Annotated in this window: 56 protein-coding genes, 1 tRNA gene, 1 pseudogene and 1 riboswitch (2 of these 59 only partly in view); of the genes and pseudogenes, 22 read left to right on the top strand and 36 right to left on the bottom strand. The window is 52.5% G+C overall.

The genetic code is table 11. The features are described from left to right. The 4 genes from AC3RCL_RS03400 to AC3RCL_RS03385 form a co-directional block, all read right to left on the bottom strand. Positions 1-51, bottom strand: partial view of a phage holin family protein gene (locus AC3RCL_RS03400; protein ID WP_009591821.1) — the beginning only. 249 nt of this gene lie to the left of the window's left edge; only the first 51 of its 300 coding nucleotides appear in the window; its start codon is at positions 49-51; the stop codon falls past the left edge of the window. Positions 52-234: 183 nt separating this feature from the next. Next, complete coding sequence (locus tag AC3RCL_RS03395) at positions 235-792, bottom strand: hypothetical protein (protein WP_036664962.1); 558 nt, start codon at positions 790-792, stop codon at positions 235-237. A gap of 142 nt (positions 793-934) precedes the next feature. Further along, the gene (locus tag AC3RCL_RS03390) at positions 935-2,737 is read right to left on the bottom strand and encodes an ABC transporter ATP-binding protein (RefSeq protein WP_492534574.1); all 1,803 of its coding nucleotides are present in this window, start codon (positions 2,735-2,737) and stop codon (positions 935-937) included. Then, a complete protein-coding gene (locus tag AC3RCL_RS03385; protein ID WP_036664595.1) occupies positions 2,734-4,479 on the bottom strand; it encodes an ABC transporter ATP-binding protein in 1,746 nt (581 codons plus the stop codon). Before AC3RCL_RS03385 ends, AC3RCL_RS03390 begins: the two co-directional genes overlap by 4 nt. Before the next feature lie 343 nt (positions 4,480-4,822). On the opposite strand from AC3RCL_RS03385, the gene AC3RCL_RS03380 reads away from it, so the two are divergent. Beyond that, entirely contained in the window at positions 4,823-5,155 is a 333-nt protein-coding gene (locus AC3RCL_RS03380; protein ID WP_009591801.1) for a hypothetical protein, read from the top strand. 255 nt (positions 5,156-5,410) lie between these two features. Here the strand turns inward: AC3RCL_RS03380 and AC3RCL_RS03375 are convergent, their stop codons facing one another. The 3 genes from AC3RCL_RS03375 to AC3RCL_RS03365 all read right to left on the bottom strand — a co-directional run bounded on the left by AC3RCL_RS03375 (position 5,411) and on the right by AC3RCL_RS03365 (position 8,039). Continuing rightward, a complete protein-coding gene (locus AC3RCL_RS03375) occupies positions 5,411-6,139 on the bottom strand; it encodes an N-acetylmuramoyl-L-alanine amidase (protein ID WP_492534573.1) in 729 nt (242 codons plus the stop codon). A gap of 674 nt (positions 6,140-6,813) precedes the next feature. Continuing rightward, positions 6,814-6,909, bottom strand: a complete 96-nt coding sequence (locus tag AC3RCL_RS03370; protein ID WP_012818867.1) for a hypothetical protein — start codon at positions 6,907-6,909, stop codon at positions 6,814-6,816. A gap of 161 nt (positions 6,910-7,070) precedes the next feature. Next, complete coding sequence (locus AC3RCL_RS03365; RefSeq protein WP_492534572.1) at positions 7,071-8,039, bottom strand: arsenic resistance protein; 969 nt, start codon at positions 8,037-8,039, stop codon at positions 7,071-7,073. 383 nt (positions 8,040-8,422) lie between these two features. On the opposite strand from AC3RCL_RS03365, the gene AC3RCL_RS03360 reads away from it, so the two are divergent. Next, positions 8,423-8,968 carry a cupin domain-containing protein gene (locus AC3RCL_RS03360; protein ID WP_492534571.1) on the top strand — a complete coding sequence of 182 codons (546 nt, stop codon included), beginning with the start codon at positions 8,423-8,425 and terminating at the stop codon, positions 8,966-8,968. Between the two features lie 558 nt (positions 8,969-9,526). After that, positions 9,527-10,084, top strand: coding sequence for a dihydrofolate reductase family protein (locus AC3RCL_RS03355; RefSeq protein ID WP_492534570.1), 558 nt, complete (start codon positions 9,527-9,529; stop codon positions 10,082-10,084). An 82-nt stretch (positions 10,085-10,166) separates the two neighbouring features. On the opposite strand, the gene AC3RCL_RS03350 is transcribed toward AC3RCL_RS03355, so the two are convergent. Next, positions 10,167-10,238: transfer RNA gene (locus AC3RCL_RS03350), tRNA-Thr, on the bottom strand. Between the two features lie 108 nt (positions 10,239-10,346). After that, on the bottom strand, positions 10,347-10,652 hold the full coding sequence (locus AC3RCL_RS03345; RefSeq protein WP_036664605.1) for an MTH1187 family thiamine-binding protein: 306 nt from the start codon (positions 10,650-10,652) through the stop codon (positions 10,347-10,349). 369 nt (positions 10,653-11,021) lie between these two features. Next, positions 11,022-11,255, top strand: a riboswitch (cobalamin riboswitch). A gap of 194 nt (positions 11,256-11,449) precedes the next feature. Here AC3RCL_RS03345 and AC3RCL_RS03340 point away from each other — a divergent pair. Both AC3RCL_RS03340 and AC3RCL_RS03335 read left to right on the top strand, forming a co-directional pair. Then, entirely contained in the window at positions 11,450-13,783 is a 2,334-nt protein-coding gene (locus AC3RCL_RS03340; RefSeq protein ID WP_012818853.1) for a ribonucleoside-diphosphate reductase subunit alpha, read from the top strand. An 807-nt stretch (positions 13,784-14,590) separates the two neighbouring features. Beyond that, positions 14,591-15,622: a ribonucleotide-diphosphate reductase subunit beta gene (locus tag AC3RCL_RS03335; protein ID WP_036670897.1), complete on the top strand. Its 1,032-nt coding sequence runs from the start codon at positions 14,591-14,593 to the stop codon at positions 15,620-15,622. 122 nt (positions 15,623-15,744) lie between these two features. Here AC3RCL_RS03335 and AC3RCL_RS03330 read toward each other — a convergent pair whose 3' ends face one another. The 9 genes from AC3RCL_RS03330 to AC3RCL_RS03290 form a co-directional block, all read right to left on the bottom strand. Further along, complete coding sequence (locus tag AC3RCL_RS03330; protein ID WP_492534569.1) at positions 15,745-16,686, bottom strand: GNAT family N-acetyltransferase; 942 nt, start codon at positions 16,684-16,686, stop codon at positions 15,745-15,747. A 125-nt stretch (positions 16,687-16,811) separates the two neighbouring features. Then, entirely contained in the window at positions 16,812-16,955 is a 144-nt protein-coding gene (locus tag AC3RCL_RS03325; RefSeq protein ID WP_176502450.1) for a hypothetical protein, read from the bottom strand. Positions 16,956-17,094: 139 nt separating this feature from the next. Further along, positions 17,095-17,892: a DUF817 domain-containing protein gene (locus AC3RCL_RS03320; protein WP_492534568.1), complete on the bottom strand. Its 798-nt coding sequence runs from the start codon at positions 17,890-17,892 to the stop codon at positions 17,095-17,097. 306 nt (positions 17,893-18,198) lie between these two features. Beyond that, positions 18,199-19,617, bottom strand: a complete 1,419-nt coding sequence (locus tag AC3RCL_RS03315) for an MDR family MFS transporter (RefSeq protein ID WP_492534567.1) — start codon at positions 19,615-19,617, stop codon at positions 18,199-18,201. Between the two features lie 79 nt (positions 19,618-19,696). Then, complete coding sequence (locus AC3RCL_RS03310) at positions 19,697-20,116, bottom strand: MarR family winged helix-turn-helix transcriptional regulator (protein ID WP_009589289.1); 420 nt, start codon at positions 20,114-20,116, stop codon at positions 19,697-19,699. A 325-nt stretch (positions 20,117-20,441) separates the two neighbouring features. Further along, the gene (locus AC3RCL_RS03305; protein WP_255250542.1) at positions 20,442-21,200 is read right to left on the bottom strand and encodes an AAA family ATPase; all 759 of its coding nucleotides are present in this window, start codon (positions 21,198-21,200) and stop codon (positions 20,442-20,444) included. Positions 21,201-21,497: 297 nt separating this feature from the next. Continuing rightward, positions 21,498-22,088, bottom strand: a complete 591-nt coding sequence (locus AC3RCL_RS03300; RefSeq protein WP_127595553.1) for a P-loop nucleotide/nucleoside kinase family protein — start codon at positions 22,086-22,088, stop codon at positions 21,498-21,500. A 60-nt stretch (positions 22,089-22,148) separates the two neighbouring features. Next, positions 22,149-22,694, bottom strand: coding sequence for an NADPH-dependent FMN reductase (gene ssuE, locus AC3RCL_RS03295; protein ID WP_009589288.1), 546 nt, complete (start codon positions 22,692-22,694; stop codon positions 22,149-22,151). 362 nt (positions 22,695-23,056) lie between these two features. Beyond that, a complete protein-coding gene (locus AC3RCL_RS03290; RefSeq protein WP_492534566.1) occupies positions 23,057-23,872 on the bottom strand; it encodes a VanW family protein in 816 nt (271 codons plus the stop codon). Between the two features lie 211 nt (positions 23,873-24,083). On the opposite strand from AC3RCL_RS03290, the gene AC3RCL_RS03285 reads away from it, so the two are divergent. Further along, positions 24,084-24,992: an SDR family oxidoreductase gene (locus AC3RCL_RS03285; RefSeq protein ID WP_012818842.1), complete on the top strand. Its 909-nt coding sequence runs from the start codon at positions 24,084-24,086 to the stop codon at positions 24,990-24,992. Between the two features lie 56 nt (positions 24,993-25,048). Next, on the top strand, positions 25,049-25,504 hold the full coding sequence (locus AC3RCL_RS03280; protein WP_192569831.1) for a hypothetical protein: 456 nt from the start codon (positions 25,049-25,051) through the stop codon (positions 25,502-25,504). 64 nt (positions 25,505-25,568) lie between these two features. Here AC3RCL_RS03280 and AC3RCL_RS03275 read toward each other — a convergent pair whose 3' ends face one another. Then, positions 25,569-27,317, bottom strand: a complete 1,749-nt coding sequence (locus AC3RCL_RS03275) for an NAD(P)H-hydrate dehydratase (protein WP_492534565.1) — start codon at positions 27,315-27,317, stop codon at positions 25,569-25,571. 69 nt (positions 27,318-27,386) lie between these two features. Further along, positions 27,387-28,019 carry an NAD(P)-dependent oxidoreductase gene (locus AC3RCL_RS03270; protein ID WP_096774634.1) on the bottom strand — a complete coding sequence of 211 codons (633 nt, stop codon included), beginning with the start codon at positions 28,017-28,019 and terminating at the stop codon, positions 27,387-27,389. Positions 28,020-28,384: 365 nt separating this feature from the next. Here AC3RCL_RS03270 and AC3RCL_RS03265 point away from each other — a divergent pair, with 365 nt between their 5' ends. Beyond that, a complete protein-coding gene (locus tag AC3RCL_RS03265; RefSeq protein WP_192569833.1) occupies positions 28,385-29,278 on the top strand; it encodes a hypothetical protein in 894 nt (297 codons plus the stop codon). A gap of 380 nt (positions 29,279-29,658) precedes the next feature. Here the strand turns inward: AC3RCL_RS03265 and AC3RCL_RS03260 are convergent, their stop codons facing one another. Then, positions 29,659-30,411 (bottom strand): MerR family transcriptional regulator, encoded by a 753-nt coding sequence (locus AC3RCL_RS03260; RefSeq protein ID WP_096774636.1) that lies wholly within the window; start codon positions 30,409-30,411, stop codon positions 29,659-29,661. A gap of 21 nt (positions 30,412-30,432) precedes the next feature. Next, positions 30,433-31,416, bottom strand: coding sequence for an alpha/beta fold hydrolase (locus AC3RCL_RS03255; protein WP_492534564.1), 984 nt, complete (start codon positions 31,414-31,416; stop codon positions 30,433-30,435). Positions 31,417-31,564: 148 nt separating this feature from the next. Between AC3RCL_RS03255 and AC3RCL_RS03250 the strand changes: the two genes are divergently transcribed. Beyond that, the gene (locus AC3RCL_RS03250) at positions 31,565-32,476 is read left to right on the top strand and encodes a hypothetical protein (RefSeq protein ID WP_096774638.1); all 912 of its coding nucleotides are present in this window, start codon (positions 31,565-31,567) and stop codon (positions 32,474-32,476) included. A gap of 236 nt (positions 32,477-32,712) precedes the next feature. On the opposite strand, the gene AC3RCL_RS03245 is transcribed toward AC3RCL_RS03250, so the two are convergent. The 4 genes from AC3RCL_RS03245 to AC3RCL_RS03230 all read right to left on the bottom strand — a co-directional run bounded on the left by AC3RCL_RS03245 (position 32,713) and on the right by AC3RCL_RS03230 (position 35,924). After that, positions 32,713-32,934 (bottom strand): YezD family protein, encoded by a 222-nt coding sequence (locus tag AC3RCL_RS03245; RefSeq protein WP_009595967.1) that lies wholly within the window; start codon positions 32,932-32,934, stop codon positions 32,713-32,715. Positions 32,935-33,079: 145 nt separating this feature from the next. Continuing rightward, positions 33,080-33,946, bottom strand: a complete 867-nt coding sequence (gene cysW / locus AC3RCL_RS03240; protein WP_012818834.1) for a sulfate ABC transporter permease subunit CysW — start codon at positions 33,944-33,946, stop codon at positions 33,080-33,082. Between the two features lie 14 nt (positions 33,947-33,960). Next, positions 33,961-34,809 (bottom strand): sulfate ABC transporter permease subunit CysT, encoded by an 849-nt coding sequence (gene cysT, locus AC3RCL_RS03235; RefSeq protein WP_009595943.1) that lies wholly within the window; start codon positions 34,807-34,809, stop codon positions 33,961-33,963. A 38-nt stretch (positions 34,810-34,847) separates the two neighbouring features. Continuing rightward, positions 34,848-35,924, bottom strand: a complete 1,077-nt coding sequence (locus AC3RCL_RS03230; protein ID WP_036664629.1) for a sulfate ABC transporter substrate-binding protein — start codon at positions 35,922-35,924, stop codon at positions 34,848-34,850. 360 nt (positions 35,925-36,284) lie between these two features. On the opposite strand from AC3RCL_RS03230, the gene sleB reads away from it, so the two are divergent. Then, positions 36,285-36,944 (top strand): spore cortex-lytic enzyme, encoded by a 660-nt coding sequence (sleB, locus tag AC3RCL_RS03225; protein ID WP_145039952.1) that lies wholly within the window; start codon positions 36,285-36,287, stop codon positions 36,942-36,944. A 156-nt stretch (positions 36,945-37,100) separates the two neighbouring features. Here the strand turns inward: sleB and AC3RCL_RS03220 are convergent, their stop codons facing one another. Next, positions 37,101-38,174: a lactonase family protein gene (locus AC3RCL_RS03220; RefSeq protein ID WP_492534563.1), complete on the bottom strand. Its 1,074-nt coding sequence runs from the start codon at positions 38,172-38,174 to the stop codon at positions 37,101-37,103. A 237-nt stretch (positions 38,175-38,411) separates the two neighbouring features. Here AC3RCL_RS03220 and AC3RCL_RS03215 point away from each other — a divergent pair, with 237 nt between their 5' ends. The 4 genes from AC3RCL_RS03215 (at position 38,412) to AC3RCL_RS03200 (ending at position 41,059) form a co-directional block, all read left to right on the top strand. Further along, positions 38,412-39,572 carry a stalk domain-containing protein gene (locus tag AC3RCL_RS03215; RefSeq protein ID WP_492534562.1) on the top strand — a complete coding sequence of 387 codons (1,161 nt, stop codon included), beginning with the start codon at positions 38,412-38,414 and terminating at the stop codon, positions 39,570-39,572. A 163-nt stretch (positions 39,573-39,735) separates the two neighbouring features. Continuing rightward, the gene (locus AC3RCL_RS03210) at positions 39,736-40,122 is read left to right on the top strand and encodes a hypothetical protein (RefSeq protein ID WP_012818828.1); all 387 of its coding nucleotides are present in this window, start codon (positions 39,736-39,738) and stop codon (positions 40,120-40,122) included. 137 nt (positions 40,123-40,259) lie between these two features. After that, positions 40,260-40,670, top strand: a complete 411-nt coding sequence (locus tag AC3RCL_RS03205; protein ID WP_012818827.1) for a hypothetical protein — start codon at positions 40,260-40,262, stop codon at positions 40,668-40,670. A 179-nt stretch (positions 40,671-40,849) separates the two neighbouring features. Further along, positions 40,850-41,059: a DUF6199 family natural product biosynthesis protein gene (locus AC3RCL_RS03200; RefSeq protein ID WP_492534561.1), complete on the top strand. Its 210-nt coding sequence runs from the start codon at positions 40,850-40,852 to the stop codon at positions 41,057-41,059. A gap of 2 nt (positions 41,060-41,061) precedes the next feature. Here the strand turns inward: AC3RCL_RS03200 and AC3RCL_RS03195 are convergent, their stop codons facing one another. The 3 genes from AC3RCL_RS03195 to AC3RCL_RS03185 form a co-directional block, all read right to left on the bottom strand. Then, a complete protein-coding gene (locus AC3RCL_RS03195) occupies positions 41,062-42,459 on the bottom strand; it encodes a DUF4179 domain-containing protein (RefSeq protein ID WP_492534560.1) in 1,398 nt (465 codons plus the stop codon). Continuing rightward, positions 42,452-42,982 carry a sigma-70 family RNA polymerase sigma factor gene (locus AC3RCL_RS03190; RefSeq protein ID WP_404563588.1) on the bottom strand — a complete coding sequence of 177 codons (531 nt, stop codon included), beginning with the start codon at positions 42,980-42,982 and terminating at the stop codon, positions 42,452-42,454. Before AC3RCL_RS03190 ends, AC3RCL_RS03195 begins: the two co-directional genes overlap by 8 nt. 142 nt (positions 42,983-43,124) lie before the next feature. Then, positions 43,125-43,316 (bottom strand): hypothetical protein, encoded by a 192-nt coding sequence (locus AC3RCL_RS03185; RefSeq protein ID WP_009595964.1) that lies wholly within the window; start codon positions 43,314-43,316, stop codon positions 43,125-43,127. A 226-nt stretch (positions 43,317-43,542) separates the two neighbouring features. On the opposite strand from AC3RCL_RS03185, the gene AC3RCL_RS03180 reads away from it, so the two are divergent. The 3 genes from AC3RCL_RS03180 to AC3RCL_RS03170 all read left to right on the top strand — a co-directional run bounded on the left by AC3RCL_RS03180 (position 43,543) and on the right by AC3RCL_RS03170 (position 45,435). Then, a complete protein-coding gene (locus AC3RCL_RS03180; RefSeq protein ID WP_375121164.1) occupies positions 43,543-44,262 on the top strand; it encodes an MBL fold metallo-hydrolase in 720 nt (239 codons plus the stop codon). Further along, positions 44,259-44,834, top strand: coding sequence for a TetR/AcrR family transcriptional regulator (locus AC3RCL_RS03175; RefSeq protein WP_375121165.1), 576 nt, complete (start codon positions 44,259-44,261; stop codon positions 44,832-44,834). Before AC3RCL_RS03180 ends, AC3RCL_RS03175 begins: the two co-directional genes overlap by 4 nt. 109 nt (positions 44,835-44,943) lie before the next feature. Beyond that, positions 44,944-45,435 (top strand): cytochrome c biogenesis protein CcdC, encoded by a 492-nt coding sequence (locus tag AC3RCL_RS03170; RefSeq protein ID WP_009595968.1) that lies wholly within the window; start codon positions 44,944-44,946, stop codon positions 45,433-45,435. 170 nt (positions 45,436-45,605) lie between these two features. Here AC3RCL_RS03170 and curA read toward each other — a convergent pair whose 3' ends face one another. Next, positions 45,606-46,619, bottom strand: coding sequence for an NADPH-dependent curcumin/dihydrocurcumin reductase (gene curA / locus AC3RCL_RS03165; RefSeq protein ID WP_492534559.1), 1,014 nt, complete (start codon positions 46,617-46,619; stop codon positions 45,606-45,608). A 96-nt stretch (positions 46,620-46,715) separates the two neighbouring features. Beyond that, positions 46,716-46,976, bottom strand: a complete 261-nt coding sequence (locus AC3RCL_RS03160) for a metal-sensitive transcriptional regulator (RefSeq protein ID WP_012818820.1) — start codon at positions 46,974-46,976, stop codon at positions 46,716-46,718. A 343-nt stretch (positions 46,977-47,319) separates the two neighbouring features. Between AC3RCL_RS03160 and AC3RCL_RS03155 the strand changes: the two genes are divergently transcribed. Continuing rightward, a complete protein-coding gene (locus tag AC3RCL_RS03155) occupies positions 47,320-49,068 on the top strand; it encodes an alpha-glycosidase (protein ID WP_277747751.1) in 1,749 nt (582 codons plus the stop codon). A gap of 66 nt (positions 49,069-49,134) precedes the next feature. On the opposite strand, the gene AC3RCL_RS03150 is transcribed toward AC3RCL_RS03155, so the two are convergent. The 3 genes and pseudogenes from AC3RCL_RS03150 to AC3RCL_RS03140 all read right to left on the bottom strand — a co-directional run bounded on the left by AC3RCL_RS03150 (position 49,135) and on the right by AC3RCL_RS03140 (position 53,417). Beyond that, positions 49,135-50,010, bottom strand: coding sequence for a UbiA-like polyprenyltransferase (locus AC3RCL_RS03150; RefSeq protein WP_492534558.1), 876 nt, complete (start codon positions 50,008-50,010; stop codon positions 49,135-49,137). 20 nt (positions 50,011-50,030) lie between these two features. After that, positions 50,031-51,328: pseudogene (locus AC3RCL_RS03145) on the bottom strand (aspartate aminotransferase family protein). A gap of 109 nt (positions 51,329-51,437) precedes the next feature. After that, positions 51,438-53,417, bottom strand: a complete 1,980-nt coding sequence (locus AC3RCL_RS03140) for a peptidase U32 family protein (RefSeq protein ID WP_492534557.1) — start codon at positions 53,415-53,417, stop codon at positions 51,438-51,440. 221 nt (positions 53,418-53,638) lie between these two features. Between AC3RCL_RS03140 and AC3RCL_RS03135 the strand changes: the two genes are divergently transcribed. Together AC3RCL_RS03135 and AC3RCL_RS03130 are read left to right on the top strand one after the other, a co-directional pair. After that, positions 53,639-54,388: an alpha/beta fold hydrolase gene (locus AC3RCL_RS03135; protein ID WP_492534556.1), complete on the top strand. Its 750-nt coding sequence runs from the start codon at positions 53,639-53,641 to the stop codon at positions 54,386-54,388. 6 nt (positions 54,389-54,394) lie between these two features. Then, positions 54,395-54,979, top strand: coding sequence for a TetR/AcrR family transcriptional regulator (locus tag AC3RCL_RS03130; RefSeq protein WP_192569851.1), 585 nt, complete (start codon positions 54,395-54,397; stop codon positions 54,977-54,979). Positions 54,980-55,073: 94 nt separating this feature from the next. Here AC3RCL_RS03130 and AC3RCL_RS03125 read toward each other — a convergent pair whose 3' ends face one another. Next, positions 55,074-55,961, bottom strand: a complete 888-nt coding sequence (locus AC3RCL_RS03125; protein WP_277747747.1) for a YhfM domain-containing protein — start codon at positions 55,959-55,961, stop codon at positions 55,074-55,076. 291 nt (positions 55,962-56,252) lie between these two features. On the opposite strand from AC3RCL_RS03125, the gene AC3RCL_RS03120 reads away from it, so the two are divergent. Together AC3RCL_RS03120 and AC3RCL_RS03115 are read left to right on the top strand one after the other, a co-directional pair. Beyond that, the gene (locus AC3RCL_RS03120) at positions 56,253-57,200 is read left to right on the top strand and encodes an AraC family transcriptional regulator (RefSeq protein ID WP_277747746.1); all 948 of its coding nucleotides are present in this window, start codon (positions 56,253-56,255) and stop codon (positions 57,198-57,200) included. 150 nt (positions 57,201-57,350) lie between these two features. Further along, positions 57,351-57,414, top strand: the 5' portion of a protein-coding gene (locus tag AC3RCL_RS03115) for a Gfo/Idh/MocA family protein (RefSeq protein ID WP_009591335.1). 1,019 nt of this gene lie beyond the right edge of the window; the window shows 64 of its 1,083 coding nt (coding positions 1-64); it begins with the start codon at positions 57,351-57,353; its stop codon lies beyond the right edge, outside the window.

Genomic DNA, 57,414 nt, shown 5'->3' with positions numbered 1-57,414 from the left:
CAGTTGAAAAATGACGCTCCATTCCATGACAAACCCACCCTTTCCATTCATTTTCTACATCCTATTCCTAGAGCCTATCGATCGGCTTGTACTTATATCCTTATTCCCGCAGGCAAAATAATAGAATCTGCCGATGGAATTCATGATAGGTTCATGGATGGGCAGACGAAGCGCCAATCGCGTATTTCCGGGTGGAGGGAATACAAGAAGGTATTCTTTGAAGTGGCGTTGAAACTAAAGGTCATTGCCTGCCGCTTCAATGATCCCGCAGATCCAATCGGTCAACCGCCGATCCTTCTCTTCCTGACTGCAGTCCGTTGGAAAGGCAAGGTAGTGCTGATGCTCGGGAATCCGGGGTATCCCCTTCTTCATGACGGCATCCGCCCTGGTATCATTTTGGTATTCTATAAAACGAAGATCCCTTCCGTCCAATGTCTGATAGGCATAACAGCTGTACTCGATTTCGTCGATGACGGTCCAGTGATGTCCCTGCCTCCTGGGATTGCACAACACATGCGTGCCCTTCAGCTTGTTCAATGAGTACAGAAAGCCTTGCAGCTGGGCTTCCGTTATGTGGTAGTCATCCAAGTAATACCGCTGCGAGACTCTGTCCGCATTCGTGTCGATGATCTGATAGTTTAGAATAAACGCAGCCCCTTTGCGCAGCACCGGATCGAAGTAATCCTTCTGTATCCGCCCCTTATGACGGGAAAGGCGATCTGACACCAGATCATCCATGTTGCTATGGTCCAGGTTATGACCGAAAGTGATCAAGAACTTGCGATTCTTCATGCAGAACTCTCCCTTATATGACCGATATAATTCCAGTATATTCCACCCATTATTATACAAAAAAAGGCAGCCTCCTCACCAACGGAAGCTGCCTTACTCTTAAACCTGTTCAAACATCCCCAATTCCAAACCACATTGAATGTTATACCTTGCTAACCTCGGCTTCATCCGCTACCGCGGCCTCGGTCTCGGTCGTGGACTGACCCTGCCATAACAGCTGCATCTCTTCGCTCGTAGCGAGCAGCTCCGCCAAGCTTCCCTCCGCTTCGACCCGTCCATCCTTCATGACGATGATATGATCGGCCTTGGACAGAGCCGCCCTGCGGTGCGATACTGCAATGCAGGTGACGTCACGCTCCTTGAACATTCCCTCCCATACCAGCTGCTCCGTCTCCACGTCCAGCGCGCTGGACAGATCGTCGAAAATGTACAGATCAGCGCCGGTCATCAGCATGCGCGCCGTGGCCGCGCGCTGGATCTGTCCCCCCGACAGCATGACGCCTCTCGGGCCGACAAACGTCTCCAGCCCTTGATCCAGATTCTCGATGTCCTTCTCCATGACGGCCAGCCGGACGGCCCGTTCCAGCGCTTCCTCGGCCCGCTCTTTCTTCCCTTGCACGATGTTCTCTCTCAAAGGATCGCTGAACAGCCTTGGAACCTGCGGGGTATAAGCCGCCCGAGGGGGCATCAGGAAGGTAGCCGGATCGACTTCTTCCCCGTTCCAGCGAATCGTGCCCGCCTTCTTGGGCAGCAGCCCCAGCAGGGTCCGGACAAGCGTCGATTTCCCGGCCCCGATTCGGCCGGTCACCACCAGAAACTTGCCGCGCTCCAGGCGGAAGTTGATATTCGATATCCCATTCTCCGAATTCGGATAATGATAGGATAAATTCTTTACCTCCAGCTCCTTGAGCTTCTCCCCCGGCTCCCTGCGAATGAGAGGCAGTTCCGGAGGATCTTCGTTCAGATACGTTTCCCTCGCCTCAATAATCCGGTCCTCCTCGCCGGGGCGGAACAGCGAGCGCATACGGTCAAAGGAAACCTTCAGCCGTTTGTGCTGGAACACCATATATCCGAACAAGGAAATGCTGAACCCGATATTGGCCAGGTACGTCGTAAACAACGCAAAATCCCCGACGGTAAAATGCCCCGCCTGCATTTCGGCTGCGCACATCAACAGGATCAGCCCCGTACAAATGCTCAGCACATGCTGGTTCAGGGACCGCATCCATTGTTTGAACAGATTATCCTTCAGCGCTGCCTGCCGGCGGTCCTCATTCAGCTTCGTGAAGCGTTCATGGACATGATCTTCGGCCTGCCCGAGCTTCAAGGCTTGAACCGCGCCGAAGGTTTCGGCAATGAAGCTGGTGATGCGCCCCGTAGCTTCCCGGTTCTTCAGGCCGTAACGCCGTGCGCGGTTGCCGGATAAATTGTTCAGGAGCGTGACCACCACGAGCGGCAGCACGGCCACCAGCATGATTTTCCAGTTAATGCTTGCCATGATGACAACGGATACGAGCGCAAAAACAAGACGTCCCCAAAAATCCACCCAGGACTCCACGTATTCCACAACTTCTTCCACGTCATCGCGGAAGCGACTCATCGCCTCCCCTGGAGAAGCCGGCAAATTCCGTCCCGGCCAGCGCATGATCCCCGCCAGCATGTTGGTGCGCAAGATAGCCTGGATATGATAAATATACGTTACCCATTGATAGAAGGCTGCAAAGAACGTCCCCACCCGCGCGACCCTTACAACGGCAATAAAAATCAAAGGAACGGCCAGCCATACATAATCCGTGGAATTCGATGTGGCCCGGTCGAAAAACCACTGCATTCCGAGCCCGATCAATAACGGCAGCGAATGAAAGATGCACCACAATAAACCGTTGATTAAAAATAATGAGGGCCTAAATCGAAACAGCCGCCCTATAAAACCCGTGATGGTCACGCCAGCTCCTCCTCTCTGCCTGTGCTCAGCAGTCTCGCATAATGCGATGCTGGATCTAACGCAAGTGCTTCCCGTGCGCCGAATTCCAGAATTCGTCCGTCACCCAGCACCATGATTTTATCCACCTGCTCCAGGGTAGCCAGCCGATGCGCGATGATGATGCCCGTACAACTGCTCATCAGCTGATCGACGGCTGCCTGCAGCATGGTCTCCGTTGCGGCGTCCAAGCGGGAAGAGGGTTCATCCAGAATCACCAGGCTCGGCTGCGTCAAAAATACCCGGGTTAACGCAAACAGCTGCGCTTCCCCGGCGGACAACGAGGCCCCGCCTGTGGTCAGATGCGTATCCAGACCTTCCGGCTGCGCATCGATCCACTGCCGAAGCCCGAGACGCTCCGTCGTTTCCAGGATGAATTCGTCCGACACGCCGTGATCGAACAGCGTCAGGTTGTCGCGCAGCGAGCCGTCGAACAGCTGCACATCCTGCGTAACCATCCCCACCCGGCGGTAAAGCGCCGGCAGCTTCAGCTTCGTGATATCCGTGCCTCCGACGCGGATGACCCCGCTGTCGATGTTATACAGCCGAAGCAGAATACGGCTGAGACTCGACTTCCCGCTGCCGGTACGTCCGATGATCCCCAGGCGTTCACCCGGCTTCACTTCGAAGTTAATGTCCTTTAATACCGGTTTATCCGCGTTGTAACTGAAGTTGACGCCCTCAAACTCCAAACCGAGCGCTCCTTCAGGCAGCTCTTCCTGCTCCCCGTCCACGATCTCGCTCTTGTTGGACAGCAGCTCTCTGGAGCGCAGCATGCCGGATTTCGCTTTCTGGAACTCCTGCACTTGGTCGCCCAGCATCTCGATCGGATCGTTTAACATCTGCGTATATTGATAGATCAGGAACAGGGTTCCCAGCGTAATTTCATCGATCAAATAATAGCGTACCCCCAGTAACAGGACTGCGGTAACCGCTAGGGCAAACAGGATCACCGTGGTGTTCCAGGGTACGACGCGGAGCATCCAGGCTTTTCTCCCCTTCAGGAACACGCTGCGCATCAAGCGGTGAAACCGATTCATGACGTACGGCACGTTGCCGTTCGCCTGAACATCCTCGATGCCGGCGATGCGTTCCTCAATCAATCCGAACAGCGAAGCGCTGGCTTCCCGTTCGTTCTTGGAGGAATTGACGCCCATATTCCGGATGAACACCATGAACAGAATGGACAGCAGCGTGAACACCGTCATCACGATCGCGATGGGCAAATTGACCGTAAACATGAATCCCAATATGCCGGCAAGCAGCACGAAGCTGCCGATCACCTGCACGATGAACATCGCAAAGAAATTCGAGATATTCGTCACGTCTCCGTCAATCCGCTCAATCATCTCGCCGGGCGTTTTCACATTATGAAACCGCATATCCAGCCGTAAGCAATGCTTCAAGAGATCGCCGCGGAGCCGGTTCGTCGCGCGCCATGAAATATCATTCCCCAGATAACTGACAGCTACGGTAATCAGCTGGTTCAACACAGCCACGACCAGGAATAATCCCGCAAGCTGGATCAGCGTGGCTATCACGCCTCCGCCGGCTGCCGTGTCGATAAAGCGTTTGACAATCTGCGGATTCAGCAGCTGCAAGCCGGTCGACGTCAGCAGCATGGCCAGCAGCAGGATCAGCCGTCCTTTTACCGGCTTCAAATACCGCAGCAGCCATGACATGGATACCTTTTCTTTTTTGGGCACAGTGCCCACCCCCATATGCAAGCAAGTATGTACGGACCGTCATCCCCCAAACACAGGCATGCCCGGCAGTAAATCATTACCAGTCTACATGAAAACCCCGATCATTCCTAGGTAAAGAATAATTATAATGTGATGATCGTTTATTCTTAAGTGCATAAAGAATAAACCGCACAACTGCACGGCCTCTCTGCGATTATATACAATTGAAGGAGCCTCTTCCGTCTTTTCTTCCTATATAAATCTAGCGAGTCAATACCCGCTTTAAAAAAAAAGCGAATCCGATAATTCAGCATACTCGTATATGTATAATAGAGTGACGTGCAACTTTTTGGAGGTGGGCATAATGAATACTGGGATCAGTGGATTAGACGGACTGGATGAAGAGAAGCTATCAGAAATTCGCGAAAATGCCGCAAGGCTCTCGGACATGAAACAAGAGGTGCCCGTGGAAGAACTGTTCTCGGAATCATTTATTCAAAGACATACGAAGTTTTCTTCCATCGATCACTTGCTGAAGGCCGCTGGATACGAGGGAAGCACCGATGAAGATTTTGACGAATTCATACAAGGTCGCACGATTAACCCGTTTATCGTTGAGCATACCCCATTTCGCAGCTGGCAGGATTTTCAGGAATTAGCCGTATCCGCTTATATTACGAAATGGCTGGGATTGTAAATATTCCATCAGTACCGTACCCCGGGTCTTTCCTCTAATAAGGGAAGACAACCAAAGAAGCCCCTCTAACCGATGTTAGAGGGGCTTCTGATATATTTTTTTAAAAGGGGTGCTTTTATCTTATGCCCCAAATATTAAGGGGAGCTTAAATTACGATTAAAGAGACATAAATTGTTCAACATGAACGCGTCCTTGTGCATCTGCATCAAGATACGGCGAGGAAGGCACTTCATCTAAAAGCCACCGGACTCGAGTCTATTCGGTCGTCACCGTAGCCGTCTTGGTCTTGTTATCCCATCCCACCTTGGCGCCTAATGCCTCACCGATGGCCCGGAGCGGTACATAGGTCACGCCATTCTCCAGCTTGCCATCTTCGATCTGCTTACCGTTTACAATGACATTGACCTTATCGCTCACCGCAGCAGCCCCCTCTTTCTTCTGAAGTCCCAGGTATTTGGCAATGCCGTTGACATGGCCTCTCGCCAGAGCGTCCAGCACGTCCGGCCGTTTCAGCTTGGCTGCATCCGCTGCCACATCGATAAACAGGTTCTCGGTCAACACCGCAGGCATTTTAGATTCACGGACCATATGCAGGTTAGCCGCCTTCTGTCCTCGATCACTTGCCCCGTAGGATGTAATCGCGCTCATGACCTCCGAATGAATAACATTCTGGAGTTTTACCGAACCAGGGCTTGCGGAGGTATATCGATATGACTCGAAGCCCCCTGCACCGCCGCCTGCGTTACAGTGGATGCTTACCAGGACATCGGCACCGGCAGCGTTTGCCTTATCGGTCCGTTCCGCCAATTCCAGAAACACGTCGGAAGATCGGGAGAGGAATACCTGAACGCCGTCGTATTCGGCCTCCAATCGTTTTTTCACGGCTAGGGACAACGCTAATACGATATCCTTTTCCTGCAGCCCGTTTCCGGTGGCTCCGGCATCCTTTCCGCCATGTCCTGCGTCAATCCAAACCCTTTTCACGATCATTCACCGCCTTTGTAGGTTGTTGAACAGCCTGGTGGCTAAATACAGCGGAGTAGGCCGCGTCCCTTCCTTCCGCTCATGCTTCCACGTTTACTAGGCAAGGCAACTATAGATCCTACTGCAAGGACGAGTATAATATATAAGATACTCCAATGGGGTACGGTCGGTGTTTGCTGGAGCCTATATCGAATGGCCCGGTTACGATTTTGAGCCGACCTCTTGTGGTCAGGCCCAAGCTTCATTTCATCCGCAATCCCTGATATTATGCATACAATGGAACTTTCCCGGAGATTGCCTTCATGTTTGGCTAGGCGGTGATTTCATCCGTGTTACTTCTATTCTAACCGATCGGAGACGGGTTATATGTCTGGATTTGTACTTATCGTGTTCGCTACAGCTCTTATCATTCGTGGTGTCATGAGGATGCGCAAACCCACATGGGGGTCCTTATATAAAATGTGGAACATAAAGTATGGGTCGGAGCCTGATTCCGACTACATTCGCTATATAAAATCCAGCGGGATTCTTCTGGTGGTTCTGGGATCAATCGTACTCGTATTCGGTATCCTGATGGTTATATTTTGAGCCCCATTACCGATCATCCCTTTAGGATTTAAAAAGCCCTGCCGACATGAGTCGGCAGGGCTTTTTGTTACGCGAAAGAAACGAAATTATACCCAGAAAGAAGCAGTAATGATGACCAACAAGATGAAGAGAACAAGAATCGCTCCGACAGAGTTATACCCGCCGTATCCAACTTCGCCCATGAGATTCCCTCCTTTGCTTACGATACGATATAACGTATTCAAAATTTCATGAAGTGTCAGGGCGCATGTACCGCTCATAGACAAAAAATACCCCCGCCAGCCTCTGCCAGCGATCCAAATGTCACTGGGCGACGATATTTCCTGTTCAGTCAGGCGGCAACTTATTTTCTATCCCGGTAAATCAAATTTGGCACGATACGTATATAAATAAGCTCGGCAATTAGCTCTATCACGGTTTGAGCGACGATTACCGCTGCTGCAATCGTAGCCATTTCCTCAGGCAGGGTAAGTGCTAAAGGAAGAACGACTAATGAATTCCGTGTCCCTGCACTAAATATAAGCGCTCTCCCATCCTTGGGTCCGATTCGAAAAAACGCCGAAGTCGCCCGTGAAATAAACGGCGTCATGATATGGAATAGAACATAAATGGGAATAACCGCTATGATAACGCTAAGATCTTCATACACCCTCCCGATTTGTGAAGCAATGACTACAAAAAGGACGATTGCCATAAAGGGTACTGGGAGCCATGCGGTTAATTGCAACGATTTTGAACCCTTGGCACTTTTCTTGGCCCAGAACTGTGCAGCCAAAGCAAGAAGCAACGGGACGATAATCAAGAAGATAAATGCCTCGACAAATGGGCCCACCTTGACCATTTCTGCTGCTTCCGAGCCAAGGAAAAGCCACAAGTAAAACGGAAGCATAATCACTTGTACTACAAAAAGGATCGGTGTGGACGCAAGAATCAATCGCTCATTCCCTTTCCCTAACTGTGTAAAAACAATAACATAATCAATGCATGGCGTCAGAAGCACAAGGCAAACACCAAGTAAAACGGGAGCCGGTTGAGGAAATACCAAGGTTAGAATATAGACGAGAACCGGTGTCAGAACAAAATTCACAAGCAATAAAGCCCCTATAAAACGCCCGTTGGATAAAGCCTCCCTCAGCTTAAGGAATGGAATTTGACAAAACATGCTGAAAAGAAGAATGGCAATCATGAATGATATGGCAGGCTCAACAAACATGCCTATGGCGGGACTTAATAAGCCCATTACTGCACCTAATATCAAGGCTGCTGCATAAACGCCTATTTGATTCTTCTCTACACTCTCCAGTCTAAGCATCTGTCCACGCTCCACTTTTTTATCCGAATTATATCACGGGACCAGCACGTCACTGCTAAATACCGCTTTTGGGAGGCAGCGCTGCTATCAGCCATTGCATATACCCTATTTAGCTCTTGGAGAATATGCACACCCATCTCTGAAAGGGATTAAAGGCGTCCTAACCATACTATTGGCTTATTTGTTGTTAGGCGTTGTTAGTGGCGTTATCGTTATGGCTAACAAGGGTAACTTAAAATCTGAAAGCGGCAGTCCAAGACGATATCCATGTCTTAGCTTACCATTTGTCTTAAGTTATAGGCCCTAGCCCATTTTTGAATCGTTTAATTAGGCAGCAGCATAGGATAATCGGAAAATGATGAAACGATAAAAGGAGAATGAACATGTACCGTAATCCATGTTACCCTTATCAAGTGTTTGATCCGAGATATCAATACTGGAACAATTACAACCGGCTTCATAACTTGAATCCTCATTACTTCAGTTGGTATGATGCCCGTTGGAATCGTGATGATGAAGATATTCAAATAACGGATTATGGACGAAGACCACTTGTACTGAATATTGATCAAGCTGCGAAGCAAAACAATACGTACCGAACCGCTTTATGGACAGGGAAGCACTTACAAGTGACCCTAATGAGCATTCATGTTGGAGATGACATTGGATTAGAGGTTCACCCCACAACCGACCAATTCATACACATTGAACAAGGTCAAGGGCTTGTTCAAATGGGCGATAGCAAAAACAATTTAGATTTTCAACAAATGGCCTATGATGGCTATGCCATCATGATACCTGCTGGAAAATGGCACAATGTAACCAATATGGGCAGCGTACCGCTAAAAATATACGTGATATATGCTCCTCCTGAGCATCCATTTGGCACGGTCCACGAAACAAAAGCAGAGGCCATGTCTGCTGATTAGAATTTGTTATTCTTAGGATTTTGCTAATTTATATTCCGTTAGAAAACTGAAGCCCGTCAACTTAATGCTGGCGGGCTAAAGTGTTATACAAAAAATATATAACGAGACTAAAAAACATAAACAACACGAAATGATGGATAAAAACAGTTTGCTATCTTCACTTTCCCCTCTTTTCACTCCAACAATGTGCATTAGGTATCCGGCACTTACAGACAGCGTTACCAACCCTAAATATAACGTTTTGTGAGAACTGAACCAAACGCATATAACAAAAATAAAGGCTATCCACGTGAATATATATCTCAAAGCTTTAAATGGTCTATCGCCCAAAATATCACCTCAAGAAAAAGTTGCATTCACCTTCTGTACCAACCATTCCATCAATTTATTTCATATCATATCACGCTCCTTCGAAGAAATAGAAAAAGCCGCTCCAGGAGGGAACGACTTCAGTTTACATAAGATCATTTTAACGAGGTTAGCGTTTTATGACATAAGGTGACGTATTTGAGGTCTATACTGGATGGTAGATTAACGTAACGAAAGGAGCAATAAATCATGGCACGAAGAATAATTTTAGATTTAGCGGTTACTTTGGATGGTTTTATTGAAGGAAAACATGGTGAAGTTGATTGGTGCATTATGGACTCTGAAATGGGGTTTAATCATTTTTTAAATCAAATCGATACCATTTTGTATGGAAGAAAAAGCTATGATTTATGGGGACAATTCACTCCGGAAATTGGACATGCGGATTCTGAAAAAGAGTTTTGGGAATTGGTTCATAGTAAAGAAAAGTATGTGTTTTCCAGGACGCAAAAGGGGACTGATCATAAAGCAATATTCATAAATGATCGCATTCCTGAAGAAGTAAATAAATTAAAGAATCAGCCTGGTAAAGACATCTGGCTGTACGGCGGAGCAAGTCTTATTACGACTTTTATCAATTTGGGACTTGTTGATGAATATCGATTATCCGTTCACCCTGTCGTTTTGGGAGAAGGAAAACCGCTGTTTGTGGATATAAAACAGAGGTTGCATTTAAAAATGGTGAATACAAGAACGTTCTCCTCAGGCGTTGTGCAACTAATTTATCATTTTGATGGGAACGAATAATATTGCGCATTCGCCAACACGTACAAATAACGGCCCGGTTCCCGAATGACGGAAAACCGCGCCGTTATTGACTTTATGAAGATGCTGGTGAAGGGAATTGAACCCCCGACCTACGCATTACGAGTGCGTTGCTCTACCCCTGAGCTACACCAGCACATGTGGTTCGATGATATTCCTCTCGAAACAACAAAAATTATTATAATACTTCGGCAGCAAAATGCAAGTCCTATTCTAACGGGAATATCCACCGAATTTGGCGGCATTACCCGCCTAATTTCTCCTGCACGGATTGGATCTTCTGTTTGCTCGAGGAGACCTGGTCCCTGCGGTCGTCAATTTTAACGGAAGTCGATACGCGCTTTGCCCCGGACAGAAAAGGTGCTTCATGCAAAGCCTCAATCGCCCGCCAGATCATGTTAAGCTCTCCCTCGATGATCGTGCTCATCGATGTCAGCTCATAGGAAATCCCGTCCTGCTGTTTCAATATTCGCTGCATCTCGGCGACATAAGCGCTTAAACTCGTGGTTGCGGTTCCGATCGGAATCACCGTTACCTCTGCTATTGCCATCTGAACAACCTCCCTCGTCATATCTCAATCATGCGATGCTCTTCCATTTTCCAATTCCAATTCCGGATACGGATATCATACCAATTTGGGTCCGCCATATCAAAGCCCTTCAGTTTTAGCTTCACACAAGATATAGTGTATCCTGCCCGCCTCATCCATACGGTAATATCCTATTTTGTCAAAACGAGAATATACGCGGTATCTGTGCAGAAAAGGTCGCATTTGGTCACAATCCAGGAAATCTTATCGCCTTTTGACAGTTTCTTAACTGGCACAATGACCGCTCGTTTGCTATAATTCTTTTTGCGTTCAATTTTAAGAACATGGTTTACAAACACAATATATTGGGTTAAATTAGATTAACAACAACCAAATATAGTGTATATAGGTGCCGGATCAACCCATAAGGCAGTCCGGCTTAATAGGGAAGCATGGTGTAAATCCATCACGGTCCCGCCACTGTAAGGGCTCTTAGGCTGTTCATCATTTTTTTCAGCCATCCTCATACGGCATAGCCGCCGAAGAATCGGATCAAGGTTTTCGGGAGGCACCGCCGGGAGGCAGAAGCCCGAGTCAGAGACCTGCCTATATGCAGCAGACACCAACCTACGGGGCTTTAGGTAAGTGTTCGTTAAACTTGCGTCTGTACATAACATCATGCCCGTTCAAGGGCTTATGTCAAACGTCATTTCCGAATCACAGCGCACGGACATTTTCAAGCCTGCCCGCGGGTTTTAGAAAATGTTTTTTTGATGTCCTTTTTCATATTTCCCCCGAAGAAAGCGAGGAATTTATTCATGCCCCAGCTCGTAGTTAAACCGAACAACCGTCAGCTCGCCTTTGATGAAATTCGCCTCTCCGTCTATGCCGACCGGACTCTGAAAGGATTGGACATGCTCGATAAGGAGCGTCTGCTTCGCGGCGTCAATGCCAAATTGCGCGGTGAGCAGGTTACCGGCGAAGAAATCAGCAGCGCCTTCACGATGTCCGCCCTTGAGCTTGTAACCAAAGAGGAGCCGAATTGGAAGTTTGCAGCTGCGCGTTCGTTTCTGACCTCTTTATATAAAAAAGCGGCTACCAACCGCCGATACAAAGCATACCCGGAAGAACCATACGGTGCCTTCTACCCGCTCATTACGGAGCTTGTGCAAAAAGGCATCTATCGCGAGGACCTTCTGACCAGCTACACCAAAGAACAAATCGAAGAACTCGGCGAATGCATCGATCCAAGCCGCGATCTGCTGTTTGATTACATCGGTCTGTTGACGCTGGCTGAGCGTTACCTGGCAAACGACTTTGACGGTCGCGTTATGGAACTTCCGCAAGAACGCTATATGGTCATCGCGATGTTCCTCATGCATAACGAGCCTGCCGACAAGCGTCTTGACCTTGTCAAGGAAGCCTACTGGGCCATGAGTAACCTGTACATGACGGCGGCTACGCCGACCATGTCCAATGCAGGTAAAAAAGTAGCCGGCCAGCTGTCCAGCTGCTTCATCGATACCGTGGACGACTCCCTGGAAGGAATCTTCGATTCCAATACGGACATCGCCCGTCTCAGCAAAATGGGCGGCGGCATCGGGGTGTACCTCGGCAAAGTCCGCGCACGCGGCTCCGATATCCGCGGACACAAGAACACCAGCTCCGGCGTTATCCCTTGGATTCGCCAGCTGAACAACACCGCTGTTAGCGTGGACCAATTGGGAACTCGTAAAGGTGCCATCGCGGTTTATCTGGATGTGTTCCACAAAGACATCCTGTCCTTCCTGGATCTGAAGCTGAACAACGGCGACGAGCGCATGAGAGCGCATGACGTGTTCCATGGCGTATGCCTGCCCGACCTGTTCATGGAGGCTGTCGAAGCTCGTGAAGAGTGGAGCCTGTTCTGTCCGCATGAAGTGAAGAAAATCATGGGCTGGAAAGACGAGAACGGCCGTCCGCTAGGTCTGGAGGACTTCTATGACCATACTCAAGGCGAAGGCGAATTCCGCCAAAAATACGCGGAAGCCGTAGCGAACCCGCTGCTGCCGCGCATTACGGTACAAGCCATCGACATTATGAAGCGCATCATGAAATCCCAGCTTGAAACGGGTACGCCGTACATGTTCTACCGCGACACGGTCAACCGTGCAAACCCGAACTCGGCTCATGGCATGATCTACTCTTCCAACCTGTGCACGGAGATCATGCAGAACCAATCTCCGACGGTCGTTGAGCAAGAGGAGCTGGTTACGAAAGACGGCCAAACCCGGATCGTGATTTCCAAAATCCCTGGCGATTTCGTTGTCTGCAACCTGAACTCCATCCACTTGGCCCGTGCCGTACCTGCCGGTGTGCTGGAGCGTCTCGTTCCGATCCAGGTTCGCATGCTGGATAACGTCATCGACATTAACAATATTGAAGTTCTGCAAGCTCAATACACCAACAGCCAATATCGCGCGGTCGGTCTCGGCACCTTCGGTCTGCACCACTTGCTGGCGCTGGAAGGCATCCGCTGGGAATCCGACGAAGCCGTTGCCTATAATGACAATCTGTACGAACACATCAACTACCTGCTCGTCAAATCCAGCATGGAGTTGGCCAAGGAAAAAGGCCACTACCCGAAATTCAAAGGCTCCGACTGGGAGAGCGGCGAGTACTTCACGTTCCGCGGTTATACCGACGGCGAGCATGAAGGCAAGTTCGTGACCACCGAACAGTGGCGTGAATTGCAGCAGGAAGTGCAAGCGAACGGCGTCCGTAACGCATGGCTGTTTGCCATCGCGCCGAACGGCTCCACTTCGATCATCGCGGGCTCCACGGCGAGCATCGATCCATTGTACGAACTTCTGTCTTATGAAGAAAAAACCACTTATAAAGTGGCGAACCCTGCTCCGGATCTGTCCGAGAAAACGATCTGGTACTATAAAACGGCTTTCTTGATCGACCAGCATTGGTCCATCAAAATGGCTGCCGCCCGTCAGCGTCACGTTGACCAAGCGCAAAGCTTTAACCTGTACGTCCGCCCTGATATCCGGGCTTCGGAATTCCTGGAGCTGCATCTGCATGCCTGGAAAGCCGGCATCAAATCCACGTACTATGTACGCAGCCGTGCGTTAACGATTGAAGAGTGTGAGTCGTGCGCAAGCTAAGAGTTTAGATAACCTTTTTCGAACCCACCCAAACCCTCCCTTCCAAGGGAGGGCCCCAAGGGCTCTGCCCTCTGGACACCCGCAAGGTGGGTTGGATGTGAATGAGGCGCTTCTTAAGTTGCTTTAGTGGCTAGGAGCGCTTTCTCCCTGCGGGAACGCTGGAATGCGGCGCGGGGACTTCTGAGTTACTTCGTGCGATTTGTTGAGCTACTGCCTGCTGGGATCGCTCTCCCTTTGGGAATTGCTTTTCATGCGGCGCGGAGACGAATGAGCTGCTTCGTGCGATTTGTTGAGTTACTGTCTGCTGGGATCGCTCTCCCCTTGGGAATCGCTTCTCATGCGGTGCGGAGACCATTGAGTTACTTCGCGCGATTTGTTGAGTTACTACCTGCTGGGATCGCTCTCCCTTTGGGAATCGCTTCTCATGCGGTGCGGGACTTCTGAGTTACTTCATGCGATTTGTTGAGTTACTATCTGCTAGGAGCGCTTTCCCTTCGGGAGTCGCTGGAAGCTTGGTTCACTACAAGCGTCGAGCGGCTGCATGCGGGGGGGTCTCGCATAGCAGGCGGGAATAGCTTTCTAAATAAAAGACTACAAGGGTAAGGGTATCCAATCGGAAGAGTTTACGTCCGCCTTTGGGAGCCCTTTGCAACCTTTAAAATACATTCAGGCAAAGGGCGGACAACAGCGGCTGGAGATGGATACCCGTCCCGGTGTGGATACCCGTCCCATGAATATGCTGGGAGGTTTCCCTCAGGCTTCGCCTATGCGCCGCCCTATTATGAAATACAAGGAGAGAAAATCGGCATGCAAATGCAAAAGATATTTAACACCGAAGCACCCAACCGCTCCACTCGCGTCATTGAAGGTGAATGCTCCGGGATCCTGAACTGGAACGACATTCGGATGCCTCATATGTATAAATTGTACAAGGTTCTGCTGCTGAACCACTGGATCGCGGATGAAATCCCGATGTCCAAGGATGCGCAGCAGTTCCCGCGCCTGGACCCTGAAGAGCAGCGCACCTTCAAAATCAACATCTCCCTGCTGGCTGTGCTCGATTCCATGCAGACGATGTTTGTCGGCGACGTCAAGCGTTACTTCACCGACTCGTCGCTCGAAGCCATCTCGGCCATCATCGGTCAGCAAGAGGTGGTTCACAACCAATCCTATTCCTACGTGCTTTCCTCCATCGTGTCGGAGCAGGAGCAGAAGGAAATCTTCGAATACTGGAAGCATGATCCGGTACTTCTGGAGCGCAACCAGTTCATCTCGAACATTTACCAGAATTTCCGCGACAATCCGTCGCCGCAATCCTTCTTCGAAGCCATGGTCGCCGACCTGATCCTGGAAGGGATTTTCTTCTACAGCACGTTTGCCTTCTTCTACAACCTGGCCCGTGACCAGAAGATGATGGCAACCAGCCAGATGATCTCCTATATTCAGCGTGACGAGAACCAGCACTGCTACTTCTTCGCCGAAGTGTTCAAGCAGCTGCTCAAGGATTTCCCTGAGCTGAACACCAAAGAGAACATCGACTACCTGTACCGCACCATTGACCGTGCCGTTGAGCTCGAAACCAACTGGGCCCACTACACGCTCAGCAATGTGCGCGGCATCGATCTGAACGAGTTGAGCGATTACATCAAGTACATCGCGAACCGTCGCATCACCATGATGGGTCTGGAAAAAGCTTACGAAGGCGTGGACGTCAACTGCATGCCATGGATCAAGCCTTTCTCCGACGAAGCCCTCAACGCAACGAAAACCGACTTCTTCGAAGCCAAATCCCGTAACTACGGCAAAGTGGGCGACGACAACGGCTTTGACGATCTATAAGTTTACGATCTATAAGTTTCCTTCCATATACACAAAACCTCCGAGGTCCCCTAAACAGGGATCCCGGAGGTTTTTTTATGCCTTATATAAGACGGCTGCAATCCGCTCCTCTACATTAAGCGTTACCCCCTCGCTGCCCATACCTCGATCTCCACCTGAAGGGACGGCATCGCCAGCGCCGGCACGTAGGTCATCGTCATGGACGGCGCCTTCCCCCCGTGGAATTTCTCCCATACCCGGTGGAAATGATCCCAGTCGACCTCCTGAACCGCCCAAATGTTGATTTTGACGATATGATCCGCCGACATGGCTTCCGAAGCCAATACCCGCTGGATATTCGCCAAGGTGTTCTCTACTTGCTCCTTCATATCGGCCGGCAGGCTCCCCTCCCTGTCGGTCCCCACCTGGCCGGAGAATACCAACAGCTCAGCCCCTCTCGCAACCTTGGTTACATGGGTATACGGACCGATCGGCGGGGCGATGACGGACGGATTGTACCGGTGAATCGGGGACGATGCCTCCTCATCGGCTTCATTCAACATAGCCAGTGTCTGATGGTCCTCCCACTTCCCGTTAATCTTTACGTTTTTCCTGGCGATGCCTTCTTTATGGAAGCCGGCCTTCAGGAGCACTCGGATCGAGCCTAGGTTGTGCGGCATCACGCCCGCTTCAATCCGGTGAAACTTCAATTCCTGAAAGGCAAACCTCACCACCATTTGAACGGCCTCGGTCATGTCCCCCTTACCGTTATGGTCCCGGTCCAGAAAATAACCGATCCAGCAGCTCTGCAAATTCCCCCGTACCACTTCCGTCAGCATGATCTCCCCGATGATCGTTTCGGTATCCCGCAGTCCAATCATATAGAGATACGCCTGATCCGCCTTGCTGGATTCCCGGGCCTTGCGAATCCGTTCGAGTTGTCCCTCAAGGGTATAGAATTCGTCGTCCCTTAAGCCCGTGAACCGTTGAAAAAAATCCCGGTTATCCACCTCGAGCTTCCATAGCGCTTCCGCATCCGATTCCTCTACCGACTTGACATAGATTTGTTTACCTTGCATGAACATGGTCTACCTCTCCTTTGCTCGTATCATTAGAAACGCAAAAAACACCACAGCGCACCTGTGGTGTACATGCCGATCTATGCAACCACAAGCCAGCGACCTGTGGTGTTTTTAATTCCACTGCTCCCTCATTTTAGTGAATAGCATGAAGGATCCTTGATCGCCGAATATCCGATTTTGGACAGACTTCTCCCGTCATCGGACCGATCAAAGAAAACAGCGGTGGAGTATCCCATGCCTTTGGACAACGACGCCAATGATCTTTTTTTCATGTGAATACTCCTCCCTGCCAAGATTTCAACCATCTATGTTCATAACAAGTAGCTTGCCTTATGGCTCGCTAATTCCATCGTCTCGATTACCCATAGGATACATGATTCTGCATGAAGGATCAAATCCGCTGAGCTACATTCACATGACCGTTCCCTTCGGATTGCCTTTGGACGGGCCTCTCCCCTGCTTGATATGCTTCAGCTGGGCCACAATGATGACGCTGATGACCACCAGCAGAAACCACGAGCTGATTTTTCCGATATGCACCAGACTCCATGTCCGTTCCTGCCCCGGATAGGTCCAGGCCCCGAGAAACGTGGAGATATTCTCAGCGATCCAAATAAAAAAACCAATCAACAGGAACGACAGCACCAGCGGCATGCGCAAGGTTTTTCCGTCAACGTCGAAATACACCATGGTTCTGCCAAACACCACGAACAACAATGCGGTCAGGAGCCAGCGCGCATCCCATACGTAGTGATGGGTAAAGAAATTGGCATAGATCGCCGTGCTGATCAGCACGGTCAGCACAGGCAGCGGCCAGCCCGTGATCCGCAAATTCATTCGCCGCCAAGCCTGGCAGATATAACTGGCCACGCTAGCATACATGAAGCCGCTGTACAGCGGAACGCCGCCGATTTTGCTCCAGCCCTCCTCCGGGTAAGACCATGAGCCCATATGCACTTTATACAGCTCCAGCATCAAACCGATGACGTGAAAGACGCAGATGACCTTCAGTTCATCCCATGTCTCCAGCTTGCTCACCAGCATCCCGATTTGCGCCAAGACGCAGATGAGAAGAATGAGATCATACCGCGGCAAACCCGGAATCTCGACCACCTTGGTCAGTCCCAGCGCGCCGAAGATAATCACCGGAAATAGGCAGGACAAAGCCTGCTGATAACCGAAAACCCACAGCTTCCGTATAAATTCCATAAGCTCCTCCTAGCCCCTGCATTCGTATACTTCACCCTACCACAGACCGCGAATTGAATAAAAGAACAGCTTTGTCATATTTCATCCAGGCTATTAAGCGCAAAAACAAAATAAGAGAGCAGCTCCTGCAGCTGCTCTCTCATCGGTTAACGGGCTATCCCACGATCCTTAAGGTTATACCTGCGACATGCAAGCTCTTAGGTTCAACCTTGTTCAATCGCTAGATTATATTCGGGTTCCCGGCATCTTGCGCCGGTCTCAACAACCTGAAGGCTCCTCCTCTTCATACAGCCGGGGCATGCCCGGTCAGAGCGCGACATGGCGAGCCGATTTTTTCTTTTTGACCCGTAACAAAAATGTAAGAGGTACGGCTACCACCGCCACCATCGTGCCGATCATGAACACGTCATCGATGCCCATGGTCGTTGCCGCACGCGGAGTCACAGTTCCGGCGCCCATGTAATAGGATGTTCTGGTTACCACCAGCGCGCTGAAAATGCCGATGGATAACGAAGCCAGCCCCTGGCGCGCCCAGTTCGTAATCGACGATGCATGGCCTGAGTACTCGCTGGATACCGCGCTCATCGCGGCGTTCGTTAACGGCATGTTGCACAAAGCGATGCCGAGGCAGCGAACCAGCTGCAGCATAGAAATGTACAGAACCGACGTATTCGTGCCGATCCCGCTGAAAGCCAGCGTGGCGGCCACAATGATGAGGACACCCGTGATGACCAGCCGGAACGGACCGATCCGGTCATAAAATTTGCCGATAATCGGCGATGCCGCCGCCATGACGATCGCGCCCGGCAGCATGATCAATCCGGTATCCATCGGGGACAGCTTCAGCACGGTCTGCAAATAGAGCGGCACCAGCAAGGTTCCCGTATAGAGGGAGATCGTCACGATGCAGTTCAAGATCAAGCTGTACCGGAATCGGGGAAATTTGAAGACCTTCAGCTGCAATAGCGGGGCCGGGATGCGCAGCTCCCACTTAATGAAGAACAACAGCAGCAAAATACCGGCGACGAGCAAGGAGATCGTCTTCCAGGACCCCCACCCCCAATCGTTGCCATGGCTGAAGGAGAGCAGCAAACAGGAGCTGCCCGCCACCACCGTCAAGAAGCCGAGGAGATCGAAGCTCTTCTTCCCGGTCAGTCGATAAAAAGGAATGAATTTGCTTACGATGACGATCGATATCAGGCCGATGGGGACATTCAGAATGAATATCGATTTCCACCCAAAGTATTGCACCAGCCACCCGCCCAAGGTCGGCCCAACTACCGGTGCCAGCATGGAAGCCAGGCTCCACAGGCCCATGGCGTAGGCCTGCCGCTCGCGCGGGAATACCTGGTAAATGATCGTCATCGTAATCGGAATGATCATCCCGCCGAAGACGCCTTGCGTGATCCGGAACGCGATCAATGTCTCGATGTTCCAGGCGACAACGCATAGCAGCGACGAAAGGGTAAAACCCGTCAATGCCAGTACGAACAGCCTCTTATAGCTTAGCTGATCCCCCATGTAGCCGACGATAGGGGCCACGATACCTGTTGCCAGCAAATACCCGGCCATCAGCCATTGGGTTGTGCTCAGCGAGGAATGAAACTGCTCCATCACCACCGGAAAGGCTACGTTGATGGTAGTAATGCTCAGCACCGCGAGAAAATTGCCGAAAAACACGGCGCTCATAATTAGCCAAAATGAAGATTTTTCGTCTGTATTCACAAGAAGCCTCCTAAACAAAGTAACCCCGCCCGGATCTGATAACAGAACTGGAGGCAGGATTACTTCAGTTTCATATCGTTTACTCTGTTGGAAATAGCTTTCGGCCAAGCAATCGCAGCAAAATATACAGGTTATCCGCCTCGTCCTCATCCAGCTGCTTGAAGGATTCCATGACGGCATAATCCCCCTCGCTGCGCGCGTCGAGCACCAGCTGCCGGCCTTCTGCCGTAAAATTGACATAGTGGCTGCGTCCGTCACTCGGATTCGGCGTTCGAATCACCAAGCCCCGTTGTTCCAATGCATCCACCAAATAAGTAATCGTTGCAGCTTTAAGCTCCATGTGCTCAGCCAACCGGTTGGGAAGCCACGGTCCCTGCTGCTCGATCAAACTTAGGATTTTATACTGATTCATCGTCAAATCGTTCTTTCTTAAATGACTCAAGAAAGACACGACCCGATGCCTCGTCATTTTATCCGATAACTCACGATACATGTCCATGAGTCTCTCCACGCTTGCTTCTCTTCCGTTCTCCAGAGCATTTCACCTCGTTCTTATTTTAGTTCAATGATTCTAACTTGTAAACACCATTTTCATGATTTTCATTCTGATTCATCCCAATTATCGAGGTATAATGGACTAATTACTTAAATTATTCAAAGTTTATTTCGAGACATTGAACCATTCTAATTCTTAAAATCAGAAGCATCTATGGAGAGAAATCTCTTATTCATGCCTTGGCAGGAAACGGTCAGTACAATAACAGGCCCCCAATGCAAAAAGGACTCGCAAGATCTAGCGATCCGCGAGCCCTTATCTTTCCCGTTTATTCCTCATCATCTGCAAACAATTCATGAAGCATGGCTTCCCGGCGATTCACGAATTCCTTCGTGATCATGTAATGATCCGTTTCCTCCAGGGTCGTCTCTTCCACGCCTTCGGATGTCAGCTTGTAGATGATCGAATCCGGATAAGCCATGACAATCGGCGAATGCGTGGAAATAATAAACTGCGAGTCTTCATGAACCAGGTCATGGATGCGCCTCAGCAGCGCCATTTGGCGAAACGGCGACAAGGCCGCTTCCGGCTCGTCCATGATGTACAGCCCGTTCCCCCAGAACCGATGCAAAAAGGTGGCAAAAAAGGATTCTCCGTGCGACTGCTGGTGAAGCGATTTGCCGCCATAGGAATCATAAAGTCCAGGACGCTCCCGCTCCAGTGCATCCACTTCGCTGGCGACGTTATAATAGCTCTCCGCCCGGAAGAAAAACCCGTCCCGCGGTTTGCGTGCGCCCCGGACGGTTCGAATATATTCATACAGCCTGGAATGGGTCTCCTCCGTCGAGAAGGAGAAATTGAGCGTCCCTCCTTCCGGATTGAACCCGAGGGCCGCGGCAATCGCCTCCAGCAGCGTGGATTTGCCCATTCCGTTCTCGCCCACGATATAAGTGACCTTCGGATGAAAGCGAAGTCCGTCCATAGCCGCTACGGCCGGCAAATTAAAGGGGTATTCGTTAAATGACGGGATGCGATCCCTCATTAACACAACGCTTCGAAGATAGGCAAGCATAGCCGAGTTATCCAACCGCTTTCCCTCCTTGAAATCTACGTTAACCGATCATGACAAGTCTACTATATAACATTCCGGCTTCGGTTCCAATTCAGGATCTCGATGCAGGCTGCACGCTCTCCATAGAACGCATTCTTGGACATACAACGAATCCGAGCAGCCCGCTGTTTGCTGCGATAGCAGGCAAACCGCTTCCTTGAAGCAATCGAAGATGCCCCGATATTCAAAAAAATGCGCCATCACAGGGCTTGCCGGCACCTGGAATGACGCACTTTTTCATCCGATATTGAATCTGTAGTTACGATATACTTACTATTCGCTTACGATAAATTGATAGAGCTCCTCGACCTTCTCTTCCGTCAGATCGCCGCTGTTATCAAACACCTTGATGGACGTTTGCGGAATATCCCAGTTCACTTCCGGAACGAAATCTACGCGCTTCTTGAAGTCGTCCCAATGATCCAGCTTCCACTGATCCCGCTCGGTCTGTCTGTCAATGATCCGCTCCTTCTGCAAATCCATGTCCTTGAGCGCAACCACGATGACCTTCACGTCAACGTCGTTCTTCGTTAATCCCGCGGATGCGATGACCTCTTCAATCCATTCGCGGTTCTTGAGCTCCGCCGTGAACGGCGAGATCATAAAGACATTTTGCCCGGCACCCAGGTTCTCGATGCAAATATCCTTGGTCGTATCATATTCCAGATCGCGCAGATTCTCTTTATAGAAGGAAGAATCGCGGTCGTTCGGATCCAGTCCGTTGCTCTCCAGGAACTTCTCGACAAACCGTCCCCCCACCGTATCACGGTCGAGGAATGCAGCCGGTATGCGGACTGCAAGCTTCTTCGCTACGGTTGTCTTGCCTGTGCCGGCCACGCCGACAAAAAACACTAGCTTTTGCAAATGGTATCCCTCCATATGATCTATATCGCTAGAACACCCCTGCCGTCACTCACGCTATCCCTATGCGCGTTCTGTCCGGTAACGGGTTTCTTCAATCAATTCCTCCATCGCGGAGGCCAAACGCTCCTGAAGCACTTCCGCTACGTCAAACCCGCCATCCTCGGTACGCGCCACCTGGGCATCCACGGCGTACACGCCGCCCAGAATATGCCGGGCCCCGATCGAGGAAAGCACGGGCTTGAGCGAATAATCAATCGCCAGCAAATGCGCGAGACTGCCGCCAATGAACATCGGAAGCACGATTTTGCCAGCCAAGCCTTTTTGCGGAATCAGGTCCAAAAATGTCTTAAGCACGCCGGTAAACGAAGCTTTATAAACCGGACTTGCCACAATCACGGCATCGGCCTCGGCCACAAGTCCGTTGGCTTTGACGATATGCTCGCTCTCAAACTTCGTATGAATCAAATCCTCGGGCGGCAGCCCGGCCACGTCGATCCGGCTCACCTCGAAATTGGCAGCAGTTAGTGCCTGCTCCGCAAAATCCATAACCGCATTCAATCGGGATCCGGCTGTAGGGCTCCCGTTAATAATAACAGCTTTCGCCATAATCATTGTTCACCTCAGCTTATCTTATAATGTCACCATTTCATCCACGCACCATCAGATCGCTATGTAAGGTCCTCTCGATATAGAGTCAGACCGCCATAGCCTGAATCTCAGAAAAAAAAGACTTTACAGGATACGGCAAAGTCTTCCGGTCAGCAGTCGCTCTTGCACCCGACATCAACCAGCATAAATCAGAGCAAACTTGTCAGAATTAGTATCATCGTATCAATGTGTCCGCGCTTTTGTCAATCCGGCAGAATGCGTCAAACCGATGTTCTCCATTGCCCGCTTCATTTAACCGATCACGAACAGGGCTCCCCATGCGAATACGGTTTAAGATCGGCACCTGGCCCCTCCCTTGATCAGGACGTCACGCTTCCTTGTTCGGCAAGCAGCGGCGAGTACATCATGAGCGCATGGTTCTCGGTAATCCACTCATCCCGAATCCGTTCGCCTTCCCTGTTGAACACTTTGCGTCCAATGACGTTATGCCTCGCATATCCTCCCCAAACTTCCTGGGTAATGCGGTGGTCCCGCTCATATACTTCATAGCGATGCAGCGGAGCGGCGCTGGATCGCCATTCCCCGATCAAATCCTCCTCTGATACATATACCGACAGCTGGTATGTATCGTTCGTCGGATTATAAATCTGAAGGTCCAAATAATTATAGGCGCACGTAGCGCCGCTCCCGAACGGCTGGGTCCGGTTCGCATCCGGAAATACGTCATAGCTGTGCCGATGCCGTTCTTTCACTTCCAGAGGGGTGTGCAGCGTCATCCAGTATATGAGGTTGGACAGCTGGCACAGCCCTCCGCCCACGCCGGCCTTAAAGCCTCCATAGAACAGGACCATGCCGTCGACATACCCTTTCCTGCGGGTCGGGCGTCCAATGCTCCTCCAATAGGACAGCGTCTCTCCCGGACGAACCAGCAGTCCATCCAGATGGCGCACGGCCAGACGCAGGTTGATCACCTTATGATGCTGATACCACATATCAACGTCCTTGAGCTGGCGTTTCAGCGGGGTTTGGTGTGTGAACACCGAATATCGCAGTAGCTCAGGACTTTGCGTGCGGGCGATGCCGCCCCTCTTCCTCATCCATGCCCAATAACGCCGGTACGTAAAATACTGCTTGCCTGCCCACAGGCGGAATTTTGAACGCTTGACGGGTTTCATCCGTGACCGTGCCCCCTTGGCCGTATTGATGAATTTGGAAATATTTTACCACAATAGCCCAAAGGACATCGTTAAAAATCCGTAACCCGCGCGTTTGCGCACGACCTTTCACCTATTCTGTTCACAACCGGCACCCTGGACTGGGCGAATGCATAGAGATAAAGCATCGACGTTCCATGAATAACATCCCGTATACCAAAGGAGGAATGAAATGAATCCCCAACAGCCCATTCCATACGTAGGCTCCAAAACCGAATGCAAAGAACAGCCCATCGCTTTCCCTCCCCAGCATCAAAACTGCCAGCCGGGCCTTGAAAGCCTGATGTCGCCGCGTCCGATCAGCGAAGATCCCGCCTACCGGGGCAGCGGTAAACTGGATGGCAAAATCGCCATTGTGACCGGGGGGGACAGCGGTATCGGCAAAGCGGCCGCCATTGCCTTCGCCAAGGAAGGTGCCGATCTGGTCATCCCATACTTATATGAGACTTCGGATGCGGAAGTGACGAAGCAGCGGATTGAATCGCTCGGCAGACGATGCCTCTTAATGAAGATCGATCTGCGCTACAAAAAAAACTGCGAAGCCGTGGTTAATGAGACGATCGCCTGCTTCGGCAGAGTGGATGTTCTCGTGAACAACCATGCCGTCCAGTATGTGCAGCGCAGCATTCTGGACATTACGGAAGAACAGCTGCATCACACCTATCAGACGAATATCTTTCCGTTCTTCTTCATGATCCAGGCTGCGCTGCCCCATATGAAAGCAGGGGCGTCGATCATCAACACGGCCTCCATTACGGCCTATGACGGTTTAAAGGAGCTCATCGACTATTCCTCAACCAAAGGCGCCATCGTTTCCCTTACCCGATCCCTGGCCCTTTCGCTGGTCGATCAGGGCATCCGCGTCAACTCCGTCGCGCCAGGCTCGGTCTGGACGCCGCTCATCCCTTCCAGCTTCTCCGCCGATGAGGTTGCCGTATTCGGAACGAATTCGCCGATGAAGCGAGCCGCACAGCCTTATGAGCTGGCACCCGCTTATGTTTACCTGGCATCGTCCATCACTTCTTCTTTTGTCACGGGTCAGGCTATTCACGTCAACGGAGGGCAGATGGTAACCAGCTAGCATGGATGCCGCAGGCATCCGAGGATTCCACGAATAACGTGCAGAGGATGTGTACAATGAACACCGGAATTCCCAAACGGTCCGCCCGGATGGACATGGGGTTTTATGCATTAAACAAGCTGGCCAGCGCCGGTATCGTCGTGCTGCTGCTGAGTCTGCTGGATTGGGCGTGGCCGTCCGGCGCGGATCAGGCCTCGGAGTGGTTAGGCCTTTACATGCCGCAAGAACACTGGGTGTACGGTTACGCGCTGACGGCCTCTCTCGCGGCCGATGCCATACTCGCGTTCCTGCCTTCGCTGCATAAGGGGAAACAGGCTGCCGTGTATGGAGCGGTCGGTTTTCTGTTCTTCGCCTTGTTCACGGGCGGTCATCCGGAGCAGCTCTGGCTCCGTGCCGCTGCCGGAACCCTGACGCTGCTTCTGTTCTTGTGGGGAAAGCATGCATTCTCCAGCAATTCGCTGGCCACCCCGTTCTTTGCCCTGGCCGTTCCCCTGCTGTGCTGGGTGATCTGATTCAAGAGCTATAGCCTCTTCCCATGGAAAAAGGGCCCTCTGATGAGGGCCCTTGCTCTTTGCTTCAAAGCGCTTCGATGACATCCCCGGCGATGACCGAGGCGGGATGCCCCCGATGCCGCGCGGCCCGCTCGCCGGCACGGCCGTGCAGCCACACGCCAAGCGCGGCTGCAGACGGACCGGCATGCCCTTGCGCCAGCAGGCCGGCAATGATGCCGGTCAGCACGTCTCCGGTGCCTCCGGTCGCCATGCCGGAGGTGCCGGTTGTATTGATGTAGGTTTGTCCGTCCGGCGAAGCCACGACGGTATGCGCCCCCTTGAGCACGAGGGTAACCCCGTGCCCGGTGGCGAACCCTGCGGCGGCACCGATCCGGTCCCGCTGCAGCTCGGCAGTAGGAATGCCCAGCAGCCGGGACATCTCCCCGGGATGCGGGGTCAGCACCGTGGCCGCGGCACGCGGCTTCCAGGCGCTGAAATCGCCAGCCGCAGACAGCATATTCAGCGCGTCGGCATCCACCACCAGCGGCCCTTCCCACTCTTCCCACAGTCGGCGGAGCCACCTGTCGTCTCCTTCGAAGCGGCCAAGCCCCGGACCTACGGCCAGCACATCGCGGGACTTGGCGAGGGACAGGACCTGCTCCGCGGAGGCCTCATTCCAGCAGCCGCCGCTCTCCTCCTCTGTCGCAGGGGCGAGCATCACCTCGGGCGCGGCTCCGCTCAGCGGCAGCACCAGGCTGGCAGGGAGCGCCCAGGTCACCAGGCCGCAGCCCGCGCGGAGCGCCGCCCGGGAAGCGAGCAGGCCTGCGCCGCTCATCGTGCGGCTGCCTCCTACGGTCAGGACGTGGCCGTAGGTGCCCTTATGCCCGTCCGGCGCGCGGCGGCGCGACACGTCGGCGCCCAGCTCCGTCCGAAGGACATGCGGGGTAAGCAGATGCGTGCCGACGCCCTGTTCCCGGCACAGCGATGCCGGAATGCCGATGGAGCGGACCACCACCCGGCCCGCCGCCCCGGCGCCGGGGTACTGCACCAAGCCTCGCTTCAGGAAAGCGAGGCATACCGTCACCGCGGCCGAAATGCACGGCTCGTGCCGCGCGCCGGTATCGGCGTCCAGTCCGCTCGGAATATCGGCGGACACAATCGGCAGGCCGCTGTCGTTCGCGGCCTGGATCAGCGCGGCGTAAGCGCCGCGGGGCGCGCCCGTCGCGCCCGTCCCGAGCAGCGCGTCCACGATGCCGGTGTACGCGCCGTAGTCCACGGCGGCACGGCCGTGGACCAGAGCCGGGATGCCGAGCGCTGCCGCGGCATCCCGCTGCACTGCCGCCTCGCCGGCTTGCGCGGACGGCTCGGCGGCGTAGAGCAGCGTGACGCTTATGCCGGCGTCACGCAAATGCCGTGCGGCGACCACGCCGTCGCCGCCGTTATTGCCTTTGCCCACCAGAATGAGCCAGTGCTCCTGCGCCGCCAGCGCGGTGGGCAATCGCGCGTCTCCGTCGATGACAGGCGACGGGCGGCTCATCTCGATAACCCGCTCATTTCCGGTGAAAGGGCCCTCTGACGCTGCCGAATAATCCAATAAGGAAGTCGGCCGGTCGCACCTCTCATCCTCCGGCAAGTAGGCTTGATCGCTTCCGCATGTCCGAGCGGCCGCCGTGGACGGTAACTGGCTCGCGCCATGACGCTCCAGGCATAATTTCAGGACTTCCTCGGCAATCGCTTTACCCGCATTTTCCATAAGCGCGATGGCCGGAATGCCGATGCGGCGAATCGCGTAGTTATCGAGTGCCCTCATCTGTTCGGACGTCACAACATACATCCAAGCTCTCCCCTTTGCTTCGATATATCCTACCCAAACGCTCTGACGACTTCGCTTGATGCCTGTCGATTAATAAGCAACGGTAAAACGGGACTGAATGAACTGCGGATCGTCCAGCTCATCAATCACGGCTACCGCAAAATCTTCAACCGAGATCCGGCTGCTTCCGCTCTCATCCGTCACCAGGCGGTCCATGCCGATCCGGAATTGTCCGGTACGTTTCCCCGGCTCGATGATGGCCGCCGGACTGATATACGTCCATTCCAGATCGCTTTCCTTATAAAGATCGTAAGCATCCGCATGCGCACGGGCAAGCGGTCTGATCTCTTCCGGAAATTCCGGGGTTTCCATAAGCGGTACCCCGCTGTCGGCGATCAGGCTGCCTGCGCCGCCAACGATCAACAGGCGGGCTACGCCGCCGCGTCTCGTTCCCTCCACAATGGTCCGCGCGGCTGCTACAAGCTCCTCTTCTTGGCCGAACTTCGGACCGAAAGCGCTGATCACGGCATCGTGTCCCTGAACAGCCTCTTCCAATGACGAAGGATCCATCACATCCGCTTTGACTTTCTGTAATCGCTCATGCTCCGCTTCAAGGCGATCCGGATTACGCAGCACCGCCGTTACCTCGTGTCCCCGGCGCAGCGCTTCTTCCGTAATGCGTTTCCCGATCGTCCCGCTTGCTCCAATCAATGCTACCTTCATGTTCATCGCTCCTTCGTTTAAAAATTATACTACATCACCCAGGATGGGGAATGGTTCTCTTATATCTTAAGTAGTAGTATGAACACCCGGTGCCGCGTATAGCCGTACTTGGTCGATCGCACCTCCTATTTACTTATCCCCTTGCAGACCTCTTCAAACTCCACTTATTCATTTTTCCTCAAAACATTAGATCTTTAGACCTATGAATTGCGATATTGTTTTCACCGATAGAATACATAAGTGCACATTTATGAAAATATATATTTGGCGTAATGACTTCTAACGCAATACTAATGGTATACGCTTGTCGAAGATTGTCCTAATGCTTATGTTTAAATCGTAATGAAAAGGAGAACATCCATCCTATGAAAAAACAATACGTCCGCTTGCTGGCTCTCTGTCTCGCCGGCGGCCTGCTGCTGCTAAGCAGTCTGTCCCTTCATCCTGATGCCGCGGAAGCGAAACCCAGCCAGAAGGCAACCTGGTTCTGGGATACCCCGCAAATCAAAGACTCCGCCGATGACATTCTGAGCTTTGCCGGCAGCCAGGGAGTGAACGTGCTCTACCTGCAGATGAACCGCGATGTCCGTCCCGAGTATTACCGCAGCTTTATCCGCCAAGCAGGAGTGCAAGGGATCGAGGTCCACGTCCTCGGCGGGGCGCCGAACTGGGCGCTGGAATCGGAACGTCACCGGCTGGAGACGTTTATTCAATGGACCGCCGAATATCAAGCGTCCGCTGCCCCGAATGAGCGCTTCACCGGCATCCATGTCGATATCGAGCCGCATGTGCTGGCCGAATGGAAAACGAACCAGTCCTCGGTCGTTAAGCAGTGGCAAGCGAGCGTCCGTTATCTGGTCGATGAAGCGCACAAGCTGAATCTGCCGATCGGCTCCGACATGACCTTCTGGCTGCATACCTACCGGCTGCCGGATCAGTCGATGTCGATCAGCCGCTGGATGATCAAGCAGTTCGACCAGATCGTCATTATGGCCTATCGCGATCAAGCGGATAACATATACAACCTCGCCGCGACCGAGCTAAAGGAAGCCGACGAACTCGGCAAGGAGGCCCTGATTGCCGTGGAGACCAAGTCCAGCAATGAGGGAGCTTACATTACCTTTTTCGAGGAAGGCACGGCCTATATGGAGGAACAGCTGAGCAAGGTATGCACCAAGGCGGAAAAGCACCCTTCCTTCTCCGGGTTCGCCATTCACGACTACAGGTACTGGAAGGAACTTCATGACTCCGATCGATAACGTTGCGATCCTTACATTATGGCATTAAAAAAAGATGGCGTTTCAAGAGGGTGTGTCCTCTGGCGCCATCTTTTATGATTAGATGAAGGAACTTATCCTTTCCTTCGGGTAAAAGGCCTGATCGCCTTCAAACCGTCAACATGAGAAGCAGTACATAACCGACCGTCATTTTCGCGCGTTGAAGCGGCGCTTTTTTTACCTGCACTTCCATCACCCCGGCCCCTCCCTCTCTTCGATGTCTTATTCATATACTATATGCGGCTCGGCCCCTTTTGTTACCTTGAGGAAACATTGTTTACCAAGAGAAAAACCGATCCGTCATGAATAGTAGCATACGATCAAGCTTCCTGCACTGGAAGCGAACCCGGGCAGCATGCGGCTCATTTACGATCAGCATAGCGCTCTATGACGTCCTGCAAATATTGTTCTGCTTCCATTACAAGCTGACGCTCTCCAGCGTTCCATTGATCCCGATTGTTATCGACCTCTAAAAAGGCAGCATGGATCCGTTCGTCGCCATGGGTCACACGTTGAACCATCTGTTGCCATTCTTGGGCTAAGGCCCTGGCTAAACGGGACTCGATGGGGACGTTTGAGGCCTTATAAGCTGCAGCTTGCAGCGATATTTTTCTGAACGTATTGTAAAAATCCAATACCGCCTGCTCAGAGTCAAATACTTTTTGAAACAGCCGCGCGTCTTCCTCGGAAAATTCGTATTCTTTCCAAGCCGACATATCGACCTCATTCAACGAACGCATAAGATGGGCTAACAGCTCCCAGGGTACGTTGTACCCTTCTTTCATCATTTCCTTTGCCACATGCAATCCGTCAAGCTTGGCTTGGATGCTCTCTTTCTGTGAATAAAGGACCGATGCCTGGTAATCTAGAATGTTCTCGATATCCTGCTCCTCGGTGCCCACAATCAATTGTTCTTTGATCTTTTTTAAAGAGAAACCGATGGCTCTATAGAACATAATCTGCTCAAGTACATACAGCTGTTTATCATAATATACTCTATGCCCCAGCTCATCTCGCTCCGCTTTAAGAATCCCTTCATTATCGTAGTACTGAATGGTTCGCGGTGTTATTCCCGACAATCGGCTGATTTCTTTTACGGAATATTTTTTCCCCATGAACCCATCCCTTCCTGTCCCTTACTCGATTTTCGCTAAAAAGGCTTCTATCGTTTCCAGTAACTCTTCAGGGTATTCCCCGTTAATCGCATGCGAGGCCTCTTCAAATAAAACCATCTCGCTATTAGGGTCTTTCAAGGCATCCATCCCCGTTTGATACGACTTTTCAGCATGGTGCATCGTCGATTGTCCAGCTAAAATACCGAGCACCGGTATCGTCAGCTCAGCTAATTGTTCCGGCTGGATGGCTTCCGGCATGGGCAGCTTGCTCTTGAATGTCCGCATACCGGTTTCGATTAATTTGGCGGTCGGATCGCTGTCATCGACTTCAGCCCCGCCGGATATATAGCTGAGCATTTTCTCCCGGATCGGCTTGGGCACCATGGGCACCGTCGCCGGAATGGAGGCCAGTATCATTTTCAATGGAATGGGGCCGAACACATAGACGGGGTCCAGCAATATGAGCGAGTGAATCTTCTCCGGATGCTTGAGCGCCAGATTCGCCGCACTCCACCCGCCGAACGACAGCCCTAATAAGTGGATCTCTGATTCCGGCAGCTGATCCAATACTTGCCCTAACCATGCTGCTTGGTCCGCAGCGGTTTCAATCCGTCTGGTTTCTGTGCTTAAACCCGGTTCTCCTATCAAATCAACGGTGTATACAGGCCGGTGTTCTAAAAAGCCGCTAAGATTGGCCTCCCACATGGGTGTAGCAGATCCCTTTCCCGGAAGCAGCAACAAAGGCGTTTTGTGCGGCGTATCGCTCCCCTGGAACTTGTAGAGCTGAACCACGCCAAAATCGGTATGAACCTTGATCGACGCAACCGGTTCTGGCAAGTGACTCATCGCCTCCTCATAAGCCGCCGCATATTCCTTCTGCCCATCCTCTGTAACAAAACCGCTTAACGACCCGTCATCTCTGAATAGAAAGCCTGCTACCGTCAGTATAGCTAGTATCGCAATGAGAATGCTACCCAAGATAATCCATCCTTTTCTTCGTTTCACTTTAATCCCCTCCTAAGGCGACTATAAGCTATGACGTAACGTTATACGCAACCCCCATGAGTTCTATAGCTGCCTGTTACCGAATCGGCTTGAAATCCCTTCCTTCTTGTGCAATAGTGAAAGGTAGAATATTGAAGGAGGGATCCGCTTGTCCCTTACGGAATGGATGGTTGATATCTTTGGCTCGCTGGACGGGCTCGTGGCCGCGCTTCTTGCCACTGCGGTATTTGCGGGCCTGTACATATACAGTGCGTCCCGGCTGCTCGGTGCACGCAAGGATTCGCTCGCTCGCATTCGTCAGACCTTGACGGTCTACGCCAGGCTGGCAGGGCTTCTCGGCACGCTGATCCATCGACCGACCCGGACGGCCGTCCCCGAGGATCTGCTGATCCGGCTTCTGCAGGAATGCAAATCCGCTGACCTGTTGACGCGTGAGCTCCACGAACAAATGGATATTTTTCTAAGCGATCGCGATGAATCCCGATTGACGACGCTTCACAAGCTGCTGGACCGCGAGATCAACAGACTCATGAAGGAGCGCGACGAGCTGGTTGGACGGCTGGAGAAGCCCGGCTGGGGGATGGGTTTGTGGCTGCTCCTAAAACCTGCCGTACCTGCCCTTTCACTGGGTGCCGCACTCCTATGGACGGCGGTCCTTGCGGAGGAACTCAGGCAAACATCGGCCTGGGCAAGCCCCGAGGTTTGGTGTTTATGGCTCTCCAATATCATTGCCACGATCTCTTTCTACCGTTTATTGATGGATTCGAGAAGAAAAACGCATGGCATGATTTATACCGTGCTGCATCTGCTGATTGTGGCTTCGGCCTTATTTAATCTGATCGGCGGCGAAGCCTCGCCTTACGTTCTGGCTACCCAATGCTTGCTCTATCTGGCGGGTTTCCGGGTAACGGCCACCCGTAAGCGGCGTGAGCGGCCCTATGCCGGCCATCCGGAGCTGATGGAGCAGTTCCTTCATCCCGCCGGGGATCACGATCCTCTAAGCGAAACAACAGGCGCAGGCGAGCCGGAGATCGGCAGCAGCCCGCTCCGGTCGCGATAAGATGCCTGATACATGAATACGATTAACAAACAGCCCGACCGATTCAACGGCCGGGCTGTTTGTATTATTCATATACTCTATCTCTAATAGAAAAGAACTCCCGCATGATTCCCAAAGCGCGTTCCCCTGGTCTACTTGGTCAACACCCGTGGTGTCTTACCCATGTCGACTGGACAGGCTGCACTTCAGTTATCTGGCGGAAGTTCTTTTTACGGTACCTGATAGCTTTTGCTTGGTCATCTTGTATTCGTTCTTCGCTGTTGGCCGGATGCCCGGGACGATCCTGACGTCTTGACCGCTCCGGAGGCCGTATTCTCGAAACGCTTGCGCTCCGTTCGTTCCATCTGAACGATTTGACCCTCATGCACTACGATTTGCAGCGAACCGAATTCCATGTCGTTCAGCAGGCTTGCTATGCGCTCGAGCCACATTTCATCCACTTTTAATGGTTTAGCCATGGATACGCCTCCTCACCGGGCAAAGCCCTCATTTATTCACTCATCTTCATTAGCCGAAGACACATTTACAATGTAAACGATCATTATTCATTCTTTTCCAACCTATATAGTATGAATTAACCTTAGCATGGGTTGGAAACGACTGTCAATGGGCATTTTTTCGCGTAAACCAATTTTTAAGCAGCAGCGTAATCACGGCTAACAACAGCAATAAGGAGGCCACCGCGAACGATGCCGAAAACTGATACTCATTGTACAAAATCTCGACATGAAGGGGCAGCGTATTAGTCTCTCCGCGGATATGGCCGGATACGACGGACACGGCCCCAAACTCGCCCATGGCCCTGGCATTGCACAGAATGATGCCGTACAGCAGTCCCCATTTGATATTGGGCAGGGTGACCCGCCAGAAGATTTGCCAGCCCTTGGCGCCGAGCGTTACAGCCGCCTCCTCTTCCTTCGTCCCTTGGTCCTCCATCAGCGGGATCAGCTCCTTGGCCACAAAAGGAAACGTAACGAATAACGTAGCCAGAACGATGCCGGGCACGGCAAATATGATCTTGATATCATGGCTTTCGAGCCAAGGGCCGAACCAACCCTGACGGCCGAAAATAAGCACGAAGATGAGGCCTCCGATAACCGGCGATACCGCGAACGGCAAATCCAGCAGCGTAATCAGCAGATTTTTGCCTTTAAAGCGAAACTTCGTTATCGTCCAAGCCGCGATGACGCCGAATATCGAATTCAGCGGTACCGCAATGGCCGCCACCAGTAAGGTCAGCCGGAGCGCAGACAAGGCATCGGGATCGGACAAGGCTGCGATATAGACCTCCCATCCCTTCTTAAGCGCTTCGGACAGCACCGTGACGAGCGGCAGCACAATAAGCCACAGAAGCACAAGGCCAGCCAAACTAATGAAGGTCCATTTCACCCAGGTTTTCTCCGCTGCAGCCGGAGAGGGCGATGTGCCTCGTTTCCCTGCCGGGACGGCAGCGGGTACGGTTCCAGCCATATAGTTCCCCCTCCCTAGCGCGCGGTTTTCCGCGTCCAGTGTTGTAATAGATTGATTCCGAGCAGCAGCGCGAAAGAGATGAGCAGCAGAATCAAGGCAACCGCCGTAGCGCCGGCATAATCAAACTGCTCCAGCTTCGTCATGATCAACAGCGGCGCAATCTCCGTCTTCATCGGCATATTTCCCGATATGAAGACGACGGAGCCGTATTCTCCGATCCCCCGGGCAAAAGCGAGCGCAAACCCGGTCAGCAGCGGCGGAATCAGAGTCGGCAGAATGATGGTGCAAAACGTGCGCCACCGGCCTGCCCCTAGCGTGGCTGCCGCCTCTTCCGTGTCCCGCTCCGCGTCCTCCAGCACCGGCTGTACCGTCCGCACGACGAACGGTATGCCGATGAACATTAGGGCCAGCGTGATGCCCAAGGAAGAGAACGCCGCCTTAATGCCAAGCGGCTCCAGCAGCGATCCGATCCAGCCATTCGCGGAATAGATCGCGGTTAATGCCACCCCCGCCACGGCCGTTGGCAGGGCGAAGGGCAGGTCGATCAGGGCATCCCACCATTTTTTGCCCGGAAAATCATACCGCACCAGCACCCAGGCCAGCAGCAGCCCCAGTATCGTATCCGCCAATGCGGCCAGCGCCGCCGTCGTCAGACTAACCCGGTAGGATGCCAGAACCCTCGGATCGGTTGCAACCGACCAGAACTTCTCCCAGGTCAATCCGGTTTGATTAAGAAGCAGCGCCGACAGCGGCACGAGCACAACTAAACTCATATAAAGGACAGTCAGTCCCATGCCGACTCCAAAACCCGGGAGCACCCTGCGATGATTTCTGCCTTGCTTCCGTACGGGGAGTACCGTCATATCCACTCATCCTTTCCTGCCTTCGGCGGTTATGCCGATCAGCTGCCTGGCACGTAAATCTGATTAAAGATGCCGCCGTCATTAAAATGCTTGGTTTGCGTCTCTTCCCATGTTCCAAACACGTCCTTGAGCGTAAACAATTCAATGGCCGGGAATTTCTCCTTGTATTTGTCGGCTACGCTGGCAAGCGTCGGACGGTAGTAGTTCTCCGCCGCAATCGTCTGCCCCTCTTCGCTGTACAGGTATTCCAGATAGGCTTCGGCCACCTCCCGGGTGCCGCGCTTGTCAACGTTCTTATCCACGACGGCAACCGGCGGTTCTGCCAAAATGCTGACGGACGGGTTCACGATTTCGAATTTATCCGGTCCCAGCTCGTTAATCGAGAGATAGGCTTCATTCTCCCAAGCCAGCAGCACGTCCCCAATTCCGCGTTCCACAAAGGTGGTTGTCGCTCCCCGTGCGCCGCTGTCCAGCACCGGCACATGGGTGAACAGCTCTTTCACGAATTCCTGTGCTTTCGCTTCGTCGTTGTTGTTAACCTTGAGTGCATAACCCCATGCCGCCAGGTAGTTCCACCGTGCACCGCCGGAGGTCTGCGGGTTCGGCGTGATGACCTCCACGCCCTCCTTAATCAGATCCGGCCAATCCTGGATGCCTTTCGGGTTTCCTTTGCGGACGAGGAAAACGATGGTCGAGGTGTAAGGCGCGCTGTTATGCTCAAACTTGCTCTCCCAGCCTTCATTGATCAATCCGGCCTGACGGATCGCATCGATATCGTATCCGAGGGCCAGTGTCACCACATCCGCCTCCAAACCGTCGATAACCGAACGGCTTTGCTTGCCCGAACCTCCGTGCGATTGCTTAAACGTCACCTTCTGGCCTTGTTCCTTCTCCCAATGCGCCGCGAATGCCTTGTTGTACTGATCGTATAACTCCCGGGTCGGATCGTAAGAAACATTAAGCAGTTCCACGCTCGGCTTGCTTGAACCCGAAGCAGGCGTTGCTTCGCCGGCGGTTGCGGCCGTTTCTGTTTTCTGTGAGCCGCAAGCCGTCAGCGCCGCCGTCAGCATGACTGTTAATCCGATGAGAACCCCTTGCTTCAACACCTTTTTCATATGGATCACTCCCCCTATTCTTCTCTACTAAACAGGCCCCATGGCAAAAAAAGACGGAGGAAGGCTCATCAGAACAGAGTCAAGCCGGTTTGCAACCGTGCCTGCCCTTGTTCTTCGAGCGTTCCTCCGTCGATACGGTGAGAACAATATATTATAATTCCTACCTGTTTAGTATGTTATGTTGCTATTGTAATAAGTCCCCCTTCTGCTGTCAAACCTTTTTTTCAAAAAATTTCAAGTTTAGGACCATTCGGACCATAGAACCATTTTTGGTACAACAAACGCAGTCACGGCGCGGATTTCCATTTACTGATGGTTGTATGAACCCGTTTCCAACCTTATAATTCTACCCCAAAGGAGTTGATCACGATAAGAAAGCCAATACGGAAAATCCTATCTGCTTTTTTCCTTAGTGTCCTTCTGATCCTGCCGACATTCGCCCAAACGACGGAGGCCGCTCCGCTGTTAAAGCCCGGCAGTGAAAACGGGGATGTCTGGGACCTTCAATATCGCCTGAAAACGCTGGACTTCTACACGCAGCCGCTGGATGGCAAATATGGCGCAAACACGAAAGCAGCCGTTAGCCGTTTTCAAAAAGAATACGGCGTGCCAGCCGATGGAATTACCGGTGCGCAAACCTGGAGACAGCTGAAAAAATATACGTTGAATCAATCCGAAATGGACGTCATGGCCAAAGTCATTTACAGCGAAGCCCGCGGTGAGCCGTACAAAGGGCAGGTTGCTGTCGGGGCCGTTGTCATGAACCGCATTCAATCCAGCGAATTTCCGAATGACATTCGGGGCGTCGTCTTTCAAAAAGGGGCTTTTACGGCCGTGGATGACGGACAATACTGGCTGACGCCGAACCGTTCCGCCTATCTTGCCGCATTGGATGCCGTTCGCGGCTGGGATCCGACTTACGAATCCCTGTATTATTTCAATCCTAAAACCGCGACCAGCGACTGGATCTGGTCCAGGCCGCAAGTGCTGCAGATCGGCAATCATATTTTTGCTCATTAAGGATTCATTCAGTTAATCTTTCATTAGCTGAAACACACGAAGACAGAATTTTCGACGCCTTGTTCCTTGTCCGTCGCTGCGGGCAAGGAGAGACGCATAAAAGAAGCAGCTTGATTCCCTTCCCGGGGCTTCAAGCTGCTTCTTCTTTCATATAAGTTAACGTTTGTTTGCTTTGGCCTTCTCCACGGGACAAATGCACACCGGGCGCGTGACTTCCAACGTATAGCCCGTAGAGACCAGATTCCCCGTATCCGGGTCGATCCGGAAGCTTGCGATCAATCCGTTATCCTGATTCGCCGTAAGCAGGAAGCCATCCGGCAGTATATTGAAGTGGCGCGGCGTTTTGCCGCCGGAAGACACCCAGTTGACGGCACGGAGCGTACCGGCTTCCTGGTCGATTACATATTGGACGATGCTGTCATGGCCCCGATTTGAGGCATACAGGTAACGGCCGCAAGGAGATACCAGCAGATGGGCCGATGTATTGCTATTCATCACGACGTCCTCCGGCAAGGTCGAGATATGCTGCAATATTTTCAGATCCCCGAACGTTGCGTCGTTCGCGTATGCCGTTACCGTGCTGTTCAGCTCGTTCGTGCCGTATACCCACTTGCCAGACGGATGAAAAGCCACATGCCTCGGGCCGGAGCCTGGCGGCAGGCTGATCTCGCGGTGGGTCACCAGCTTTCCGTCTTCCAGCCGGTACACAATCACGTCATCCATCCCCAGGTCACTGACCAGGATATACTTGTTGACCGGGTCTTGGAATATCGAATGGGGATGCGCCTCCGATTGACGGTCATCGCGAAGGCCGCGTCCGCTGTGCTTGATCTTGGAGGCCAGCTCGCCGACCCGTCCGTCCTGCTCCAATGCCAGCACCGAAATCTGTCCATCGCCGTACCCTGTCGTAAGCAGATGCTTCCCGTCCGTTGTGCGGGATACATGACACGCGCCGGACGAGCCGGTAGACTGAACATTCAGCAGCGTCAATTCGCCGGTGACCAGATTGGCCGAATAAGCCGACACATCGCTTTCGCCCTTCTCGCTCGCTGCATACAATACGGAAATCGAGTCATCGAAATCCAGATAGGTCGGGTTCTCGATGCCTGCCGTACCGCCTAACAGGCGCAGCTCCCCGGTAGCCCGATCCATCGCCCCCCAATGAATGCGATTCTCTTCTTCCGAACCATAGGTTCCTATGTAAAATATCAGTTCCTGTCCTGCTGTCATGTGATCCACTCCTTTGTCTGATGAATGATCCGGTGGCCCGGCCTGATTCTTACTATGTATTACCCATCGGAGCCCCATGCCTACCGCCTTTTTTTAAGTCGTTCCGGCAAGCCGTCACCGCGCTGTCTCTACCAATTACTGCACATAAAGAAATGTATTGCTACCATTGGTTTTATCATGTACGATTACCACAATTACCTCTCTATTCTATCATTCGTTGAAGGAGATGACAGCACATTGAAGAAAAAAATCAGCCTACTGGCTATCGCTTTCCTGTTCTTGTTCGCAAGCGCGGCCCAAGCCGCTCCGGCAAAGGATCAAGGGAAAATCAGGGTCTATCTCGATAACCGGGAAATTCAATTTGCGGCGGCGCCGATCATGAAGAACGGAGTCACTTTCGTTCAATTCCGCCCTTTGTTCCAAGCCCTGGATTATAAGGTCCATTGGAACGGCGCGAACAAGCAGGTGACGGGTACATATCTCGATCAGAAGCTGCAGATGACGATCGGGCAGAAGACCGCCTATGTCAATGGCGCAAAAACCACGCTGCAGATCGCTCCTTTCACTCAAGGCGGCAATACGCTGGTTCCCCTTCGTTTTGTGGCTGAAGCCACCGGACTCCCGGTAAAGTGGGATTCCAAGGCGCGTACCGTCAAGATTGACCGCGAGGGTGCGACCGCCAAAGCCGAAGACGAGGTGAAGAAGCTTTACCATATCATTGAAGAGGCTGGAAGCGCCAAGAAACTGGACGAAGTTATGAGCGTATTCCACCCCGAATCTCCCGTTCTTGCGGAGGTTAAGCAAAACTATCAGGATCAATTCAAGAACGACAAACATGTATCCGCGGACGTATGGGATGTAGCGGTAGCCGGAACGTCGATCCACGCCTACACCAGTGTGAGCCTAGACCGCATCGGCGGGCCGTTTGCATGGGATGTTACGCTCCATTACGAGAATCTCCTGAAGAAGGATGCGTCGGGCGCATGGAAAATCTATGATTTGAACCTGTACGAGACAGAATATTTCCTCGGAGACAAACTGCTTGAAGCTCGTCCCGTAGTGCCGGAAGCGGAGCAGAAAGCCATCGTGGAGTCTATCGACATTCAGTACAAGGGCTTCAATGAGGAGAATGGCCCGCTGCTCATGTCCGTTATTCACCCGGACTCGGTCTTCCACGAGATGTTCCAAACCAGCATTGAGGAAGGCATCTTCGATGAGGTGAATTTCAACCTCAAATCGGAGGAGCTCCGGACGGTCTTCTTCCAAGGTGAAGACGCCGTCGTTTATGCCGAAGAAAGCGATGATGCGGACGGCGAAACGATTTATTCGACGTCGCTCTACTGGCTCAAGAAAACCGAAGGCAAATGGCTGATCTATGACGTGCTGGAGCTTGAATAGATTGCGGATATCATGAAAAGCTTACGTAATAACCGTGAATTCCCGGCAAGGGAAATTCGCGGTTTCTTTTTTTGCACCTTCTTTAATTAAATCCTCCTCCGTCTAGGTCTACTTCGCCCCAGGTGACATATATCATAATAGTAATCCATAAAGGAGGGGTTTTATGGGGATTAAATTAATCAAAATCGCTGCTGTTTACTTCGTGCTCGGGGTGCTGCTCGGCATGTACATGTCGATCACCCACAGCTACGATTACGCCTCGGTTCACGCACACGTCAACCTTCTGGGCTGGGCGTCCCTGGCTCTTGCAGGCGTTATTTATGTTCTGTTCCCGGCTGCCGGGGAGTCCACTGCCGGCAAAGTGCATTTCTGGCTGCACAATATCGGTCTGCCCGTCATGATGATCGGTCTTGCCCTGCTGATGAGCGGCATCGAATCGGTAGAGCCGGTCATTGCCGTGGGAGGCGTTCTGGTAACGCTGGGCGTTCTTGCTTTCCTCTACAATGTGTTCACCCATGTGAAGAGCTCGCAGAGTAGAAGGAAACGCTGACTTTTTTCCTTAAAGAATCGCCCATTGAGGGCGATTCTTTTTCATGTTTCAAACAGCTCCTTAAGGGAAGATGGGTCACAGTTACCGACTATTGGGTAAAAGTAGATACCTTTCTCTTTGAAGGAGGCAACATAGACATGGAAACGAACTCGGCAATTCAAGTCCAATTCCACTGCCGCCAGTGTCAAACGGAAATCGGGGTTACGTTCACATCCGAACAGTTCACCACGGTTCACTGCCCGCAGTGCGATTACAGCTATTCACTCATGCGACCGACCATCGGGGAAGAGATATTGCTTGATTGGGAGAAAGAAGCCGTATTCCAAAAAGTCCGCGCAGACCAAACCGAGCATGACAAAATGGAGCTGATGCTCCTCGTCATTAAGGTCGTCGAGCTGCTGACCTGGCGGGATGAAGGCAACGGCCATATCCGTGCCATCGAAACGCTTCGCCAATGGCTGATCCTCAACGGCGTGCCCAAAGCTCTGATCGAGCTGCTGGATGCTAAAGGACCGGCAGGAAGCTCCCCTACCGAGCGCAGGGAATAGCGGCATCGACCCATGATCCAGGATATAAATAAATGAGAAAAAAGGAACCGTCCTTCCGGCCTTCATGGTCGGGGACGGTTCCTTTTTCGTGTCCTAAATTTCGGACCATCCTATTTTTCATGTAACGGAACTTACTGCTAAAACCATTCGTAGTAACTCTTAAGAGAGGGGCTGATCAAATGTTCGATTTCATTTCTGTGCTGCTCATGGGTCTGACACTCATCGGGATCGGCATATATGCCATCCGCAACCCGTACTCTTGGTGGTTCAGAAGAACGAGAGATGACACGGAGCCCAGCGATCTGAGAATATGGTACTTAAAACTTATGGGCAAAGTAACAATTGCATTCGGCGCAATAGTCATTCTGATGAGCTTTCAGCATCTCTAATCTCATCGAATCGGTACCTCGAATGCCTGCTCCATAACGCCAGGGTAGCTGCTTAACGTGAACGTGAGCGGCTGCGGGTAATTCCCGGGTTTAAGGTGGATATACTGCGTGATGAGGCTTTTCCCGGTATCCGAAGAGGATCGGGACGAGGAACTGAGTCCACCTGCGTCCTCGTTAATCGTATGCTTGTTCCCTTCCCCGTCCACGAACTCCGGCTCAATCGATACGCTGCCCATATGCCGGTCAGCCCGCTCCTCGTATTCCAATGTCAGCGTATGCCCCGTGTACGCTCCGAACCGAAGATCGCCGTCCGGTGCACGAAGAATCTCCTTCTTATCCGTATCGACTACAAGTTTCATCTCGGAGGGGTCCACCGCTTGGAATCCGCTCGCTTTCAGCGTGATCGAATCCGGATTCTCCAATATATTGCTGTCGAAGAAGTATGTCATGTCCCCTCCTCCCGCACCAGGCAAAAATGCGGAATCGCTGTTCAATCGGATCTGCTCGCCGTTCACCACGGTTTCCAAATACACGTCCCATAAACCGGATACCTTCATCGTATTGGTCGAAGGGATGTTCGCTTTCAAGACGATGCCGGCAGGGGATAACACGGCTTCCTTCAAATAGAACCTTTGACTCTCAATCTGCAGCATTTTGTTGAGCGGAATCGTGCGGGTAAACTTTTGGACGGTCTCCATATCAACGGATACGTCGATATCGAGAACCTGCTCGCCTTCTGCCGAGGATTGATGCACCGTATTCGTTGTATAAGGGGCGATGCTAAAAGATAACGTCATTTCTTCCGGCACGGAGTGGTTCTCGCCCATATGAATGTCCGATCGGGAACGGAATGTTTGGCCGGGCTTAATCCGGGTTCCACCCGACGACCCGATGCTGTATGGCAGGGACTGGCTGGAGCCCTTACGCTTCATCTCGACCCGCTTTAGGTCCGCGTGATACTCCGCATCGTTTTGGATCGTATAAAACACCTCCATCTGCTGGGAGCCGACAAGTATCCCGTTCAGCGTTACCGTATAATCCCCCCGGGTCACCGATTGATTCACCGGCTGGATCATGCCGTGTTGGTTAGCCGTATTCAGCGTAATATCTTCTCCGAGATCAAACCCGGCCAATGGCGGGTACGGCCCTTGCGCCGCCATTTGCTCCTTCGGCTCCACGATGCCTCCATCTCCGCCCCATACCACGAACAGCAGTGCGGCAGCTACGGTGGCGATCACGGCAGAAAAGGCAGCCATCCGCTTCCGGCTCCGCTGCATGCGCCGTCCTCTCCGCATTCCGCTTCGAACGGCCGCATCCAATGCTTCATCGGACACAACCGCCGTGTAGATCCCCGCATCCCTATTCATCTCGTTCAGCATCCGCTCTTCCTTCTCAAACATGGAATACGGCACCTCCTGGCTCGATTTTTTGCCGAAGCAGCTTTAATCCTTGATGCAGCCGGGTTTTGACCGTTCCCTCCGGTACATCGAGAATATGCGCGATATCGCTGATCGTCATGTCCTGGTAATATTTCAAGATCAGCACATGGCGATATTTGGGCTTCATGCGGCTCAGCGCGCGCTCCAGATCCAGCTTGCTGTCGCTGACCATCTCCGCAGCCGTCTCCCGGCTGCGCACTTCTTCTACGGGAACCATGCGCTTTTTCCGTTTCTGTTCATCCACGCAGCAGTTAATCAATATCCGAATGAGCCAAGGGACGAACGCCTCCGGATGCTTCAGCTTCCGGCATTTCATCCACGCCCGGCATACCGTCTCCTGCAATGCCTCCAAAGCGTCGCTCTCGTTATGCAGATAACTGTACGCAATTCCGTATAGGCGCCTCCGATGCTCGGTGACGAGTGCATAGAACGCTTCCTCGTCTCCCCTGCATGCCGCAGCCGCCAGCTCTTTAGTTTCCAACATCCGATATACCTTCCCCTCGTTCGACCTGCCTCGCTGTTTACTTCACTCTATATAAAGACTACGGTGCCATTCAAACGGTTTTTTTATTTTTATGCACAAAAAAAGCCCGCCCGGGGAAGGCAGACTTGTATGTCAGTCCCAATTAACTTCGTCTTCTGCGTCCTTTAAAGAAATAATGGTATCCCAGATAACCGATGCCGCATAACAGCAGCATCAGAGCGGAGATCCAGATGACAGGAAGCAGATATGGCGTGTGCTGGCTGGCTACGTATAACAGAACTGCGGAGAAGGCATACATCACCATCAGAAGTACGATGCGTTTGAACATATCCATATCGTCCGCCCCTCACCCTTCATCTAAAACCTACATTTTTTTCCGTATATCTATCTTTATGGTAACGCAAACCGACGAATATTGCACTCAAAATTTGGTAAATATATAAAAATTTTAGTGGTTCAAAGGCTCTATTCATGAAAATGTTAAAATCAGGCTTGCTAAAACTAATATCATTAGTTATTATACTAATAACATTAGTTTTAAGCGAAAGGGGTTCGGCTTTATGTTAAAAACGACGATTGAACAGGTGACTCAAATTTCTTTTCTTCCTCGCCTTTTTCCGATCAACGTTTACCTAGTAGAAGAAAGCGATGGGGTTACCCTCATCGATGCAGGGATGTCATTTTCCCAAAAGGGAATCCTGCAGGCTGCGGCCGATATCGGAAAACCCATTAAACGGATCGTGTTGACCCATGCCCACGGCGACCATGTCGGTGCGCTCGACGGGTTAAAGAAGGAGCTTCCGAATGCCTCGGTCTGCATCTCGCGGCGCGATGCGCTGCTGCTGAAAGGAAATGCCGAGCTCCAGCCCGGAGAGCCGCAAACGCCGATACGCGGGGATATCCCGAAGAACATGACCACCGTTCCGGACGTTCTTCTGGAGGACGGGGACTCCATTGGTTCCCTCAAGGCCATCTCGACTCCAGGCCACACGCCGGGGCATATGGCGTTTCTCGATGAGCGCAGCGGCATCCTGATCGCCGGCGATGCTTGGCAGACGCGTGGCGGATTGGCCGTATCGGGAGTCATGAAACCATGGTTTCCGTTCCCTGCCATGGCCACATGGAGCAAAGAGCAGGCCTTGGAAAGCGCCGGAATGCTTACCGCGCTCAAGCCCGCCGTTCTGGCTGTCGGCCATGGACGGATGCTGAGAAATCCGGCGGGTGCCATGCAGCAGGCCGTTGCGGAAGCCGAATCAACGTTGAGGAGGAATGCACGATGAGTCCAAGACCCGGCATCGATCGGCTTCAACTGCTTCAAACCGCTGCCGAATTAGCGGATCGGGAGGGACTTCACGCGGTGACCCTGGCTGCGCTTGCAGCCAAGCTGGGCGTTCGCTCCCCCTCCCTGTATAACCACGTAGACGGGCTTTCCGGTCTGCATGCCGCCCTGATGCGGCATGGCCTCCAGACGCTCCATGACGAACTGCTGAAGGCTGTCGCCGGCCGGTCGGGCGAAGATGCCCTGCGCCTTGTATGCCTTACTTATGTCGACTTTGCTCGAACACACCCCGGATTGTACGAAGCCGCCTTGCAGCCGGTCCGTCCCGAAGAGCAGGAGACGCAGCGAGTAGGGAATCAGATTGTCGAGCTGCTGCTTCAAATCCTGGCCCCTTACCAGCTCAGCGAGGCGGAAGCGTTGCATGCCGTACGGACCCTTCGCAGCCTATGCCACGGCTTCTCTTCCCTGGAACGCGCGGGCCAATTCGCCATGGATCTGAGTGTTGACGACAGCCTGGATTTCATGATCCGGAGTTTCGTCACCGGGCTCCATCTTCAAGACGGACGGCGCTAGAAGGGCCGTACCTCCTGCGCCTGCCTGATTTTGCCTGGCATCAGAATGTGCTATAATCATAAGGCAGCACATTGTGATGTCATTTTATTTATGGAAAGAGGTCTGAATTGTGGTTAATTTCGATTCCCCAATTCTTCAGATAGGCTCTACGATTGCGATGCTGGTTATGGCGCTGGCCGTTATTTTCATTCGAATGAAGGCGAGCAACCGTCCCGTAACCGTCAAGAAGATTATCATCCCTCCCGTAGCGATGAGCACCGGATTCCTGATGTTCGTTGAGCCGCAGGTACGCATCCCCTTATGGTGGGCGGGAATCGCCTTTTTGGTAGGCTGGTTCATCTTCTCGTACCCACTGATCCGCAGCACCAAATTCGAGAAGGTCGACGGTCAGATCTTCATGCAGAGATCGAAAAGCTTCGTGTACATTCTGCTTGGCCTGCTGGCCGTCAGGCTCCTGCTCCATGGATATATTGAACAGCATATTTCCATCCCGCAGACCGCGGCGCTGTTCTTCATGCTGGCTTACGGCATGATTGTCCATTGGCGCATTTCGATGTACCGCCAGTATCAGCAGTTCATGACGCCGGAGGCGGCGATATAGCGGACATGTTCCAGCGTAAACCAGTCATGAAACTTAGTTAAGCGCAAAAAGAAGAGTGCCGAAAATCACGCCATCCGGGAGGCAATTGCCCTTCCGGCCGCAAAGCTCCCTCCGAGGAGACTTGCGAAGTCGTGAAATCGACACTCTTTTATTTTTTGTATGTCAAAGGATCAGCTTTGTTCTTCGCTTACCTTCACCAGCTGTTTCCCGAGATTTTCTCCGGAGAACAGCCCCAGAAACGCCTCAATCGTCTTGTCGAAGCCGTCGACGATATTCTCGGTGTACTGAATCTTGCCATCCCTTAGCCATTCGGCCAGCTCCTGCAGCGCCTCATTGTACCTGCTGGCGTAATCGCCGACCAGAAAGCCCTTCATCAGTGCCGTATTGGTCAGCAGCAGGCTCTGGATTCTTGGGCCCGTATCCGGCTTCTCCAGGTTATAGAGCGCGATTTGGCCGCAAATCGGGATCCGCGCATTTTTGTTGATCAGGCGCAGAACCGCATCCGACACCTCGCCGCCGACATTGTCAAAATAGACGTCAACCCCGCCCGGACAAGCTTCCGCCAAAGCCGAAGCCACATCTTCTGCCCGGTAATTGATCGCTGCATCAAACCCCAGCTTCTCCGTCAGATACTTGGTTTTCTCATCAGAACCGGCAATACCGATCACCCGGGTCCCTTTGATCTTGGCAATCTGCCCGACAATCATGCCAACGGCGCCAGCGGCGCCCGATACAACCACCGTCTCCCCTTCCTTCGGCTGACCGATATCCAGGAGTCCGAAATAAGCCGTCAAACCGGTCATCCCCAACACGCCCAGCGCGGTCGAGACGGGTGCCAGATCCGGGTTGACCTTGCGCAGCGTCCCGGTGCGTACGGCGGCAAAGCGCTGCCAGCCCCAGGTGCCTGCAACAAAATCGCCCTCCCGATAGGTCGGATCCGTCGATTCCATGACCTGCCCTACTGCGCCTCCGGCGATAACCTGCCCTACCTCATATGGCTTGGCATAACTCTTGGCATCGCTCATTCTGCCCCTCATATACGGGTCTACCGATAAATACACGGTCCGTACAAGGACTTCTCCGGCTTGAGGTACGGGCAAAGGCTGCTCCTCAAACGTAAAATCCGACTCCTCCGGCATGCCTTGCGGCCGCTTGGCTAGTAAAATTCGTTCATTCACGGACATCTGAGTACCCTCCTTTTAGTAAAGCCGTCATCTTATCTTTACCCATTTTGTCCGTTTACCAATTTCCTAGCCTTTGCCGCGCCCGTCCTTCATCCCCTACCTGCTCTTTACGAGCAAATTAACGGCATCCTGCACAAGCTTCTCCGTATCCTCGCCGTTCGCTTCGGCCTTGCGCACGCAGTCCACCAGATTGGAGCTTACGACAACGCCAATGGTCCGGTCGATTGCCGTACGCGAAGCGGATAATTGCGTGATGACCTCCCTGCAGTCCTTGTTTTCCTCCATCATCTTCAAAATGCCGCGAAGCTGTCCTTCAATCCGCTTGATCCGGTTTTTCATCTGATCGTCGTATTGCATATATGTTGTCCTCCTCATTGCGTATCTGCTTGTCAGGCTTGCCCTTATCCCTTTATTATACAACAAATGCCGGCTCTTTCCTCTTGACTGCCCCTCCCGGCAAGATCTCGCTAAAGAACCTGGTCGTTCCGGCTTCGATGCAGCATGGAGATCTGCCGCTTGTACTTAGGGCTTGAATACGCTCAGAACGCGTGGTATATTTTTAATCAGCTAATGAATTCATAAGCAACCCGATTCAAACCTCATAATTTAAAGGCAATGTTATCTTACAAAGGTACAACCTCGGCTATTCATAGTCCTGGCTGTGCCTTTTTTTATTTTACTATTTAAGGAGGAATTATCGATGTTTCTGGAAGCCATCTATCACCGCCCGCGCAAAAACTGGTCCTACGCTTATAACGGCACGACCATCCATCTCAGAATCCGCACCAAAAAGGACGACCTTACCGAAGTGTATGCCCTTGCAGGCGACAAGTACCTGTGGGATCAAACGATGGAATACATTCCGATGACCAAGCTGTCCTCGGATGAAATGTTCGACTATTGGGAGTGTGAGGCAACTCCACCATATCGCCGCTTGAAATACGGCTTCCTGCTGCAGCAGGGCGACGAGAAGCGCTGGATGACCGAATATGATTTCCTGACGGAGCCGCCGGCCAATCCGGACCGCCTGTTCGAATACCCGTTCATCAATCCGGATGACGTTTTTCATCCGCCGGCATGGGTCAAAGACGCGATTTTCTATCAAATCTTCCCGGAACGCTTCGCGAACGGGGACACGAGCAATGACCCGGAAGGCGCCTTGCCTTGGGGCAGTGCCGAACCGACGCCGAAGAACTTCTTCGGCGGTGACCTGCAAGGGGTTATCGACCATCTCGACCATTTAAGCGAGCTCGGCGTCAATGCGATTTATTTCACGCCGCTGTTCACGGCAACGACAAACCATAAATACGATACCGAAGACTATATGGAAATCGATCCGCAGTTCGGCGACAAGGACACGCTGAAGAAACTCGTTGATCTGTGCCACGCGCGCGGAATCCGCGTTCTGCTGGATGCGGTCTTCAATCATTCCGGCAAAACGTTTGCCCCGTTCGTAGACGTGCAGAAGAACGGTTTGAACTCCAAATACAAGGATTGGTTCTACGTACGCTCCCTGCCGCTGGAAGTGGTGGATGGCATTCCGACCTATGATACGTTTGCGTTCGAGCCGCTGATGCCGAAGCTGAATACGGAGAATCCGGAAGTCCGGGCTTATCTGCTCAAGGCGGCGGAGTACTGGATCAAGGAAACGGGCATCGACGGCTGGCGCCTGGATGTAGCCAACGAGGTGGGACACAGCTTCTGGCGCGAATTCCGCCAAGTCGTAAAAAAAGCCAACCCGGATGCTTACATCCTTGGCGAAGTGTGGCATGAATCCTCCATCTGGCTGGAAGGCGACCAGTTCGACGCCGTCATGAACTACCCGTTCACGAATGCCGTACTGGATTTCTTCATCAACCGTACCGCCGATGCCGAGAAGTTCTCGTTCATGCTCGGCAAGCAGCTTGCCGGCTATCCAAGACAGGCCAGCGAAGTGATGTTCAACCTGCTGGACAGCCATGACACCGCAAGACTGTTAACGCAGGCGAACGGCGACAAACGCCTGATGAAGCTGGCCGCCATGTTCCAGTTCACGTACTTCGGCACGCCTTGCATCTATTACGGCGACGAAATCGGCATGGACGGCGGGCACGATCCGGGCTGCCGCAAATGCATGGAGTGGGACGAGTCGAAACACGACAAAGACCTCTTCCATTTCTACCAAACGCTCATTAAGCTCCGCAAAGAGCATTCCGCTCTCCGCACGGGAACCTTCAAATTTTTGAAGGCCGAGAAGAACGGGGGCAAAATCGCTTACCTGCGCGAGGACGACAATGAAACGATCCTCATTGCCGTCAACAACGACAAGGCGGGCAACACGATGACCCTCCCTGTGCTGGACCGCCAGTGGACGAACCTGTGGAACGGCGAAGGCCTCAGCGCGAAGCAAGGCCAGCTGACCGTGAAGCTGCCTGCTTACGGCTTTACGATCTTGAAAGCCGGGCAATAAACACGAAACTCCCTTTGAATGCCATCGAGCCCGAGTATGCGGGCCGGCAGTCGAAGGGAGTCTTTTTTATCCGAGCAAAAACTGATCCGCCAAAGTAAACAGCAGAATCGTCAGACTAATCACCTGATTCAGATTGTAGGAGGCAAGCTGCATCCGCCTGCGGCTGGAAGGCTTGATCATGCGATGCTCCACGGCCAGCAGCAGCACCGAGATGGCAATTCCCGTCAAGTAGAGCCAGCCCAAACCTTGGATAAAGTAAAGGGAAAGCAGCAGCATGACCATAATCCCGTGCAGCATTCTGGAAATGAGCAGTCCGCCTTCGAATCCAAACGCGCGGGGAATGCTCCATAAGCCGGTGCTGCGATCGAATTCGATATCCTGCGTGGCGTAGATGATATCAAATCCCGCAATCCACAGCATCACGACCGTGCCGATGATAAACGGAATGAAGGCCAACTCCCCCGTTACGGCAAACCATGCCCCGATCGGAGCCGAAGCGATCGTAAAGCCCAGGTACAGATGGCACAGCCAGGTGAAGCGCTTGGTGTACGAGTACGTGCAGATCAGCACAATCGCTGCCGGTGATAGCACCAAGCAGAGCGGATTCAGCATGCCGGCCGCGAGAATAAAGACGGCAAAGTTAACGACCACAAATACGTACACCTCGCGAGGCTGCAGAAGCTTTCTTGGCATATGGCGGTCCGCCGTTCTCGGGTTGGCCGTGTCGAACTTCAAATCGACGACGCGATTGAAGGCATTGGCCCCGTTGCGGGCGGCCACCAGCGCAATCAACGACCACAGCACGACATGCCATGACGGCACGCCGCCGGCGGCCCAGACCATGGATATGATCGCAAAGGGCAGCGAGAACAGCGTGTGGGAGAACATCACCAGTTCTCCGAACATTTTGGTCTTATGAACGACTTTATACATCATCTGCATCCGGATCCAACCTCATTCGTTTATGTTTGGGATAACCCTGCCAGCACCTTATCCAAGGCACGGAGCATCGCTTCGATCTCTTCCTCCGGGATGATCATGGCGGGCTGAAAGGCCAGCACGTTTCGGCCCACCCCATTTTTACCGATAATAAAGCCTTCATCCTTCATGCGCTCCAGAATAATATCCGTCCATGCTGCGCTCTCCTCGTCGGTCGCACCCCGGATTTCGGCTCCGGCCATAAACCCTTTGCCTCGGACATCGGCGATAAGCTCGTATCGGCCCTGCAGCTCCCTCAAGCCTTCGATCAGCCGACCGCCAACGTGCCGGGAACGATCAACCAGGCCCTGCTGCTCGATGTAATCCAATACGGCAAGCGCCGTGGCCGATGATACCGGATTGCCGCCAAAGGTAGAAGCCGAAGGCCGATTCAGACTGGCAGCGATCTCATCCGTCGTGCAGAACGCGCCGATCGGCACGCCATTGCCCAAGGCCTTCGCCATGGTGAGAATATCGGGCACGATGCCGTAATGCTCGATCGCGAACATGCGTCCCGTGCGGCCGCAGCCCGTCTGGATTTCGTCGGCAATCAGAAGAATGCCGTACTCCTCCAGCATCGCCTTCAGCTCACGGAAATACCAATCCGGCGGCACGATCATGCCCCCGTTGCCTTGGATCGGCTCCACGATCATGGCAGCAAAGCTGTTTCCCTTTGCAGCGAGCACGCTCGCCAAGGCTCCAGGGAGCGGCGGGCAGCGGCATCCTGATCCATGCCGGGATCATATGGTCGCGGAATAAACGCAGCCACGTCTTCATCCAGGAAATCGTCGGCACGCCACATCGGAATGCCGGTCACGTTCATGGTCAGGAAGGTGCGCCCATGAAGGCCGTATTCCAGCGCCAGGAAGCGGCGGCGTTTCGTGTGCAGACGCGCGGCGAGCAGCGCGCCTTCATTCGCCTCGGAGCCGCTGTTCACAAAGAACGTTCGCTTTAAGTTGCCGGGCAGAACGCCGTTCGCCAACCGCTCCGCCAGGTCCACCATCGGCTGGGTAAGGTAAATGGTTGACGTATGCTGCAGCGTCTGCAGCTGTTCGATCGTTCTCGCCGTAATGGCTTCATTGCAGTGGCCGCAGGCAACCACCGACACGCCCGTGAAGAAGTCGACATAAGCTTTGCCGTCATGGCCGTAAAGCGTATGCATCTTGCCGCCGACGATCTGGGGCGGTTCGCTGTAGAAATGCGCCGTGCAAGGATAGCCGTACCGCCGGCGCTTGGCAGCGACGGCTTCCGGACCGATATGCGTATGGCCTTCATGTTTCATGGAGGCTCCCCCTCTTTCGATTATTTCCGTTTTTCCATGTTCCGTGATAGAGACTGAGGAAAACGGTGCCTCGCATCGGATCATCTTCCTGCCCCGTCTCTAAGGGATCTCATGCTTCCGTCAGCTCAAGTTCCAGGGAATGGCCGAATTGGAGCGAACCGAGCGTGAACCCGGCGTATACCGGTGCCATGCTTTGATACAGCCTGCCGCATGCATCCAGGTTCGACGCAGCTTGACGATATAACCGCACCAGGCTGCGAAGCTGCTCGGTCGTATACGTTTTTCCTTCGATGCGGAAATGATGGACGCCGGCTTCATACAGCTCCTTCAGGATCGGCATGTAGCACAGCTCCTTCGCCAGCGCCAAGTGGTTGCGCCCTGCGGCGTCCCGGTAAACGGGGTTCTCCCCTTTATCCGTAAGCAGCACGAGATGGCGGTTATCCACGAAACGGTTGTCCTCTTCCGCTATGGGCTCGAACTCTGCGGCATTGGCGTATAAATCATGCTCCAGATACATGACGATTGGCGAGCCGTGAACGATGATCTCAAGGGGAATCTCCGGATGGCGCAGCAATTTCGTCAAATCATGGAGCTGAAGCTCAAGGGACGGATTGATTCGGGATATGCCAAAATGGTCCTGATAAAACGAAGCCGCCATATGGTTGTAGATGTTCAGGCTGAAATCGGCGATCAGCGGCAGCCCGATGGTTTGAAACTTGTGCATGGCACCGATGTTGGTCGCAAGCAGGCCGTCCAGACCATAATGGTTAAACTCCTTGCCTGCGCTGAGAAACTGATGGTACTGCTCCATCTGAAGCTCATTCATCATGCGGGGCATGCCAAGGACAATCTCCGCGTCCCCTTTATCCGCCGTCAAGGCTTCGATGTCTTTGCGGCTAAACGGACCATCCGGCTGGAATACGTCCCCCGTCAGGTAAATGACGCCTGCTCCTTCTTCTAATGCCGCACGGGCCTGCTCTACCGTGTTGACATGCACCGTAATTTGCGGAATCGACGTGCCCGGCCGTTCCCGCTTCGCATGGCGAAGCGATTCCTTCACCTGAAGCACCCGTTCCTCCTTCGTCTCGCGTTCGGCGGTAGGCGTACTGAACACCTTCCCCGTACTGTAAAACTTGCCTGTTCCCTCATAGCGGCGATTAATGAAGCCCAGTCCCGGCTTGCCGAAGGCATAAGCCGTCGTGAAATCGCGCTTGCGATGTTTATGCAGCGTGTCCGCCCCCGCCTCGCGATTGTAGCCCAGCGGATCCGCAATATAACGATCGATGGCGTCTCCGTACGAATTCACGACCATCAGCAAAAACTCGGTGTCTCTCATGCGTCCTTCAATTTTGAAGCTGGTGATGCCGGACTTGATCAGCTCAGGAATGCTCTCGTACATGTACATATCCTTGGCCGCGAGCGGATACTCGGTCGGATAGAGATAGCCGTCCTTCTTCACCCGGTAATCCCAGCGGCAAGGCTTCATGCAGCGCCCGCGGTTGGAGCTGTTGCCGAACAGCATCGAGCTGTACAGGCAGTTGGCCCCGTGAACCGTGCACATGTCGCCGTGCACAAAATACTCGAACTCCATCCCGCTCCTGGCCTGCAGCACCTCTGCCGTTTTCAGGTCCATTTCGCGGGAAGCCACGATGCGGGAAACGCCCAATGCTTTGAGCGCTTCGATCATTTCCAGGTTGTGCACGTTCATCATGACCGAGGAGTGAACCGGAATATTCGTGTAATTCATCTCTTGGATCAGGGGAAACACGGCCAGGTCCTGCGCGATAATGGCATCCGGGCCGATCTCGTTCAGAAAGGCGAAGTAGCGCTTCGCTTCCTCCAAGTCCTCTTCATTCATCAGGTTGTTCACTGTAATGTAGGCACGTTTCCCGCGGTCATGCGCCAATTGGACGGCCTCGCCGACCTCCTCATAACTTAAGTTGTATCCCTTGCGCATCATACGCATGTTCAGCGATGGCCCCCCGAAATATACGGCATCGCAGTTTGCGTCAATGACGGTCTTGAATATCTCGAATGTTCCGGCTGGAGCCAATAGTTCCACTTCTTTACCGTTAAAATAACGAGCCACAGTCCGTTCCCCCTACTCCCAAAAATATATTTTTTTCGATTGTAACATAATTCACAAATAAGATTAGTGAATTATTTCACAGCGATATTCACAGTAGGATCCCAGATTTGAAAGGTAAATCAAGCTACGAGTCGATTTTCTATTGACCAAACGTTCATTCAATAATAAAATAATGTTCAACAAGCGCTTCACATTATTGAAAATCGAATGGAGGTATTCTATTGGATCTGCACTATGAAGTTCATGGAAACGGTAAGCCTATCGTCCTTGTTCACAGCGGTGGAGCCGATCTGCGGGACTGGAGTTATCTTGTCCCTCTTTTAGCGGAGCATTTTTGCGTCATTGCCTTTGACGGTCGCGGAGCCGGACGCTCTCCCTCTCCCGCTCAGCCGCCGAATTATGTTGAAGATTTGTTATCTCTTCTTGATCATCTGGATATTCCGCAAGCTGCGATTGTCGGTCATTCTATGGGCGGCCGGATTGCCACGGAGTTCGCGATCCATTATCCTGAAAGGGTATCGAAACTGATTGTCATAGCGCCCGCCCTGTCCGGTTTCCCTTATTCTGAGGAAATGCAAACCTACATGCTCGGGGTAAGCGCCGCTGCCCCTGATATCGAGAAAATGATCGAGCTGTGCATTGAGCCGCCTTCTTATGAAATTACAAGGAACCGCGCCGAGCGGGAGCTGATGGTCCAAATGCTTCGCCACCATTTCGAGCGGACGTTTACCTGGTCCACCTTTGACTCGGTTTGGCCGGAGCCGCCGGCGATGGATCGACTACAGGATATCTCGGCCAGAACGCTGTTCATCATAGGAGATCATGAACTGACCGATAACCAGCAGGTAGGAGAACAATTTCGAAGGGTTCCGGGCATTCGATTTGCCACCATCGCGGGAGCGGATCACATGGTCACGCTAACGCATCCGGAGGAGTTATCCCTTCATATCACCCCATTCGTAAAGGAATGAAGATTTATGCCACGCTCACCCATCGAGAACGAACGCATACGCCAGATGGCAAAAGAGAAGATTTTGGAAACTGCCATGGATTTGTTTATCCATCAGGGGTACCATGCCACTTCCATTAGCGATGTAGCCAAGAAAGCCGGTACATCCAAAGGGCTGCTCTATAATTACTTTTCAGGCAAGGAAGGACTTCTTGCCGCTATGGTCGAGGAGCGAATCGCAAGCGTTGCCGAAGTTATGGAGAATTCCGCTTCACTCCAAGCACCAGCGGATCAGCTGAAATATATTTTGGAGCAAGCCATCGACAACGTCTATCAGCAGCCGGAGGTATTCCGGTTTTACTTGCATCTTCAAACACAGCCCGAAGCGGATCAAGAGCTGTTTCCCTACAGCAAGCGTCTTGTGGAAGAGGCTGCACGGCAATTTGAGATTCAATGCCGCATATTCGAAAGTCTCGGAGTACCCGAGCCGCGCAAGCGCTCCTTGTACTTTTCTTCTACCCTTCAGGGCATCATGTTGATGATATCCACCTATCCCCTGCACTTCCCCATTGAAGAAGTGAAGGAGCAGATGCTGAAGGAGTTTTGCCCGTAACGCCAAAAGAGCCGAGGTTTCCTGTATCTTTAGGATACCTCGGCTCTTTGCTGCACGAAACGATTATTATGGCACACGAAAGGGATGCTGATCTTTATCTATTATGAATTGCCTCTTCTACAGGAAACAGCATGTGGAAAGTATCGCTCTCTTGGTCACGCCCCTCACCGCACCCGTTCAGTCGGTATTCGATTCCCTGTTCCGTCTGCTCCGCTACCAGCTCCTTGCAGAATTCGACGGATTTTACCGGCTTCCCCAGCGGGTCATGCGTAGTATCGAGCCGATGCCGGATGAACTCGCCTTGGTAACCATGCTCCAAATCATGAAAAATGGGGCTGCCCTCTATTGTATACAGCGTCAGCTGTACAGAAGCTGGGTGCTTCTCCTCCACTTGCTTCACGAATTGATCCCATGCCTCCCGGTTGGCAATCAACCCATCTAAACTAAATACAACCTCCCCATTCTTCTTGGCCTGCTCAGGCGTATATCGCAATTGATCGATCAATTCCGTGAGCTGGGCTGTCAACTGCTCGGTCAACGTATATCCTGTGCCGGTATCCGTTATATAGGTAAACATTCCACGTTTACTGTCGGGTTCTAGCCATAGATGAATGGATGTGCTCTCCCCGTCAAGGTGAATCACCGCATCATAATCCGGTTCTCTTACATCCATGATTCCCTGCATCCTCACCGCTGTCCGGATGGCTTCATCGAACACCTCAACGTCCTTCACGCTATCCAGCGTTCCGAAAATACCCGAACTGACTTTACCGAACCCCTGACCGCGGTGGATCGTTACATAATCTTGGAGTTGGCTATCCTCCTCCATTCCTGAAGTTATGGCTCGTTCCCCTGTTTCGGAAGACCTCTTCACATCCCCATCCTTACCGAGACCGCAGCCTGTCAGCAGCATCGTCAAAACCATCACCCATAGCAAGACCGTTCCCCTATTCGCCAGCTTATATTCCCTCATGATCCCCATCGCAACATCACCTCTACCATTCAGACGTATGACAATGCCCATTTGTTACCAAAAGATGGTCGCCTTTTCTTCATCTTGTATCTCATGGCATTAAACGCGGCTGCTTGATCATCGGTAAATCATGCGGAGCGAATCCTGCGGACCCTGATCATGATTGGACTTCCTCATGACATCGATCACGTCCCCGCCCCCATGAATTACAGTAACTTTTTCGATTTTTCTCTTCCTTCATGTCCTTAATCAGTTATGCTATGAATAACAGGATCGAAACGTACGAGGAGGAAAGAAACGATGGCTATTCACTGGCTGGAACCGGATATCGCCGAATGCACCCGAAGAGGAATCGCCTACTTTACGTCGGAGCTGGAGATGGCGAATGGCCTGCCCTGCAAAATGTACCGCATTACCGAGAAGTTCGGGAGTTTATCCGATCATATGCATGACTATCTTCAAATCTGGTATGTCAGCAAAGGCGAATTCATCCATACGCTCTATGGCCAAAAATACCGGATGGTCCAGGGCAATATATTCGTGCTCCCTCCTTACAGCGTCCATCGCGTGGAGATGGTCCCCGGGAAAGAACTGGAGGTGCTCGGGTGCGAATTCATGCCGGCCTTCATTAACGAACAATTGGAGGGAATGCCGGACGAGCCGCAGCTGTTCGACCTTTCCTTCATCAAGCCTTTTGTCACGACCGAAGACCGCGTCCCGCTCAAAATCACCTTGACCGGCGGCAGTGACCTAGTCGTTAAGGAACTCCTGACCGAAATGCTGAACGAGTTCGGAGGCCGGGGCCCATTCTTCGATATTCTGCTGAAGGCCAATCTGCTGAAGCTGCTGGCGATCGTGAACCGCGAGCATGCCGAGCAAAGCAAGCATATATCGGTAACCGCGGGCAGCGCCCCGTATCGGGAGCCCATATTGGAATCCGTTCAATATATCCACGACCACTTCGATCAGCCCCTGTGGCTGGAGGATCTCTGCGCGCGGACGATGATGTCCCGGACGAGCTTTTGCCGACGTTTCAAGGAAGTGACAGGCTGGACCTTCAGCCAGTACTTGGCCAACTACCGGATACGAATGGCGATGCGGCTGCTGACGGAGCCCGAGCTGACGGTAACCGACGTGTGCTTCAAGGTCGGGTTTAACGAGCTTCCATACTTCTGCCGCATTTTCAAGAAATACACAGGAACGACCCCCGCTTATTATAAAAAGAACGCTTTTAAAACCGTGGACTAGCGCCTCGGTACGATAATCCAATAAATAAACACGATAGTGAAATCGAAGCGATCGCTCACATGCTATACTCGGGGCAAGCAATAACGAAGAATCAAGCGACAGGCTCATGTCATCACTGCATCATCAATCCACGATTTTGGAGGAGAACCGATGAACAAAATTACAATTGCCGTGATTGGCTGCGGCACGATTGCGAACAGTGCCCATATCCCCG

The sequence above is a fragment of the Paenibacillus sp. MT86 genome, from assembly GCF_058792535.1.
This window is presented reverse-complemented; position numbering and strand designations above follow the sequence as displayed.

What these genes read in the sequence shown, in the direction of transcription:
- AC3RCL_RS03320 (WP_492534568.1), bottom strand. Translation starts at nt 17,892, where the DNA reads ATGGAATTTATACGGAAGCTGTGGGTTTTCGGTTATCAGCAGGCTTTG.
- AC3RCL_RS03205 (WP_012818827.1), top strand. Translation starts at nt 40,260, where the DNA reads ATGGAAACGAACTCGGCAATTCAAGTCCAATTCCACTGCCGCCAGTGT.
- AC3RCL_RS03125 (WP_277747747.1), bottom strand. Translation starts at nt 55,961, where the DNA reads ATGGGGATCATGAGGGAATATAAGCTGGCGAATAGGGGAACGGTCTTG.
- AC3RCL_RS03355 (WP_492534570.1), top strand. Translation starts at nt 9,527, where the DNA reads ATGGCACGAAGAATAATTTTAGATTTAGCGGTTACTTTGGATGGTTTT.
- AC3RCL_RS03180 (WP_375121164.1), top strand. Translation starts at nt 43,543, where the DNA reads ATGTTAAAAACGACGATTGAACAGGTGACTCAAATTTCTTTTCTTCCT.
- AC3RCL_RS03150 (WP_492534558.1), bottom strand. Translation starts at nt 50,010, where the DNA reads ATGCAGATGATGTATAAAGTCGTTCATAAGACCAAAATGTTCGGAGAA.
- AC3RCL_RS03190 (WP_404563588.1), bottom strand. Translation starts at nt 42,982, where the DNA reads ATGTTGGAAACTAAAGAGCTGGCGGCTGCGGCATGCAGGGGAGACGAG.
- AC3RCL_RS03365 (WP_492534572.1), bottom strand. Translation starts at nt 8,039, where the DNA reads ATGCTTAGACTGGAGAGTGTAGAGAAGAATCAAATAGGCGTTTATGCA.
- ssuE (WP_009589288.1), bottom strand. Translation starts at nt 22,694, where the DNA reads ATGGCGAAAGCTGTTATTATTAACGGGAGCCCTACAGCCGGATCCCGA.
- AC3RCL_RS03270 (WP_096774634.1), bottom strand. Translation starts at nt 28,019, where the DNA reads ATGAAGGTAGCATTGATTGGAGCAAGCGGGACGATCGGGAAACGCATT.
- AC3RCL_RS03370 (WP_012818867.1), bottom strand. Translation starts at nt 6,909, where the DNA reads ATGGGCGAAGTTGGATACGGCGGGTATAACTCTGTCGGAGCGATTCTT.
- AC3RCL_RS03280 (WP_192569831.1), top strand. Translation starts at nt 25,049, where the DNA reads ATGAACACCGGAATTCCCAAACGGTCCGCCCGGATGGACATGGGGTTT.
- AC3RCL_RS03230 (WP_036664629.1), bottom strand. Translation starts at nt 35,924, where the DNA reads ATGAAAAAGGTGTTGAAGCAAGGGGTTCTCATCGGATTAACAGTCATG.
- AC3RCL_RS03245 (WP_009595967.1), bottom strand. Translation starts at nt 32,934, where the DNA reads ATGGCTAAACCATTAAAAGTGGATGAAATGTGGCTCGAGCGCATAGCA.
- AC3RCL_RS03360 (WP_492534571.1), top strand. Translation starts at nt 8,423, where the DNA reads ATGTACCGTAATCCATGTTACCCTTATCAAGTGTTTGATCCGAGATAT.
- AC3RCL_RS03220 (WP_492534563.1), bottom strand. Translation starts at nt 38,174, where the DNA reads ATGACAGCAGGACAGGAACTGATATTTTACATAGGAACCTATGGTTCG.
- AC3RCL_RS03325 (WP_176502450.1), bottom strand. Translation starts at nt 16,955, where the DNA reads ATGAAAAAAAGATCATTGGCGTCGTTGTCCAAAGGCATGGGATACTCC.
- AC3RCL_RS03155 (WP_277747751.1), top strand. Translation starts at nt 47,320, where the DNA reads ATGTTTCTGGAAGCCATCTATCACCGCCCGCGCAAAAACTGGTCCTAC.
- AC3RCL_RS03210 (WP_012818828.1), top strand. Translation starts at nt 39,736, where the DNA reads ATGGGGATTAAATTAATCAAAATCGCTGCTGTTTACTTCGTGCTCGGG.
- AC3RCL_RS03160 (WP_012818820.1), bottom strand. Translation starts at nt 46,976, where the DNA reads ATGCAATACGACGATCAGATGAAAAACCGGATCAAGCGGATTGAAGGA.
- AC3RCL_RS03290 (WP_492534566.1), bottom strand. Translation starts at nt 23,872, where the DNA reads ATGAAACCCGTCAAGCGTTCAAAATTCCGCCTGTGGGCAGGCAAGCAG.
- AC3RCL_RS03200 (WP_492534561.1), top strand. Translation starts at nt 40,850, where the DNA reads ATGTTCGATTTCATTTCTGTGCTGCTCATGGGTCTGACACTCATCGGG.
- AC3RCL_RS03380 (WP_009591801.1), top strand. Translation starts at nt 4,823, where the DNA reads ATGAATACTGGGATCAGTGGATTAGACGGACTGGATGAAGAGAAGCTA.
- AC3RCL_RS03285 (WP_012818842.1), top strand. Translation starts at nt 24,084, where the DNA reads ATGAATCCCCAACAGCCCATTCCATACGTAGGCTCCAAAACCGAATGC.
- AC3RCL_RS03310 (WP_009589289.1), bottom strand. Translation starts at nt 20,116, where the DNA reads ATGGACATGTATCGTGAGTTATCGGATAAAATGACGAGGCATCGGGTC.
- AC3RCL_RS03395 (WP_036664962.1), bottom strand. Translation starts at nt 792, where the DNA reads ATGAAGAATCGCAAGTTCTTGATCACTTTCGGTCATAACCTGGACCAT.
- cysW (WP_012818834.1), bottom strand. Translation starts at nt 33,946, where the DNA reads ATGGCTGGAACCGTACCCGCTGCCGTCCCGGCAGGGAAACGAGGCACA.
- AC3RCL_RS03345 (WP_036664605.1), bottom strand. Translation starts at nt 10,652, where the DNA reads ATGGCAATAGCAGAGGTAACGGTGATTCCGATCGGAACCGCAACCACG.
- AC3RCL_RS03185 (WP_009595964.1), bottom strand. Translation starts at nt 43,316, where the DNA reads ATGGATATGTTCAAACGCATCGTACTTCTGATGGTGATGTATGCCTTC.
- AC3RCL_RS03330 (WP_492534569.1), bottom strand. Translation starts at nt 16,686, where the DNA reads ATGTTCATGCAAGGTAAACAAATCTATGTCAAGTCGGTAGAGGAATCG.
- AC3RCL_RS03335 (WP_036670897.1), top strand. Translation starts at nt 14,591, where the DNA reads ATGCAAATGCAAAAGATATTTAACACCGAAGCACCCAACCGCTCCACT.
- AC3RCL_RS03265 (WP_192569833.1), top strand. Translation starts at nt 28,385, where the DNA reads ATGAAAAAACAATACGTCCGCTTGCTGGCTCTCTGTCTCGCCGGCGGC.
- AC3RCL_RS03130 (WP_192569851.1), top strand. Translation starts at nt 54,395, where the DNA reads ATGCCACGCTCACCCATCGAGAACGAACGCATACGCCAGATGGCAAAA.
- AC3RCL_RS03195 (WP_492534560.1), bottom strand. Translation starts at nt 42,459, where the DNA reads ATGTTTGAGAAGGAAGAGCGGATGCTGAACGAGATGAATAGGGATGCG.
- curA (WP_492534559.1), bottom strand. Translation starts at nt 46,619, where the DNA reads ATGTCCGTGAATGAACGAATTTTACTAGCCAAGCGGCCGCAAGGCATG.
- cysT (WP_009595943.1), bottom strand. Translation starts at nt 34,809, where the DNA reads ATGACGGTACTCCCCGTACGGAAGCAAGGCAGAAATCATCGCAGGGTG.
- AC3RCL_RS03120 (WP_277747746.1), top strand. Translation starts at nt 56,253, where the DNA reads ATGGCTATTCACTGGCTGGAACCGGATATCGCCGAATGCACCCGAAGA.
- AC3RCL_RS03175 (WP_375121165.1), top strand. Translation starts at nt 44,259, where the DNA reads ATGAGTCCAAGACCCGGCATCGATCGGCTTCAACTGCTTCAAACCGCT.
- AC3RCL_RS03340 (WP_012818853.1), top strand. Translation starts at nt 11,450, where the DNA reads ATGCCCCAGCTCGTAGTTAAACCGAACAACCGTCAGCTCGCCTTTGAT.
- AC3RCL_RS03275 (WP_492534565.1), bottom strand. Translation starts at nt 27,317, where the DNA reads ATGTATGTTGTGACGTCCGAACAGATGAGGGCACTCGATAACTACGCG.
- AC3RCL_RS03260 (WP_096774636.1), bottom strand. Translation starts at nt 30,411, where the DNA reads ATGGGGAAAAAATATTCCGTAAAAGAAATCAGCCGATTGTCGGGAATA.